The organism is Winogradskyella sp. SM1960 (assembly GCF_020179375.1).
Lineage (GTDB): Bacteria > Bacteroidota > Bacteroidia > Flavobacteriales > Flavobacteriaceae > Winogradskyella > Winogradskyella marina.
On record NZ_JAICBG010000007.1, the window covers coordinates 145,971 to 196,017 of the forward strand.

41 protein-coding genes and 2 tRNA genes (1 of these 43 running past the window's edge) are annotated in these 50,047 nt (G+C 33.3%); 20 read left to right on the forward strand and 23 right to left on the reverse strand.

What is annotated here, in order from left to right:
• On the forward strand, window positions 1–305 hold the end of the coding sequence (locus K1X16_RS15420; RefSeq protein ID WP_195871592.1) for an ABC transporter ATP-binding protein. It extends 463 nt beyond the left edge of the window; only the last 305 of its 768 coding nucleotides appear in the window; its start codon lies beyond the left edge, outside the window; the stop codon is at window positions 303–305.
• Window positions 306–310: 5 nt separating this feature from the next.
• On the opposite strand, the gene K1X16_RS15425 is transcribed toward K1X16_RS15420, so the two are convergent.
• From K1X16_RS15425 to K1X16_RS15440, 4 genes are all read right to left on the reverse strand, one after another.
• Window positions 311–1,810: a DUF389 domain-containing protein gene (locus tag K1X16_RS15425; protein WP_195871591.1), complete on the reverse strand. Its 1,500-nt coding sequence runs from the start codon at window positions 1,808–1,810 to the stop codon at window positions 311–313.
• Window positions 1,811–1,905: 95 nt separating this feature from the next.
• Window positions 1,906–2,988 carry a mannose-1-phosphate guanylyltransferase gene (locus K1X16_RS15430; RefSeq protein ID WP_225037031.1) on the reverse strand — a complete coding sequence of 361 codons (1,083 nt, stop codon included), beginning with the start codon at window positions 2,986–2,988 and terminating at the stop codon, window positions 1,906–1,908.
• Window positions 2,985–3,584 (reverse strand): SprT-like domain-containing protein, encoded by a 600-nt coding sequence (locus K1X16_RS15435; RefSeq protein ID WP_195871589.1) that lies wholly within the window; start codon window positions 3,582–3,584, stop codon window positions 2,985–2,987. The genes K1X16_RS15430 and K1X16_RS15435 overlap by 4 nt, the downstream gene beginning before the upstream one ends.
• A gap of 22 nt (window positions 3,585–3,606) precedes the next feature.
• Window positions 3,607–4,443: a DUF4349 domain-containing protein gene (locus K1X16_RS15440; RefSeq protein WP_225037032.1), complete on the reverse strand. Its 837-nt coding sequence runs from the start codon at window positions 4,441–4,443 to the stop codon at window positions 3,607–3,609.
• Window positions 4,444–4,570: 127 nt separating this feature from the next.
• On the opposite strand from K1X16_RS15440, the gene K1X16_RS15445 reads away from it, so the two are divergent.
• Both K1X16_RS15445 and K1X16_RS15450 read left to right on the forward strand, forming a co-directional pair.
• Complete coding sequence (locus K1X16_RS15445) at window positions 4,571–5,464, forward strand: hypothetical protein (RefSeq protein WP_225037033.1); 894 nt, start codon at window positions 4,571–4,573, stop codon at window positions 5,462–5,464.
• The gene (locus K1X16_RS15450; protein ID WP_225037034.1) at window positions 5,461–5,949 is read left to right on the forward strand and encodes a hypothetical protein; all 489 of its coding nucleotides are present in this window, start codon (window positions 5,461–5,463) and stop codon (window positions 5,947–5,949) included. The genes K1X16_RS15445 and K1X16_RS15450 overlap by 4 nt, the downstream gene beginning before the upstream one ends.
• Here the strand turns inward: K1X16_RS15450 and K1X16_RS15455 are convergent.
• Window positions 5,946–9,983, reverse strand: a complete 4,038-nt coding sequence (locus K1X16_RS15455) for an FG-GAP-like repeat-containing protein (RefSeq protein WP_225037035.1) — start codon at window positions 9,981–9,983, stop codon at window positions 5,946–5,948. The genes K1X16_RS15450 and K1X16_RS15455 overlap by 4 nt on opposite strands.
• Window positions 9,984–10,181: 198 nt before the next feature.
• Between K1X16_RS15455 and K1X16_RS15460 the strand changes: the two genes are divergently transcribed.
• Complete coding sequence (locus K1X16_RS15460) at window positions 10,182–11,072, forward strand: DnaJ C-terminal domain-containing protein (RefSeq protein ID WP_225037036.1); 891 nt, start codon at window positions 10,182–10,184, stop codon at window positions 11,070–11,072.
• A 111-nt stretch (window positions 11,073–11,183) separates the two neighbouring features.
• Window positions 11,184–11,480 (forward strand): chaperone modulator CbpM, encoded by a 297-nt coding sequence (locus K1X16_RS15465; RefSeq protein WP_195871584.1) that lies wholly within the window; start codon window positions 11,184–11,186, stop codon window positions 11,478–11,480.
• Window positions 11,481–11,486: 6 nt separating this feature from the next.
• On the opposite strand, the gene K1X16_RS15470 is transcribed toward K1X16_RS15465, so the two are convergent.
• From K1X16_RS15470 to porU, 7 genes are all read right to left on the reverse strand, one after another.
• Window positions 11,487–12,170: an SDR family NAD(P)-dependent oxidoreductase gene (locus K1X16_RS15470; RefSeq protein ID WP_195871583.1), complete on the reverse strand. Its 684-nt coding sequence runs from the start codon at window positions 12,168–12,170 to the stop codon at window positions 11,487–11,489.
• Entirely contained in the window at window positions 12,163–13,146 is a 984-nt protein-coding gene (locus K1X16_RS15475) for a M28 family metallopeptidase (RefSeq protein ID WP_225037037.1), read from the reverse strand. Before K1X16_RS15475 ends, K1X16_RS15470 begins: the two co-directional genes overlap by 8 nt.
• 115 nt (window positions 13,147–13,261) lie before the next feature.
• Window positions 13,262–14,884 (reverse strand): pyruvate dehydrogenase complex dihydrolipoamide acetyltransferase, encoded by a 1,623-nt coding sequence (locus K1X16_RS15480; RefSeq protein WP_225037038.1) that lies wholly within the window; start codon window positions 14,882–14,884, stop codon window positions 13,262–13,264.
• Window positions 14,885–14,887: 3 nt separating this feature from the next.
• Window positions 14,888–15,889 (reverse strand): pyruvate dehydrogenase (acetyl-transferring) E1 component subunit alpha, encoded by a 1,002-nt coding sequence (gene pdhA, locus K1X16_RS15485; protein ID WP_195871580.1) that lies wholly within the window; start codon window positions 15,887–15,889, stop codon window positions 14,888–14,890.
• A 118-nt stretch (window positions 15,890–16,007) separates the two neighbouring features.
• Complete coding sequence (locus tag K1X16_RS15490; protein WP_195871579.1) at window positions 16,008–16,490, reverse strand: cytidine deaminase; 483 nt, start codon at window positions 16,488–16,490, stop codon at window positions 16,008–16,010.
• Window positions 16,491–16,571: 81 nt separating this feature from the next.
• Entirely contained in the window at window positions 16,572–17,825 is a 1,254-nt protein-coding gene (gene porV, locus K1X16_RS15495) for a type IX secretion system outer membrane channel protein PorV (RefSeq protein WP_225037039.1), read from the reverse strand.
• A 64-nt stretch (window positions 17,826–17,889) separates the two neighbouring features.
• Window positions 17,890–21,753, reverse strand: coding sequence for a type IX secretion system sortase PorU (gene porU / locus K1X16_RS15500; RefSeq protein WP_225037040.1), 3,864 nt, complete (start codon window positions 21,751–21,753; stop codon window positions 17,890–17,892).
• A gap of 325 nt (window positions 21,754–22,078) precedes the next feature.
• On the opposite strand from porU, the gene gldJ reads away from it, so the two are divergent.
• From gldJ to K1X16_RS15515, 3 genes are all read left to right on the forward strand, one after another.
• Window positions 22,079–23,758, forward strand: a complete 1,680-nt coding sequence (gldJ, locus tag K1X16_RS15505; protein ID WP_195871576.1) for a gliding motility lipoprotein GldJ — start codon at window positions 22,079–22,081, stop codon at window positions 23,756–23,758.
• Window positions 23,759–23,914: 156 nt separating this feature from the next.
• Window positions 23,915–25,195 carry a UDP-N-acetylmuramoyl-tripeptide--D-alanyl-D-alanine ligase gene (locus K1X16_RS15510; protein ID WP_225037041.1) on the forward strand — a complete coding sequence of 427 codons (1,281 nt, stop codon included), beginning with the start codon at window positions 23,915–23,917 and terminating at the stop codon, window positions 25,193–25,195.
• Window positions 25,196–25,336: 141 nt separating this feature from the next.
• Window positions 25,337–26,065: a phosphatase PAP2 family protein gene (locus K1X16_RS15515; protein WP_225037042.1), complete on the forward strand. Its 729-nt coding sequence runs from the start codon at window positions 25,337–25,339 to the stop codon at window positions 26,063–26,065.
• A 123-nt stretch (window positions 26,066–26,188) separates the two neighbouring features.
• On the opposite strand, the gene K1X16_RS15520 is transcribed toward K1X16_RS15515, so the two are convergent.
• From K1X16_RS15520 to K1X16_RS15565, 10 genes are all read right to left on the reverse strand, one after another.
• Window positions 26,189–26,587: a VOC family protein gene (locus K1X16_RS15520; RefSeq protein WP_225037043.1), complete on the reverse strand. Its 399-nt coding sequence runs from the start codon at window positions 26,585–26,587 to the stop codon at window positions 26,189–26,191.
• A gap of 586 nt (window positions 26,588–27,173) precedes the next feature.
• Window positions 27,174–27,248: transfer RNA gene (locus K1X16_RS15525), tRNA-Val, on the reverse strand.
• A gap of 168 nt (window positions 27,249–27,416) precedes the next feature.
• Window positions 27,417–27,491 (reverse strand) — tRNA-Val (locus K1X16_RS15530).
• Window positions 27,492–27,553: 62 nt separating this feature from the next.
• Window positions 27,554–28,771 (reverse strand): bifunctional folylpolyglutamate synthase/dihydrofolate synthase, encoded by a 1,218-nt coding sequence (locus K1X16_RS15535; RefSeq protein WP_225037044.1) that lies wholly within the window; start codon window positions 28,769–28,771, stop codon window positions 27,554–27,556.
• 1 nt (window position 28,772) lies between these two features.
• Window positions 28,773–29,663 carry an energy transducer TonB gene (locus K1X16_RS15540; protein WP_225037045.1) on the reverse strand — a complete coding sequence of 297 codons (891 nt, stop codon included), beginning with the start codon at window positions 29,661–29,663 and terminating at the stop codon, window positions 28,773–28,775.
• Window positions 29,664–29,719: 56 nt separating this feature from the next.
• Window positions 29,720–30,112, reverse strand: a complete 393-nt coding sequence (locus tag K1X16_RS15545) for an ExbD/TolR family protein (protein ID WP_195871571.1) — start codon at window positions 30,110–30,112, stop codon at window positions 29,720–29,722.
• A gap of 1 nt (window position 30,113) precedes the next feature.
• A complete protein-coding gene (locus K1X16_RS15550) occupies window positions 30,114–30,809 on the reverse strand; it encodes a MotA/TolQ/ExbB proton channel family protein (RefSeq protein WP_195871570.1) in 696 nt (231 codons plus the stop codon).
• Between the two features lie 66 nt (window positions 30,810–30,875).
• Window positions 30,876–32,270 (reverse strand): sodium:proton antiporter NhaD, encoded by a 1,395-nt coding sequence (nhaD, locus tag K1X16_RS15555; RefSeq protein ID WP_225037046.1) that lies wholly within the window; start codon window positions 32,268–32,270, stop codon window positions 30,876–30,878.
• Window positions 32,271–32,295: 25 nt separating this feature from the next.
• Window positions 32,296–33,522 (reverse strand): Glu/Leu/Phe/Val dehydrogenase dimerization domain-containing protein, encoded by a 1,227-nt coding sequence (locus K1X16_RS15560; RefSeq protein WP_225037059.1) that lies wholly within the window; start codon window positions 33,520–33,522, stop codon window positions 32,296–32,298.
• A 68-nt stretch (window positions 33,523–33,590) separates the two neighbouring features.
• The gene (locus K1X16_RS15565; RefSeq protein ID WP_317196441.1) at window positions 33,591–34,649 is read right to left on the reverse strand and encodes an anhydro-N-acetylmuramic acid kinase; all 1,059 of its coding nucleotides are present in this window, start codon (window positions 34,647–34,649) and stop codon (window positions 33,591–33,593) included.
• Window positions 34,650–34,749: 100 nt separating this feature from the next.
• On the opposite strand from K1X16_RS15565, the gene K1X16_RS15570 reads away from it, so the two are divergent.
• The 12 genes from K1X16_RS15570 to K1X16_RS15625 all read left to right on the forward strand — a co-directional run bounded on the left by K1X16_RS15570 (window position 34,750) and on the right by K1X16_RS15625 (window position 47,330).
• Window positions 34,750–35,892: an acyl-CoA dehydrogenase gene (locus K1X16_RS15570; RefSeq protein ID WP_195871567.1), complete on the forward strand. Its 1,143-nt coding sequence runs from the start codon at window positions 34,750–34,752 to the stop codon at window positions 35,890–35,892.
• A gap of 203 nt (window positions 35,893–36,095) precedes the next feature.
• Window positions 36,096–39,983, forward strand: coding sequence for a hybrid sensor histidine kinase/response regulator transcription factor (locus K1X16_RS15575; RefSeq protein WP_225037048.1), 3,888 nt, complete (start codon window positions 36,096–36,098; stop codon window positions 39,981–39,983).
• A 160-nt stretch (window positions 39,984–40,143) separates the two neighbouring features.
• Window positions 40,144–40,287: a hypothetical protein gene (locus K1X16_RS15580; protein ID WP_195871565.1), complete on the forward strand. Its 144-nt coding sequence runs from the start codon at window positions 40,144–40,146 to the stop codon at window positions 40,285–40,287.
• Between the two features lie 137 nt (window positions 40,288–40,424).
• Window positions 40,425–41,333 (forward strand): hypothetical protein, encoded by a 909-nt coding sequence (locus K1X16_RS15585; RefSeq protein WP_225037049.1) that lies wholly within the window; start codon window positions 40,425–40,427, stop codon window positions 41,331–41,333.
• A gap of 104 nt (window positions 41,334–41,437) precedes the next feature.
• Window positions 41,438–41,779: a hypothetical protein gene (locus tag K1X16_RS15590; RefSeq protein WP_225037050.1), complete on the forward strand. Its 342-nt coding sequence runs from the start codon at window positions 41,438–41,440 to the stop codon at window positions 41,777–41,779.
• 21 nt (window positions 41,780–41,800) lie between these two features.
• Window positions 41,801–43,501 carry a hypothetical protein gene (locus K1X16_RS15595; RefSeq protein WP_225037051.1) on the forward strand — a complete coding sequence of 567 codons (1,701 nt, stop codon included), beginning with the start codon at window positions 41,801–41,803 and terminating at the stop codon, window positions 43,499–43,501.
• 28 nt (window positions 43,502–43,529) lie between these two features.
• The gene (locus K1X16_RS15600) at window positions 43,530–44,042 is read left to right on the forward strand and encodes an outer membrane beta-barrel protein (protein WP_225037052.1); all 513 of its coding nucleotides are present in this window, start codon (window positions 43,530–43,532) and stop codon (window positions 44,040–44,042) included.
• Window positions 44,043–44,045: 3 nt separating this feature from the next.
• Window positions 44,046–44,210: a hypothetical protein gene (locus tag K1X16_RS15605; protein WP_225037053.1), complete on the forward strand. Its 165-nt coding sequence runs from the start codon at window positions 44,046–44,048 to the stop codon at window positions 44,208–44,210.
• 51 nt (window positions 44,211–44,261) lie between these two features.
• Window positions 44,262–44,447, forward strand: coding sequence for a hypothetical protein (locus K1X16_RS15610; RefSeq protein ID WP_225037054.1), 186 nt, complete (start codon window positions 44,262–44,264; stop codon window positions 44,445–44,447).
• Between the two features lie 229 nt (window positions 44,448–44,676).
• Window positions 44,677–45,216, forward strand: coding sequence for a hypothetical protein (locus K1X16_RS15615; protein WP_225037055.1), 540 nt, complete (start codon window positions 44,677–44,679; stop codon window positions 45,214–45,216).
• 69 nt (window positions 45,217–45,285) lie between these two features.
• Window positions 45,286–46,326 (forward strand): hypothetical protein, encoded by a 1,041-nt coding sequence (locus tag K1X16_RS15620; RefSeq protein ID WP_195871558.1) that lies wholly within the window; start codon window positions 45,286–45,288, stop codon window positions 46,324–46,326.
• Between the two features lie 2 nt (window positions 46,327–46,328).
• The gene (locus K1X16_RS15625; RefSeq protein WP_225037056.1) at window positions 46,329–47,330 is read left to right on the forward strand and encodes a T9SS type A sorting domain-containing protein; all 1,002 of its coding nucleotides are present in this window, start codon (window positions 46,329–46,331) and stop codon (window positions 47,328–47,330) included.
• Between the two features lie 115 nt (window positions 47,331–47,445).
• Here the strand turns inward: K1X16_RS15625 and K1X16_RS15630 are convergent, their stop codons facing one another.
• Window positions 47,446–49,881, reverse strand: coding sequence for a helix-turn-helix domain-containing protein (locus K1X16_RS15630; RefSeq protein WP_225037057.1), 2,436 nt, complete (start codon window positions 49,879–49,881; stop codon window positions 47,446–47,448).
• Window positions 49,882–50,047 lie beyond the last annotated feature (166 nt).

Below are 50,047 nucleotides of genomic sequence, written 5' to 3' on the forward strand. Positions count from 1 at the left end.
GACCAAAATATTTGTTTTGTGATGAGCCCAACTCAGGTTTAGATCCAAAAACAGCCATTGTAATCGATAATCTAATTCAAGAGATTACGGATGAATTCAATATTACAACAGTGGTTAACACCCACGATATGAACTCTGTTATGGAAATCGGTGAGAAAATCGTTTTTCTAAAAAATGGTTTATTAGAATGGGAAGGTTCTAGTGAAACAATTTTCAGAACCGAAAACGAAGCCGTAACTAACTTCGTCTATTCCTCTGAATTATTCAGAAAAGTTCGTAAAATGTATCTTGAAGAAGAGCGTTAATATCTTTAATTTCTTCTAATAAATACAGTATCTACCTTTAGTTCATTCTTTAACCATTTTTGAAGTGCTCTTTCTTTAACGAAAACCGCACTATCTGGCAATGAGACTTTCCATCTTACATTAGCAACATTAGCTGTGTCTATATTTATAAAATCTTTTGACTCTAACATTTTAGCATATCCGAAATACTCTAAATCACTAAATTTAATTTTAGCATCGCGAGATAACGCACTAAATGAAACTGCATTCTGATTGGTATTTTTAGATTCTATTACCTTATTTAAATTTGAGATATTAGTTTGAAGTTGTTCTATCTGTTTTTGAAGTCCATCAATTACATTATCCTTTCTATCTAAATCGGCATAAGCTCTGTCTAAAGACTCAAGTATTCGGTCTGCGCTTCGTGTTTTATTCGCGTTAACAATTAATTCAAAATCTTTAATGCTCTCATAGCTTTTCTTGCTAATTTGTAATGCTGAAACCATCTCATCACTCACATCTCCATTAAAGTGTAAATTGATTGTTTTAGTATCTGGATCTAAATCATTGTCTCTTTTCTGATACCAAAGATTGGGATTACTTTCTATATCATTTTTAACAAAACTATCGAAGTCTCTTTTGTATTTACTTTCCTGAAGCACAGTCAAAAACGTCCATATTGCAGGAATCATAACAACAATTGCAATGAGCATAGCAATCCTAGATGTACGTTTACGTTTTGCAGAATTAGCATATTTAAGCATTGGAAAACGCAACAGTTTTAAAACTAAGAATGTTGCTAATGCAATAAAAATGGTGTTAATCGTAAACAAATACATTGCACCACCAAAATAGGACCAATTACCTTCGGCCAAACCATAACCAGCAGTACATAAAGGTGGCATTAACGCTGTTGCGATAGCGACTCCAAATATTACTGAAGCAATGGTTCCTTTTTTAGTTCGTGCAATAATTAAGGCTAAACCTCCAAAGAAAGCGATTAAAACATCGCGAATATCTGGACGTGTTCTACCTAAAAGTTCTGAGGTTTCCGCACTCAAAGGAAACAACCAAAAGAATAAAAATGCCGTTAGTAAACTTAACACAATCATCGTTGCTAAGTTTATAAGCGACTTCTTTAAAGTATCGATATCATTAATAGCAATAGATAATCCTATGCCTAAAATAGGCCCCATTAATGGTGATATTAACATGGCACCAATTACTACTGCTGTTGAGTTGGCGTTAAGTCCAACAGATGCAACAAATATTGAACAAACCAAAATCCATGCCGTTGCACCTTTAAACGGAATATCTTGTTTAATTGCCGTTATCGTAGCATCTCTGTCTGTATCATCTCTAAAATCGAGCAACTCATTTAAAAAGGTCTTTACACTTGCAAATAAGCCTTGAGCATCTTTTTTTACAGCGTCTTTCTTTTCTTCAACAGCAGCTTCCTTATTCATTTCGTTGGTAATTTGCTGCTTCTCTTCTTCAGAAAAGTTAAATTTGTTTTCGTCACTCATAGTTCTATAAAAAATTCCAAATATTAAATTCTAAAATCTAGGATTAAGAAATCAATATTAATTATTTACAATTTTAAATATCTTAGATAAAATAGTTAACCGAATTCTTCTCCAAAATTGGCTTTCACATTTTGAAGTACTTTTTTAATATCTTGTTCTTTTTCTTTAGGAAAGATAAGTAAAACTTCGTCTTTATCAACAATAATATAATCTTTTAGTCCGTCTATAACCACAAGTTTATCGCGTTTAGACCTAATCATATTTCCACTTGCATCTTCTAGCAGAGTTTTACTATTAACTATGGCATTTGCATCCTCATCCTTGTCTAATTTGTCATAAAGACTTCCCCAAGTGCCAAGGTCGTTCCAATCGAAAGTTGCAGGTATCACAAAAACATTATCACTCTTTTCCATTAATGCATAATCCACCGATATGTTTTCTGCTTTTTCGTAATTATCTTTAATAAAATCATCTTCAAGTTCTGTATTATATGAACCATACCCACTTTTGAACAATTCAAATAATTCTGGTTGATTATTCTTAAAGGCAGAAATAACAGATTTCACACTCCACATAAAAATACCAGCATTCCATAAAAAATTACCTTGACTTATAAACGACTTTGCCGTTTCATAATCTGGTTTTTCTCTAAATTGATTAACCGATTTAATTTCTGTAGTTGCCGTTTTATCATATTCTATATAACCATAGCCAGTATTTGGTAATGTTGGTGTAATACCTAACGTCATTAAGGCATCATTAGACTCGCAATAATCGAATGCTGTTTTTACGTTAGCAGAAAAAGCTTGCTCATCTTCAATCCAGTGGTCACTTGGAGCCACAATCATTACAGCATTTTCATTTTCCTTCTGAATTTTTAAAGAAGCATACAATATACAAGGTGCTGTATTTCGCATGGCTGGTTCTAAAACCACTTGTCGTTTGGTAACATTTGGTAATTGTTGAAACACCAAATCGTTGTAACGCTCATTTGTTAATATAAAAATATTCTCTTCCGGAATTAATTGTGCTAAACGCTGAAAGGTTTTCTGTATTAAGGTATCGCCTGTGCCAAGCATATCGTGAAACTGCTTCGGAAAATCTTGCGTACTTACTGGCCAAAACCGTGAACCTACACCTCCTGCCATAAGTATGGCATAATAATTTTTATTCTTCATTCTTCTAATAATTCAACTTCTGCATTAGGGTTAAACAAATATAACTTTCCTGTTGTAACTTCAACACATTCAAACCGTTTTCTTCTTTGCTTGCCTTGTTTAAAAACGCGACCATTATACAACTTAAACTCTTTTCCAAATGGCACCTCAAAAACATAAGTTTTATCATTGGCTTCATTAAACTGTTTTAAAGCTAAAGACAATTCCGTATCTGTATCGCTCGATGCTTTTGGATTTTTAAAATGCTTTGCCAATAAGGGTAACAATTCTGAAGGAAAAATTTCAGGATGTAAAAAGGGCAACATTAAATGCTGAAAGGTTTGCTTCCACTCTTTTCCATGCGGTTTAATTGATCTTCCGTATTTTTTATACGTTTCAAAATGTGCGATTTCATGAATTAACGTGATTAAAAACCGATACGAATTAAGATTAGAGTTTACCGTAATCTGATGTTTTCCATTTGCCAATTCTCTATAATCACCATGACGGGTTTTACGTTCATTTTTCACTTTTACAGACAAATTATCATTTGCCAATAGTTTTGCAACCAAAGGTTGAGCCGCAGCAGGAATAAAATTTAAAAGCTGTGTTTGCATTTGCACAAAAATAAGCGTTAAATTATTTTTTTACTCTTTTCTTAATCAAAATAAACGCTATAATTCCTATAATCATAAACGGCCAAATGTAAACCAATCCTATAAAAAATAGTTTTAAAACCTCCCAACCAGATGTAAAACCTTCTTTTAGTTCTGCAAAAAATGTTTTCTTGTAATGCTCTGGTTCTTCTATGTATTCAACGGTTTCATATAAATCGATCTGAATGGTACTAAACGCAACTTTATTAGTCAAATATTTTAATTGTCCTTGGCTCGATTCAATTTCTTCTTGTATGTGTCGTAGTTTTTCTTCAACATCTAATAAGTCTTTGACGCTTTTTGCTTTGGTCCTTAGGATAGATTCGTAGCGTTCCTTGACTTCTAATTTAGTTTTTAATCTAGCTTCAACATCTATAAATTCTGAAGTTACATCTTTCGTCGTTATATTTTCGTATTCAATAAATTCTGCAACACTGCTAATTGAATCCATAATAACATCAAAATCTCTGACGGGCACTTTTAAAGTGAATCTATTTTCTTTTTTGTACAGATTATTTTCGAAACGCAAATCTGAGATATACGAATTATAAGCTTGTGAAATTTGTTTTACAACCTCAGTTGCTCTTTTTACATCTTTCACCTTGTATCTTACATTCGCTGATTTTATGATTTTTAAATTTTTCAATTCCGGAAGTGGTTTGTTACTTTCTTCATCGTCAGTTTCAATAGCTCCAAAGTCGGTTTCTACATCAACACCTTTTAAAGCAAAATTTTTGGATGACTCTGAATGATTACATGCGACAAATAGAATTGCCATAACACATAATTTTAATACTGTTTTTAATGATTTACGTTTCATAATGTTTTATTTTTAAGATTTAAATCAAATCTATATTGAAACGCGCGGCACCAATTGTATAGCTGTTGTAAAACAATTGTAAAACGCGTACAGTACTAAAAATCAAATTATTAACGCATCCCAGCTATTGATTTCTAACGACTTACAATTATTCAACACACTTAAAGAATTGGTTATAAAAACTTTTCTTAAGAAGCATAATGCGTCTAAATCTGTAAAAGATTGGAGTGGTAATGAGATTGTATTGTTTCAGGAAGATTTATTTGATAGTGTAAAAGCCAGAGTCAGCGAAAAATGGTTTTATACCTACTTTAAAAATGATGCTGAAAAATTGCCAAGAGTTGATATGCTTAATTTACTGAGTGCGTATGCTGGCTATAAAAATTGGTCAGATTTTAAAAACTCAAATCATGTAGCACCTAACAACAAACCTAAATCACTAAAGCTTTTTATAATATTACCTATTTTAATACTAACCCTATTGACTGCTATTTGGCTATCCAACAGAAGCCACAACTATTCAATTTGTTTTATTGATGATATAAAAGGACAACCTATAAATTCTATACGTTTGGATATAAAAATCCTGAATACAGACGAAACGCCAACATACTTAAAATCTAATTCTAATGGCTGTTTTAATTACTCAACCAATGCGGACTATATAAAATTTGTAGTGCAATCTCCATATCATAAAACTGATACTATTGTAAAATCTATTAAAAATATAGATCATGGTAATGTAAAATTAAACACAGATGATTATGCTTTAATGTTAGATTATTACTCTAACAATAACATTGTAGACTGGAAAGCACACAGAGTAAATCTTGAAAAGATATTCTCTAATGATGCTTTAATTTATCAAGTTTATCCAAATAATATAGGTATTGAATTATTTACGAAGAATGAATTTATTAATAAGTTAACCACACCAACCAAAAGCTTGAAACAGATGAAAATCCTTAGCAAAACCTATGCTAACGGTAAAATTGTGAAACTTAAATTTATAATAGAATGAAACGTTATATAACACTTTTAGTTCTAATATTATGTAGTTGCAACAACGTCTCTAATGATAAGTCTATTCCACATTCAGAAATGGATGATTTAGAAAACAATGCTATAAGTACTTTGGATATTGAAAAACCAAACTTCACTGAATTGCATATTATTGAAGAGAAATTACAAGATACTTATGACCTAATTTACTTATCTGAAAAGAATTCAGATTTTGAAACAACTAAACTATCTAATTCAATAATCATTCAAAATTTAGATAGCTTAGACCATCAAGGTTCACCTTTTATAACTGATTTACATCAAATTGGAAACACCGAAACTGTAAATGATTCGATATCACATATTAGATTTAGTTATATTTTAAAACAAGGAAATTCAGAACAATTAGACACCCTAAAAGCCATCATAAAAAAACAAAACATTACGATTGAAGGTCACACTAAAACAGCATTAAAGATTGATTTCACAAATCGCAACGATTAATTGTTAACTACAATCATTTTAGAATACGCATTTACCTTCAATAAATAAACACCTGTTTCTGCAGCAGTTAACTTTATAGTTGTGGTGTTTGTATAGGCATCAAAACTTCTATCTTGTAGTTGAATTTGTCGTCCACGCATATCGAATACCGCAATAACATCATCTGTTTTTGTATTTGAAATATGTAGCTCACTGTTTGTCGTAGGATTAGGGTAAACATTGATTTCTTTAGAAAACTCTAAAATACTCAGCACATCACCTTCAAAATAAGGAACGGCAAAACTAAACGACTCTTCCGCTACAACCTGACCTACAAACCTACCAGGAATATCATCTGCTGGAGGATGAATGCCTCCCCAAATTCGACTTAAACTGGTCTGGTCTGATGCATCTCTATAGGTTGCCCATTGTAAAACCACATCTTGTGATGGTCCTTCTTCAAACACCAAAAACTCATTCTTCTTTGCTACAAATTCAGCCATACCTCCTGGGAAAAATTCATCTCCAGTTATCATTGTCATTAGTTCCGCGGCTGCACGAGAATAAGTGGAATGACCAGAAACAAAACCTGCAAAAGGTGGTGTTACAAATGTAGGCCTTTGGTAAGGGTACCAATCTTCAGCTAAAATCCAACCAACTCCAGCCTGATCTGTTTCAGTGTTACTTATAAAGTCGTGGCCTTTCCAAGTATATAACTTTATCTTTCCTATATGCTGATTAGATAATCCAGCCAATGGATCTCCTTCTTCAACTATTTCTATGTAACCATCAATCAATTCAATTCCTGAAACACTATAATTATCTAGTGATGGATCTGTACTTTGCCCTTGTTCTGCCATATATCGAAGTGCTGATATTGGTCTAATATAATCATACCATCCTTTTATACTCCACGCCGAAATCGCAGCATCGTGCATACCTCCACCGAGTACAAAATAAGATTTTACATCCCATTCTAACGGGTTTAGAATGTCATCTTCACCCTGAAAACGCTTTTCAAAATGTGGATGATCACTCACATAATTCAACAATGTAAACCAATGACCTGGTGGAGTTTCAGAATCTGGTCCGTCTGCCCAAAATTCTGCTAAAACTCGCGTATAATCTCCACGAGGTACCATATTAGATTCGTACGGATTGCCTGTAAATGGATTTACTGCATGTCCAGTACTATTTGCACCACCATCAATAAAATTATAGTAATCTGAATAATCTTCATAATTTGTTGGATAGGTATTAATATCTGTATTTCCTATAGATTTTGGTGAAATATCCCACATTACGTTATCACTAGGATCCAAATGCGCTTGCCAAACAGATACCATAGAGAATCCCCATTTATATGCTTCACTTTCTGAAGTGTTTTCTGTTGTGCTTATATATGGTGGATGTGATGGGTCATGATACACATTATATATGTCGCCATCTCTGTCATATGTAATTTTATCTTCATCGGTTAAAGCAAAAGAAGCTACATTTCCCCATTCTGGGCTTAAAAACGGAGGCACACTACCATCGATAATATTCCCACTTTGATCAATATAAGTCTCTAAGCTTAAAGGCTCCCATCTATTTGGATCGTTAATTGGAGGGTGAGACGATAAATCTAATGCATAAGGTGCATTTACAGGTTCATAATAAGCATTATTATACCCTGAAGCCTCTCTTGACCCATCTTGTAAACCATAATCTATTAACGTTTGCGCAACAAAATTACCTAAAGCTGCTGCTCTCCCATTTTCATACAGCAGGGATGTATATGTCATATTATAACCCAATTTATCCATTATCAAATCGAATCTCGCTTGGGTAACTTCAAGATTTGGAGAATTTTGAAAACGATGAGATAGTAAGCGGTACATCGCAAAACTTATAGCAATTTTTTGAGATTCTTCTTTACTTTCTGCTGGAATAAAATCGTCTAATGTACTGCTAAATCCATGTACTGTATTTCCTATTAAGTAAGGCGCAGCAACATCGTCATAAATGGCCCAAATATCATACATCGCAACGCTAGTATGAAATAAGTTTCTAGCATGAATAGTTGGTCTCGCATAATCCCGTCTAATAGCTTCGAGCAATGCTTCATTCCATAAACGCGCAATGGATATATCTTCAGGAAGATTATCGACACCCAAACTAACTTCAACCGACGATTGTAAACTAGTACATTGTTCACTAATTTCTGTAACTGATATAGAACCCGATTCTTCTATATGCCATTTTACTGTAATCGTATCGGTGCCTTGCCCACTCAGTATGTCTCCACCTACAACTGACCAGTTTGCAGTAGATTCATTTCCTATGTTATAACTATAGGTTTCAGTGGCTAAAAAAGACGAAGATAAATTACCACTAATAGTATCTGGTGCTAAATAAGTACAAGAATCATCACTTAATGTTGCTTCCGGATTATAATTACAAGACAATGGATCTGTACACCCATAAGTTTTCTGACTCGGAATAATATTCATCACTTCATAACCTTGACCTTCGGTTGCCTTTATTGTCGTATTTGCGTTTAAATTGAGGTAAGTCTCTTCTAAACCAGAAGGCCATTTTATTTCTAATGAAAGAATACTAGTTGCTTCACCTAAACCAAAATGTACGGGTTGTAAACTCTGAGATAAAAAGCCAACACCAGAATTATATCGTTTTAAAATTCCATTTTCTGTAGTGATCGTAACTATTGTTCCAATAGCATCACGATTTGACGTTGTGCCTTCTAATTTAACTTTAAAAAAATGTAGGTCAGGATTAGTAATATCAAAATTTAATGTTTTGTTTTCATATAAAATCGATGGTCTATCACTATTAGTAACAAATAAATCGATATCACCATCGTTATCATAATCCCAATCAATGGCTTCAACACTAATAGTTACTTCATCTAATCTTAGTTCTGATGACACATCTTGAAACTTATCTTGTCCTTGATCATAAAGACTTCTAAAGTAGTAATTTGACTCTGCAGATCTGTTCCCAAAATCATAGCCATTAACGATAAATAAATCCTCATCTCCATCTAAATCAAAATCAGAAAATCGTGCTCCCCAAGACCATCCAGTATTAACCAAATCTAATTGACTTGCTATTTCAATAAACGTATTATCACCATTATTATGCAAAAATAAATTTTGGTCTATTGCTGTTATAAAAATATCAAAACTACCATCACCATTATAGTCACTTATAGTAATTCCCATATCATCCTCCATCGTATTAACACCGTATGATGAAGCTTCATTTAAGAAAGAATCACCATTAGAATTAATATATAAGTAGTTCGGTTTCCCAAGGTCATTTGACACCAGCAAATCCATAAAACCATCTTCATTAAAATCAAAAGGTAATGCTGTAAAGCTTGGACGACCAATACTCGTAAAAAGACCCGTTGAAACAGTGACATCTGTAAACGTTTCATCTCCATTGTTTTTATAAAGTTGATTACTTCCGCATCCGTTCCAGTCATTAATATAAATATCTAAAAATCCATCATTATTATAATCAAACCAAGTTGCACCAGTATATCTGCAAAGGTTAGTAGGCAAAAAACCAGCTGCTTCCGTTATATCTATAAACGTGCCGTCTCCTGCGTTTTTCCATAATTGCACTTTTAATGAATTAGTTAAGAATAAATCTGGAAACCCATCATTATTAAAATCCCCCCAAAATGCTCCACTTTTATTTCCGTCTAGACCAAAATACTCACTGCCTCCTTCATCTTGTGACAATAAGTTAACTAAGCCTGAAATTTCTGTAACATCGGTAAACGTACCATCATTGTTATTTTGAAACAAACGACTTAATGTTTTAGGGTTATTGGGGTCGTCCTTAGCCTTTGCCACAACAAAAATATCCAAATCGTTATCTCCGTCATAGTCTGCAACGGCCACTCCGTTATTCTCTTGAAGCACACCTAAACCTACAGTGTACTCTACTCGATTAAACACTTGCGCAGCGCTATTTTGAAGCATAAAAATCAATAAAAAAACACCGTATAAATGCTTTTGGTTTTGTAGTTTTTTAATCATCCTCGATTTTTTTTATAAATATATCAATTAACGTTAACATTTCCTTAACTTTTTATATAATAACAAGTTGCATCATGTTTTATGCGCTAGAGATAATTGATATCTCAAACTACTTATTACATTATTCTTAACAGTACAAACCTTGACGTTGGTCTAAAAAAATAGTAACTTAGCTAGACACTATATAATGCAAAAATTATGGCATTTATTGACTATTATAAAATACTTGGTGTAGATAAAAATGCTACCAAATCCGATATAAAAAAAGCTTATCGAAAGCTGGCGAGAAAACACCATCCAGATTTAAATCCCAACGACAAAGACGCTGAGTTAAAATTTAAGCAGGTTAATGAAGCCAACGAGGTTTTAAGCAACGACGAGAACCGAAAAAAATACGATAAATACGGAGAAAATTGGCAGCATGGTGAAGCTTATGAGCAAGCTGAAAAACAGCAACGCCAATCTCAGCAACATTATCAACGTTCATCAGGCGCTCAAGATTTTGGAGATGGTGATTATTCTGATTTTTTTGAATCCATGTTTGGAGGTGGTTTTGGTCAACGAAGTGCTAATGTAAAATTCCGAGGCCAAGATTTTAATGCCCAACTTCAATTAGACCTTAAAGATGTTTATACGACCGAAAAACGAGTCTTGACTGTTAATGGTAAAAATATTCGGTTAACGATTCCTGCAGGAGTTAGTAATGGTCAGGTCATTAAAATAAAGGGCAAAGGTGGTGAAGGAGTTAATGGAGGCCCTAATGGAGACCTATTGATTGAGTTCAGCATTAATAACACAACTAATTTTAAGCGTGATGGAGCTCACCTCTACAAGGATGTCCATTTAGATTTATACAAAGCAGTTTTAGGTGGAGATATTACTATAGACACATTTGATGGCAAAGTAAAGTTGAACTTAAAACCTTTAACCCAAAATGGAACTCAAGTAAAATTAAAAGGCAAAGGCTTTCCTGTATATAAAAAAGACGGACAGTTTGGTGATTTATACATTACATACACCATTGAATTACCAAAAAAACTATCTGATAGAGAAAAGGAACTTTTTGAAGAACTCGCAAAATTACAATAGTTATGACTAAAGCTTGCTAATAATTTTATGACACAAGAAAATGATAATAGCGAGCAACATGTATCATAAAAAATCATACTTGCCATCGTGGTAAGCAATAAATCTTAACACATGAAAGACACACAGTTTATACCATTACCAAGTTTATGCACGCACTACAAAATTGAAATGTCTTTTTTTGATGGCTTAAGCGAATACGGACTTATTGAATTCATTTCAGTTGAAAAAACCTATTGCATTCACCAAGATAAAATGGCAGATGTAGAAAAAATGATTCGCTTGCACCAAGATCTTCAACTTAATTTTGAAGGTATTGATGCGGTTTTTAATCTGTTGGAAAAAATTGATTATTTAAAATCGGAATTAACAACAACTAAGAATAAATTAAAGCGTTTTGAAGAAAATTAATTTTACTTACGGAGTAGAGTTAGAAACCTGTAACACCTTTCCGTTGTAATATCTATTTCCTGTTAATGCAAAATCTTGAATGTACTTTGCCATTTCTATAGCCGTTGTTGGCGCTTTATAGCCTGGAAATGCTTCTTCTAACATTTCAGTTTGCACAGCTCCCAATGCTAATACATTAAATTGAGGACCTGTTTCTTTATATTCTTCTGCTAATAATTCTGTCATTGTAATTACAGCTCCTTTACTAGAACTGTACGCTGACAATCCCGGAAATTTCATACTACCTTGTATGCCTCCCATTGAGCTTATAGTCACAACATGGCTATCACTTTTCATAAACGGTAAAACCGTTCTGGTTAATTCAGAAACCCCAAAGACATTGGTTCTATACACGTTTTCAAAATCGCGAAACGTTGTTTCTGAAAACGGTTTATTGATAATAGCTCCAGCATTGTTGATTAAAATATCAACGTGTTTCCATTCACTTTTAATGAAATGTGCTACTTTTTGATAATCGTCCTCATTACATAAATCGAATGCAAATGACGAGATATTATCAAAATGAAGATTAGAGATTGGTTTTGCGTTTCGAGATAAAGCCAAAACATTATGTCCTTGATTCGCTAATAAATGAACCAATTCAAAGCCAATACCACGACTTGTTCCTGTAACTATTATATTTTTACTCATTTTTTAAAACAGCTTCTTTTAATACAACTTCTTTTGTTGGCGCATTCATCATACCTTCTAAGGCAGGAATCATTTTATTTATAAAATTCACCATGTGTTGGTAATCCATTTTATCGGCTTCATCGTCTACATGATGATAATAATCGAAATTTGTAAAGTCGAAAGTTGAAATAGCATGTGCTGGCATATTCAATTCTTTAAAGAAAGGAAAGTTATCTGACCTCATAAATAAATTCATTTGTTGCGCTCCTGGAAAAAACCCAACCACTTCTTCGCCTGCATATCCATTTAAAATCTCAGCAAAATTAGACCGTTTGTAACCACTCATATATGCCATAACCTCAGTGGAGTCTCTAGGCACACCAATCATTTCAAAATTAATCATAGTGTAAGCGTTTATAGCTTCGCTTTTTAAGCGTGCTGCTAAATGCGCTGCTCCCTTTAATCCCTTTTCTTCCGCATCATATAACGTAATTAAAATACTGCGTTTATTTGTTTTTGTTTTGGCAAAATAAGCTCCCAACTCCATAGCCGCAATAGTACCAGAAGCATCATCGTTTGCACCATTAGCAATGGAATCTCCTTCCACAACTTTTCCTTTGCCTATATGATCATAATGACCTCCAAGAATAACAAATTCATTCTTTAGTTTAGGGTCGTTTCCCTCAACCACTCCAACAATATTATAAGCGTCTATATCATTTAGTTTAAAAGAATCGCGATAGGTTTTAAAATATGGTGTAATAGCATTAGCTTTTAAATAATCTTCAATAAATACAGCTGCTTTTTCAAGACCTTCACTTCCCGTTTCTCGACCACCTAACTCGTCTGAAGCTAAATACTCCATACTTGTTTTAATGGCTTCCTGTGAAATTGTAGGTTTAGCATTCTCACCATCTTTTCCATCTTTAGCTTTCATATTAAAAGCGCATGAACAAACTAACCCTATTAAGACTATTGAAAGAATTTTTTTCATTCCTATTTTATTTTAGTGTTTAAATATAAAAAATCCTGATTCGAAACCCGATAGATATCGGGACAAATCAGGATTATATGATTTAGATTCTTCGCTACGCTCAGAATGACATTTTTTAAACCAACATTGTCACAGGGTTTTCAATATAACCTTTTAAGGTTTGAAGGAATTGTGCTCCCGTTGCTCCATCTACAGTTCTGTGATCGCAAGCCAAACATAGTTGCATAGTATTACCAACTACAATCTGTCCGTTTTTAACCACTGGCTTTTCAACAATATTTCCAACAGATAAAATAGCTGAGTTAGGTTGATTAATAATTGATGTAAAACTATCAATACCAAACATCCCTAAATTAGAAACTGTAAACGTACTACCTTCCATTTCATCTAAAGCCAATTTCTTGTTTCTTGCTTTACCAGCAAATTCTCTAACAGCTGCACCAATTTGTGGTAAACTTTGCTCGTTTGCAAATTTAACCACAGGCACTAATAAACCATCTGGTACTGCAACTGCCACACCAATATGAACATGGTTATTTAACTGCATTCTATCATCGAACCATTGCGAATTTACTTGAGGATGCTGCTTTAAAGCTAAAGCACATGCCTTTACAATGATATCGTTATATGAAATTTTAGTGTCTGGAATTGAGTTATATTGTGTTCTAAATGCTATTGCATTTTCCATATCAAACTCCACATTTAAATAATAATGTGGTGCAGTAAATTTAGATTTTGCTAAGTTCTTAGCAATCGCTTTACGCATGTTTGAATTTGGTACTTCATCAAAATCTTCCTGACCAGTTGGCACAAATTTACCAACTGATGCTCCTTGAGCAGCAGGTGTAAAGTTTTCGATATCTTTCTTTACGATTCTTCCGTTTTCACCAGTACCTTTAACTTGATTTAAATTAACACCTTTCTCGTCAGCCATTTTTTTAGCTAATGGAGAAGCAAAAATTCTTGAAGAATTTGAGCTAGAAGTTGAAGCTTTTGGAGCTTCCTTCTTTTCTTCTACTTTTTTAGGCTCAGCCTTTGGTGCCTCCTTTTTAGGAGCTGATTTTTCTTCTTTTTTAGCGTCACCATTATCTGCCTTAAAGTTTTTTGCTATGTCTGAAACATCTGTACCTTTTGGACCAATAATAGCCAATAAAGAATCTACTTTTGCAGATTCCCCTTCATTTAAACCAATATGTAATAAGTTACCAGATTGGAATGATTCAAATTCCATAGTGGCCTTATCTGTTTCAATCTCAGCAAGGATATCTCCTTCTTCAACCTCATCACCTACTTTCTTTAACCAAGTTGCTACAGTACCTTCTTCCATGGTATCACTTAGGCGAGGCATGGTCACAACAGTAACACCTTCTGGTAATTCTACGTCACTAGTTGACTCAGAATCGACATCTGAAATATCTTTTGATTCATCTTTACTTTCTGGAGCTTCATCAGATTTTTCAACTTCAGAACTTCCGTTTAAATAACTAGAAATATCTTCTCCTTCGTCTCCAATAATAGCTAAAAGCGTGTCTACTTTTGCAGTTTCTCCTTCTTGAATACCAATATGTAATAGCGTTCCTTCGTTAAAAGACTCGAACTCCATGGTTGCCTTATCGGTTTCTATTTCAGCTAAAATATCACCTTCTTCAACTTTGTCACCAACTTTTTTTAACCAAGAGGCAACTGTTCCTTCTTCCATGGTGTCGCTCAAACGCGGCATATTTATTACTTCTGCCATAGTTTACTTTATTTTGTGGTCTATAAATGGGTAATCTTCTTGTTCATATACAACATCGTACATCACATTCTTATCAGGGTAAGGAGATTCGTCTGCGAATTTCTCACATTCTGAAACGCGTTTCTTAACATCTTTGTCAATCGCTTTTAAATCTGCTTCAGTTGCATATTCTTTTTCAAGAATAATATCTTTTACTTGTGTTATTGGGTCAATTTTCTTGTACTCAGCAACCTCATCTTTTGTTCTGTAGTGCTGTGCATCAGACATTGAATGCCCTCTATAACGGTAGGTTTTTACTTCTAAAAATGAAGGTCCTCCGCCTTTTCTTGCTCGTTGAATAGCTTCATCAAACGCTTCTGCTACTTTGATAGGGTTCATACCATCTACTGGTCCTGAAGGCATATCGTAACCCAAACCAAGTTTCCATATTTCAGTATGATTTGCTGTACGCGCTACTGAAGTTCCCATGGCATAACCGTTGTTTTCACAAACAAATACTACAGGTAAATTCCAAAGCATTGCTAAGTTAAAGGTTTCGTGTAACGACCCTTGTCTTGCCGCACCATCTCCAAAACAACAAATAGTAACAGCATCTTTATCGTGGTATTTATCACCAAATGCAATACCTGCACCTAAAGGAATCTGACCTCCAACAATACCATGACCTCCATAAAAACGGAATTCTTTTGAAAAAATGTGCATCGATCCTCCTAAACCTTGTGAGGTTCCCGTTGCCTTTCCGTATAATTCTGCCATAACGCGTTTAGGATCTACTCCCATTCCAATAGGCTGAACGTGATTACGGTATGCCGTTATCATTTTGTCCTTTGTTAAATCCATGGCATGTAAAGCACCTGCTAATACAGCTTCTTGGCCATTGTACAAGTGAAGGAATCCTCGAACTTTTTGTTGGATGTAAACAGCGGCAAGCTTGTCTTCAAACTTTCGCCAGAACATCATATCCTCATACCACTTTAGGTAAACTTCTTTGGTTATTTTTTGCATTTCTTGATGAGTTCTTTATAATAATATAGAATAACAAAAATAACACATTAGTCAATAAAGAAGAAACAGTATCTGATAAAAAAAATAAACGATTACTGATTTTATTGCAACAAAAACCTTATAATACTGAGCTTTCAAAAAGAAGAGGCAATAAATTGGCAAGTGAGTTAGATTTTACCACCTTACCTTGGGCTCCCATGAAGTAAATTTCTATAGGTTGATCTTGTTTTATTTCGTATTCCGCTATAGATTGTCTACATGCTCCACATGGAGGAATAGGTTTATCTGTTACTTGATGTTGTGAGGAAGCGGTTATTGCCATTTTTAGAATTTTGGCTTTGGGATATTTTGAGCCTGCATAATAAATAGCTGTACGTTCTGCACATAAGCCTGAAGGAAAACAAGCGTTTTCTTGATTACTTCCAATAACCTCAATACTATTATCGAGTAAAATAGCAGCTCCTACTTTAAATTTTGAGTAAGGTGCGTACGCATTTTCTCTAGCTTCTATAGCCGTATTCATTAAATTTTGAATAGCCTTAGGAAGCTCGTTCATATCATCATAGACCTGTAATGTAGTTTCAATCTTGACTTCCTTCATAGTTTACTGTTTATTTTAGACAAAAAAACTATTGCTTTAATAAACAATAGTTTTTTTGATATTTAAATATAATAATACATTTTAATATTCATTGTATTCACCATCTCCAAAATTAAAGGTTAGTGAAAAACGTAAGGTGTTTTCTAATGGACTTTGAATTTTAGACGCTGAAAACAAATATGATAAATCTACATTTATAGTGGTGTACTTAAATCCTGCTCCAAGTGCAAAAAACTTACGTGCCCCTTTATCATCTGCTTCATTAAAATATCCTGTTCTGAAAGAAAAATTTTCTTGATAAGTGTATTCTGCACTTAATGCCCAAGTAAACTCTCTTAACTCTTCACTAAAACCACCTGGTGCATCACCAAACGACTGAAATACTCCATTAAGAAAACTAACATCAGGATCTTGACCTTCTAAAATTATATCTCTATTAATTGGATTGCCTGGAAAACCGACTAAATCATCTTCGCTCTCTTCATATGTTCCGTTTCCATTATTGTCTGTAAATTCATATTCATTACCATAAATAGGAGGTGTTGGCACTAAATACTTAGAAACTTCAGCTGTAACAGCTAACGTACTGTATTGATCGAAGATAAAATCGAAACCTGCACCTAATCTTAAATTTGTTGGTTGAAACACATCGTTACCAGCATCATCGTACTTAAATTTTGGACCTAAATTCTGAATTGCAAAACCTGCTCTCCAACGGCCATTAAAATCATTATACGCTTCTTCTTCACTTTGATAATACCCTGTAATATCCGCACCAAATGTGCTACCTGCTTGTGCATTAGAATCTACCTGTCCTATTCTTAAAGCAGATCTCATGTAACGCATAGCAACAGCCATAGAGAACTGATTACCTAATCGTAAGGTGTAAGCACCATCAATAGCATATTCATTTGGTTTCACAGCAGTACCTGGATCACTTGCATCTTGCGTTAGTACAATTTCACCTAATGAAAAGTATTTAAGCCCAAGAGAGAATGCGCTAACATCATTTATTCTATTAAAATAGGTAACATAACTTAAGGAAATGTCATTTACCAATCGTGTTAAATACGGTGTATAACTTAAACTGACTCCTTGCTTCGTTTCAGAAAACACATATTTCGCTGGATTATATTGTTGCGAAAAGCCATCTACTGATGTTGCGACTCCCATATCTCCTAAAGAAGCAGATCTCGCATCTGGTGCAATAAGCATAAAAGGTAAGCCTGTTGTTATAACTCTGCTATCAAAGTCATTTGGTAAAACTACTGTTGTCTGACCATAAGTAGATCCTATTGTCACAAGTGCGATAAGGGTTAAAATATGTTTTTTCATGTTCAATTTTTGAAAACTAATACCTCTTTAATAGTATTAATTAGTTAGCAAATATAAATTATTATTATAGTATGACAAGTTTTTGAATTTTTTCAACTTGTTTATTTAAACGATTAGATTTCACTTTTAGTTTATAGACATAGACTCCTTTTCCAATTTTATCACCAAAATCGTCTCTTCCATCCCAAACAACACTTCTAGATAATGAGGTAGAACCTTTGTTACAACACTCATCTGCACTTGTTGTTCCATTTAAAGTTCTTACCAATTTTCCTGAAACAGTAAATATCTGTACTGAAATATCTAAAGGTTCTGAACTATTGTGATTAAACCAGAACTCTGTATAATTCACAAAAGGATTTGGGTAGTTTAAGACATTGTTTACGACTAACTCTTCATCTTTATCAAAAACAACAAACTGAATTTCTGCTGTCGACGAATTATTATAAACATCCCAAGTCTTTAAAGTTAAAGTATGCATTCCAGGTTCTAAATCTCTAAATGGATAAGACACTGTACCATTAGTATAGTCATCTACATCAGCTTGATAATAGTTATTTAAAACTATTGGGTTGGTTTCATCTCCATCAATAATAGCAGTAATATCATGACCAATTCCACTTGCTGTATTTATGCCGTTATCATCTTGAAGCTTTGCTAATAAAATAGGAGATTCATTTGTTATACCTCCTGAAACAAAGTTTTCGTCATTCATATATAAATTAATGACTGGCCCTATATTATCTTCTGGTGCATCCTCATTAATACCACCAATTTTAATATCGAAATTTGCACCTGCTTGATTTGAAAGCGGGTTTTCTGTTTGCGCATAAAAACTCACCTTACCATTGCCAACAGGAATACCAATATCTTTTGGCACTATAAAATCGAATTCAAAGAGTCCATTCACTACACTAGCCTGTCCTTTAAATATAACCTCGCCTAAAGTTGAAAAGTCCATAACAATAAGTTCTCCACTAGCATCTGTAACTCCATCATTAGCTAATGTTTGGCGTGCAATATCTTTATCGAAAACTGTTGCAGTTAGCGTACCATTATAATTAGACATTAAATTACCATTTGCATCAATAACTTCGCCTGCTAATTTTGTATAACTTAAAGCTTCTAGAACATCCGTGGATTGTGCAACTTCTACATCATTTATTTTAGTTAACCTAATATCTGGTTCGGCAAAAGTTAATTTCATTGCAGGATCACCAATATAAAACACTAATCGTTTTTGACTTGAGCCCGCTATACTATTATCTGATTTTGTTAATCGTAAAGCTTCTGCCACAGATACGTTTTCGTAACCTTCGAATGCAAATAAATAGTCATCCAATACTTTATTAAGAGACTCTCCAACAGACACAATTATTTGACGTGTTGTTGTTACCAGCGCAATTGCACCACCATTGGTGTTCCAAAACGTATATTCACCTGCAGTTTTTCGATTAGGGTCATCGAATTTGGTGTATTCACAAGTTACTGTGATAAACAAATTATACTTGCAAATATTATTAATATCCTGAGAATCTATTTTATCGAAAATTCGTTCTTTCGCAATTCCATCTTCACCTCCATGACCAAAATAATTAACCACCAAAGCTCCTACCTCGATGGCATCCTTTATAGCATCATTAACTTTTGGGTATCTATTTCCTGCTGCTGAGGATTCTTGCTCAAATGCATCTGAATGAATCTTTACAACATTTAAAAATGATTTTTCTTCGTTTAAAGTTGTTCCTAAATTATCTGTAGTTACTTGTAGTCTATTCTCCCAAGCTTCATCAACATCATCAGAAATCAGTAATATATTATTTCTCCAACTACCATAAGATTCGGGTTGGTAATAGGTATTCACTTTATCCACCAATTCTTTAGCGCGCTGCAAATCGTCTGCTAAAATTCTACCAACAGCAATATCCATTCGATCTGAACCAGCCATACCGCCTTCATTATCATCTAACATGGCATAGAAATCGTCTGAAACAAAAGAGCTTGTTAGACTAAAACTATTATTAGTGTACCATGAAGGCACTAAATTAGTGTTGTTTCTGATTCTATTTTTATAATCATAAGAACCATCTCCAAATAAACAAAGGTACTTTAACCGATTACTTGGCGAACTCGCGTTGTCGTAAACGTACTTCACAAAATTACGCAGTGCAGCAATATCTTGGCTACCTGTACTAAATTCATTGTAAATCGTTTGTAGATCTACGACCTTCACTTTGAGGTTATATTGATCTCTATTAATTTGCGCTAGTCGTTCTGCTTGTGTTAAAAATTGAGAAGGTGACAAAATGATATAATCAATATCTTCAAACTGACCTTGTGCATTGGTAAAAATTGTGCCTTTCAAATTTTGATTCGCCACTGTAGTCCTAGAATCTGTTTTAGGCACAAATACGTTAGCGTTAGAAAATGCTAAATACATTCGTTCCTCTCCAGATTGCGCCTTAAAAGACAAAGTGCTTTCATTACCTGAATTTACTATAGTACTCACATTAAAGCGATCAGTTATATCCCAAATTTCTTTAACGTTTGTGGTATTATCAACATTGTACTGTGCGATTCCTGGCGTGGTAATAACCTCTTTATTTTTAAAAACTAACTGTTCCCCTTCATATCTTAAATTTCGAGTAGCTTCAATATTAATATAATCTAAAAAGGCATTTGCCGATGGATTTCCGCTATTGTTATAATCGAATTCTACTGTAATTAAATCTGAAGTAATATTCTGTTGTTGGTTATATGTTGAGGCAGTTGCTAAAACCGAACCTGGATTAATAGCACCTAATCCCATATTTGTAACCTGATTACCATTAATTGTAATATTCATATTTGTTGGCACTTCTGAAACAGAACCTACAGCTATGTTAAAATCTACAGGCACAGTAGTAACTAAGTTAGGGAATTCAAACTCATAAGACCGTTGATTTTCAATATCAAAATCATCACCAAACCAACGACGCCCTAATTTGGCAAGGTTATACTCATCTACTTCATAAAACTGATAATCCTGAAACGTATCAATTTCAATATCAGCCGCAGCATTAATAGTTGGCATATTTTGGATACGCTTCCCATTTCCTGAGCTAATATTTAAGTAGTAATAGGTTTTATCTGTATATAAGTTTAAATTGGTGTTACTTTCTTCACTATACGTTTTAGGACCTTCACCATAAAAAAGGATATAATCTGAATTATCAAAGCTTCCATCTTCTTCACCGACGAATTTTATGGCATTTTCTACCACATCAAAAGGATAATTCTCAGAATTTTCCAATGGTAACATACGTCCACCATTACCATAAATTTTAATGGTTCTAGGATCAATAGAGTTGGTATTAACTCCTAAGTTATTTATAAAACTTTTAGATAGTTTAAAGACACCTGAGTCTTCTATATAAAACCGAAACCATTGTCCACTGCTTAAAACGGAATTTGTAATTTCAGTTACACCCATTGTACTATATGTTCGACTAGATAATACACTATAGTTAACAGTAAATGTTTTTATCTTCTTATAAACACCTCTATCCTTTATAATAGGACTTATTTCAAAATAATGGCTATATTTTCCTCTCGCGTTCGTGTTAAACAACTTATACTTAGGTGCATTCGGGATAAGTTCTGGGTTTAAACCCTTTAAGTCATTGGAAGAAATGGTCTCGTAAGAAATATTTGAAACTGCAACAGAGCTTTCGTCAATTTGACCTCCATTACTATCCCATTGTGCAAAAAAGCTTAATCCGTTACTTGGATCATAGTTAAAATGGTTCTCATCAAAAGTTGGAACTTCAATTTTACTATAGCCCGTTTCTAAAACTTTATAACCATCCCAATTAATATTAAATTGTTTTTGCTGCCCAAAAGAAAGCATCGTAAGTAATAGAAAAGAGATTAAATAGCAATTTTTCATTGGTTCTTTTTCGATTTTAGTCTCAATTAGAATAACAAGCAATACGACTATTATAATATATGCTTATATTTCACTAATAGAATAACGATGATTAAAGGACGTTATTATGACTACACAATTTTAATTTCAAAAATACAACAATAAATCATTTCTCGGCTCGTTATTAAAGGGCAAAATACATCGATAAATTGAAAAATATCCGATGTTCTGTATAAAAAAAAGGATGAAATGCACAATTTTTTATATTTAGTTGAAAAAAAAAGTTGTTAGTTTACCTTTAATTGTTATATTGCGACTCTAAAATTAAACGAGCTTACTTAAACGTATGGATATGAAACATGTCTCAAACCTAAAATTTTTAATAGCAGTAACGCTTTGCGCTTCGATTGTAAGTTGCAACCGTTCTTCTAATTCTGGCAACGTAGATAGTGCCACAGGCTGGAAAATCAACGATAGACAAGGTGGTTTTCAGTACAACACCCAATTTAAAGAGCAGGAAACTCCTCCAGGAACGGCTTTCGTTGAAGGTGGAACCTTTACTATGGGTAAAGTACAAGATGACCCAATGCACGATTGGAACAATACTCCAAATCAACAGCATATACAGTCCTTCTATATGGATGAAACTGAAGTTACCAATGTAAACTATTTGTTTTATTTAGATTATTTAAAAAATGTATACCCACCAGACGATCCTAACTATGCTTTAATATATAAAGGAGCACTTCCTGATACATTAGTATGGAGAAATCGTTTAGGTTATAACGAAATGATGACAGAAAACTATTTACGTCATCCTGGTTATGCAGATTATCCTGTAGTTGGTGTTAGTTGGATTCAAGCCGTTGAATACGCTAATTGGAGAACTGACCGTGTTGCAGAATTATCATTACAAGAAGCTGGATACATAAAAAGAGATGCACAATATACAGACGTTAGTGCAGAAAGTACATTTAGTACAGACACCTATATTAATGCACCATCACAAACCTACGGTGGAAACGCAGAGGTATTAGAAGGCGGACAACGTAGACAACAAGTTGATGCAGACGGAAACCCTATTAATGTTTATGCAAATAGAGAATCTGGGTTAATTCCTGTAAAATACAGACTACCAACCGAAGCTGAGTGGGAATACGCTGCTTTAGGTATGAGTGAATTACGCCAATATAATGTTTATAGAGGCCGTAAAAAATACCCTTGGGATGGTCAATATACTAGATCTGGTAGACGTGTAAACCGAGGAGATCAATTAGCTAACTTTAAGCAAGGTAAAGGTGATTATGGTGGAATTGCAGGTTGGTCTGACGATGGCGCTGATATTACCGCAGAAGTAAGAACATACGAACCTAATGATTACGGCTTATATGATATGGCTGGTAATGTTGCCGAATGGGTTGCTGATGTTTACAGACCTATTGTAGATGATGAATTTAATGACTTTAACTACTATAGAGGTAATGTATATTCTAAAAACGCAATTAACGAAGATGGTACGGTGAAAATTGTAACTATAGACGAAATTGTTTACGATACTTTATCTAATGGTAGAATTATCGCTAGAGATTTACCAGGAGAAATTGCAACAGTTCCTATTGATGAAGAAGAAACATATTTAAGAACTAACTTCAGTCAAAGTGACAACAGAAACTTTAGAGATGGTGACAAACGTTCTTCTCGTTATTACAGAGAAAGTTTTGACGAAACAGAAGGAGGTAAAAGTTCTACTAGTAAAATGTACAATTCTCCAAAGCACTCTGTAGTAGTAGATTCTACTGACGGAACAATGATTAGAGAATATGACCAATCTAGCAGCAGAACATCATTGATTAACGATGAAGTAAGAGTTTATAAAGGTGGATCATGGAGAGATAGAGCGTACTGGATTGACCCAGCACAACGTCGCTACTTCCCACAAGATATGGCAACAGACTATATTGGTTTTAGATGTGCCGTTTCTAGAGTAGGTTCTAAAAGTGCTAACGCTGGAAAAAGACGTAACTAAATAATCGTTTAATAATATTTTAAAAAGTCCTGATATATTTATCAGGACTTTTTTTTATTTTAGATCTACTTAACACAAATCTTTAAAGTATTATCTTTAAAAGACCATTCCATTAAGAAAAGCATATAAAAGCTAATACGTACAATAAAAACACGCATGAATTCAGAAGAATTATATCAAAAATTTAAAACCTGTTCGAGCATATCAACAGACACCAGGAAACTACAACAAGATTGTATGTACTTTGCCCTTAAAGGTGATAATTTTGATGGTAATAAATTTGTATCTAAAGCTTTTGATGCAGGAGCTAAATTTTGTGTTGTAGATAACAAAGCTGCTGTAATAAATAACAGTTGCATCTATGTCAAAGACGTATTAGCTACTTTACAAAACCTAGCAACATACCATAGAAATGTAATTAAGATTCCTATTATATCTCTAACAGGTAGTAATGGTAAAACCACTACAAAGGAACTCATTAATGCGGTTTTAGCTACAACCTACAAAGTAAAAGCAACAATTGGAAACCTCAACAACCATATTGGTGTTCCGTTAACCCTATTGAGGTTTACAGATGACTTAGACTTTGGAATTGTTGAAATGGGAGCTAATCACCAAAAAGAGATAGATTTTTTATGCGGTATTGCACAACCAGACTATGGTCTCATTACTAATTTTGGCAAAGCACATTTAGAAGGTTTTGGCAGTGTTGAAGGCGTTGTTAAGGCCAAATCAGAATTATATGATTATATAACACAAAACGACAAAACAGCATTTGTAAATACAGATGATGAGAAGCAAGTACAGCAAATTGGCACATATAGTAAGACGGTCACTTTTGGGAGTAATCTAAATAACGATTGCACGATAACTTTTAAGAGTGCCAATCCTTATGTAACTTTATCATATAATGACACACATATCGAAAGTCAACTCATTGGTGACTACAACTATGGAAATATAGCAGTTGCTATAGCGATTGGACAGCAATTTAATGTAACTACAGAAAACATTAAACGCGCTATTACAAGTTATCAGCCAGACAATAACCGGTCTGAGATTATTAAAAAGGAATCTACAACAATTATCCTCGATGCTTATAACGCAAATCCGACAAGCATGTTGGCCGCACTTAAAAACATAGAACAGTTAAATGCTGAAAATAAACACCTATTTCTAGGAGATATGTTTGAATTAGGAACAGAAACGGAAACGGAACATCAGGCCATTGTAGATTTTATTGAGTCTAATTTTAACAAGAACGTTTATATTATAGGAAAGCACTTTTACAAAACGACTACAAAAGATTCTACTCATAAATTCAACAGTTTTGAAGACTTAAAACCACATTTAAAAACACTAGGGCTTAACAACACGACTGTTTTAATTAAAGGCTCGCGTGGCATGGCTTTAGAACGAATTTTGGATTACATTTAATAGACGGATAGCGTTTGGTATGTTTTAATTAAAATAACATTCATTGATATCATTAACTATGAAATAATTATATAGCCAATTTCCTAATATAAAGTCTGATTTTTAGACATACCACTGATACAAATACGATTTTACGAAACCATGCAAAATGCAATTAAGATAATCATTAACAAACTTAAACAGCTCGTCTCTAAATTATTTAAGAGACATGATCCCCAAATACCTTATATTATAATTGCTATCATTGCCATATTGATCGTCATTGTTGGCATATATTCTTTTGTTGAATTAACAAAAAACTTAAAGTCTACAACCTTAGCCCAATTCGATACAACTGTTACGGAATATATACTCACTCATAGAAATCCGACACTCACCAATTATTTTATATTTATTACTGATATTGGAGATGTTTATGGCTACCTATTTGTGTTTACATTGTGTAGTTTGGCATTTATATTAATTTTAAAGAAATGGCAATATGCAGTGCAGCTTATCATCGTAATTATTTTAGCATTAAGCTCTAATATTATTCTAAAAAAAATAATAAACAGATCTAGACCAGAACTAGAACATTTAGTCACAATAGAATCCTTAAGTTATCCTAGTGGTCATGCGATGACAGCTATGGCGTTTTATGGTTTTTTAATCTATCTGTTTTATCATTTTAAAATGAATTTAATTCTAAAACTGCCAATCATCTTGATTTTTATGTTTTTAATTGCAAGCATAGGTATCAGTAGAATTTATCTTGGTGTACACTTTCCTTCAGACATTATTGGAGGTTTTATCGCTGGCATAATTTGGGTTGTTTTATGCGCCCTTATATTTAATCTTTTTGAAATCTACAAAAAATCGTCTAAGCCTTAACCCAGGTTTATTTAGGTTAAAAACTAATTAACTTTAAACCACAAGATTTAAGATATAGCTGTATTATAAAAAACCATTTGAAGATATTTCAAATGGTTTTTTTGAGTTCTAAGGACGTATTTATTATTGATTGTGATTGACCATCCAGTCAATACCAAACTTATCTGTACAGCGACCAAAATAACCCCATTCTCTTTCGCGATAGTTATGATGAACCTTACCTCCTTTTGATAAGGATTCAAAAAGGGTTTTGCCTTCGTTGTTATCAGAGGCTTCAATACTCATGTGACATTGATTTCCGCTATTAAGTGGAGTATCTGGTGAGGCATCATAAGCCATAAAATGTATATTTTTTCCTTTCAATTCAGCATGCTGTAATTTATTGGCATACGATGAAGGAACATCTATTTTCTTATCTTCATAAGTCTGACGATTAACAATTTTAGCATCAAATAAATCACCATAAAACTTTAGTGCTTCTTGACAGTTTCCTTTAAAGGATAAATAGGCTTGTATTTTCATGATATTAGATTTTAATTAAACAAATTGTGAATCTTAAGATATTTAAAACCGTAATGAACCATTAGCTGATTTCATAATTTCTATTGCTCATTCACTGAAAAACCGCATCATGAAGAGGTATTACAAATTAATACTTTGATGGACTAACTAGGTTGTTCCTGATTAATCCCACGCCTGTAAATAGAAAATCCTAAATCGCAAAAAAGTGATTTCTAGTTTTACGCATATAAAACACCTTCAAATCTATGATTTGGGTGTTTTACAAGTAAGTACTTTAATGGATTAACTGCGTTGTTCCAGATAAAAACCACTACTGCAAATAGAAAATCCTAATTCGCAAAAAAGCGATTTCTATTTTTTACGTATATAAAACACCTTCAAATCTATGATTTGGGTGTTTCACAAGTAAGTACTTTAATGGATTAACTGCGTTGTTCCAGATAAAAACCACTACTGCAAATAGAAAATCCTAAATCGCAAAAAAGCGATTTCTATTTTTACGTATATAAAACACCTTCAAATCTATGATTTGGGCGTTTTATATACGTAAAAAATCCGCACTTACGTACGGATTTTCTGCTTGATGTGGGTCATACTGGATTCGAACCAGTGACTTCCACGTTGTCGACGTGACACTCTGAACCAACTGAGTTAATGACCCTTTATATTGTAATCAAATTTATGGCTTATTTCAGCCTAAATAAATATTGGGATGCGCTACTGCACATCTTGGAATTTTTGTTTTAAAAAAAGACTAAAGGTTAATTTCATATCATTTTTTAAAACAAAAATTCCGATTTGAAATATCAAATCGGAATTGAAATTGATGTGGGCGCGAAGGGATTCGAACCCCTGACCCCTTGGGTGTAAACCAAGTGCTCTGAACCAACTGAGCTACGCGCCCTATTATTTGGACTGCAAATATAGTCTAGTTTTTAATATCTCAAAACATTTTTTATAAAAATTTTAAATTATTTCTGCGACCACAAAAGAACTACCACCAACATAAATTAAATCTTGTTTATTAGCCTTTGATTTTGCGCTAGTTAAAGCATCAGCCACACTATTATGTGTACTCCCGAGTAACTGATTTATTTTGAATTTATTTTTTAAAATTTCTGCATCTAGACCTCTTTGCACATTTGGTTTGCAAAAATAATAGGTGGCATCAATAGGAAGTAAGGGAATTATGGTGTCTAAATCTTTGTCATTAACAACACCAAAAACGATATGAAGTTGATTGAAAGACTCTTGTTTTAATTGATTCATAGCATAAGTTAACCCCTCTTTATTATGTGCTGTATCACATACAATTTTTGGTGCCGTTCCTAATAGTTGCCACCGACCTTTTAAACCCGTGTTTTTAGTTACATGCAAAAGCCCGTTTTTTAAAGCCTTTTCAGAAATTTTAAATTCTAATGTTCTTAAAACATGTACCGACTGTACTACAGTTTTTTTATTATGAATTTGGTACGCTCCTTTTAAATCACTGTCAGGAGTTATATCTATAATCTGATCAGCAAAATAGATCTCTGATTGGGTTTGTTCTGCTTTTGTTTTAAAAACAGTTTCAGTCTCAGCTTGTGTTTCACCAATAACTACAGGAATATGTTCTTTGATGATTCCGGCTTTCTCTACGGCTATTTTTTCTAAGGTATCACCTAACATTTGCGTATGATCGAAACCAATATTAGTGATTATAGATAATTCTGGTATAATAATATTTGTTGAATCTAATCGACCACCTAATCCTACTTCAATAATAGCGATATCAACCTTCTGTTTCGCAAAATAATCGAAAGCCATACCTACTGTCATTTCAAAGAATGATAAGCTATTGGCCTCTAAAAATGATTTATTTCGTTTAATAAAATTAATAACAGTTTGCTCGCTTATGACCTCACCGTTTATTCGAATGCGTTCTCTAAAATCTTTTAAATGTGGAGACGTATATAAACCGACTTTATAACCGGCTTCTTGTAAAATAGACGCAAGCATATGACTTGTAGACCCTTTACCATTTGTACCACCAACATGAATAGACTTAAAACCGTCTTCAGGATGGTTTAAATGCTTCGCTAATTTAATTGTGTTTGTTAAATCCTTTTTAAAAGCTGAGTTGCCTTTATTTTGATACATTGGAAGTTGTTGAAACATCCAATTCACAGTATCTTGATAGTTCATTCTATTGACCTAAAGTAAAGTTGATACTAACAAAGCCAATTTGCTCAATAGGAGCTTCAGAGTCTGGTGGCCATTTAAACGTTAATGCAGTTTGTTTTGCAGCTTCAAATAAACAACTTGTTCCAGTTGTCCCCTTCTTTCCAGGATATGCATTTGTAACTATACCTCGTTGATTAACCCTTACCTCTACGACAACAATACCTGTTTCTTGACAGTCAGGAACAACTTTTTGATTTGTTGGTTTACCTCTACCATTTAAGCCATAACCAACACCTCCCTTTCCTGTACCTGGAATACCATCATAAGGAGCATAAATATTACCTTCTTTATGTCCTTTATTTCCACCTTGACTATCTGGTCCTTCACCTCCATCAGTATCACCTTCAGCATTCTTTATACCTCCAAAAAGATTATCGACTTGTTTCTTTTTTGCTTCTTCTTCTTGACGTTTCTTTTCTTCAGCTTCACGCTTTTCACGTTCAATTTTTTCTGCTGCTGCTTTCGCCTCGGCTTCAGCTTTCGCTTCTGCTGCCTTTAATTTGGCCTCAGCTTCTTTTTGTTTTTTAATGGCAATGGCTTCAGCATTATCTTGCGTCATTACCTCTTCTGCCTTTGTTGCTTCCGCAGCAGGTGCAACTTGGGCTTCTTCAGGCTGAACTTCTTCAACCACATCTTCTTCTACAACTTTATCTTCAACCGCTTGCTTAGGTTCACTTAATGGTTTGTTCCCACTTCCAAAATCTGTAGTTCCAAAGTTGACAGCAACACCATATTCTTCAGGTGGATCCATATATTGAGGGCCAACAACAAACAATAGCAAAAGCAGTATCAAAGCAATGAGTACTGTGATTTTTGCTGAATTACGTTCGTGTTTGGTCTCTAAATATTTCATTTGTTTTATATAAACTTATGAGATTCTTTTATCGTTGGTTTCAAAAATGATACCATTTATTTCGGCTGTACTGCCAAAATTACTTTAAACTTATTACGGTTTGCGATATCCATAACCTTCACTACATTTTCTACAGGAACAGATTTTTCTGCTCTTAATACTATTGTAGGTGATTCTTGTGAAGACATTACAGATATTAATTGTGTTTCTAAAACACTTTCGCCTACACGTTTCTGGTCAATATAATAGGTCAAGTCTTTTTTGATACTAACGGCAATTGACTTTTTGTTTTCTGTTTTACCACTTGCTTTTGGTAAAAGAATATCAATAGCATTTGTAGTTACTAAAGTTGACGCAATCATAAAAAAGATTAATAACAAGAAGACAATATCGGTCATAGACGCCATATTGAATTCTGGTGTTACTTTATTTCGTCCTCTAATGTTCATATTAGATAGGTTCGTTTAGGTGATCTAAAAATTCAACAGAGTTAGCTTCCATTTGGTAAACAACTTTATTGGTTTTAACTACAATATGGTTATAAGCAACATAAGCAATAATACCAACTATAAGTCCACCTACAGTTGTTGTCATGGCTGTATATAAACCACTCGCTAACACATCCATTTGAATGGTTCCGCCAGCATTTGCCAATTCGAAAATTGAAATAATCATACCAACTACAGTTCCTAAGAAACCAATCATTGGTGCGACTCCAGAAATAGTTGCTAAAACACTAACATTCTTTTCTAAACTATAGACTTCTAATCGACCTGCGTTTTCTATTGCGGTATTGATATCTTCTAAAGGTTTTCCTATTCTAGTGATTCCTTTTGCAATTAACCGAGATACTGGTGAGTTTTGCTGTGCACATAACATTTGAGCAGAATCTACTTTACCATTACTAACATGGTCTTTAATTTGATTCATAAAGTTTGAATCGACCTTAGACGCTGCTTTAATGGCGAAAATACGCTCGAAATAAATAAATGTAGCTACAATTAAAAGTAGGAATAAGATGATTATAATCACCATTCCTGATGTTCCTCCACTTGTAATTAATTCTATTATGGATAAAGTCTTTTCTACTGATTCTCCATCAGCTAAAGTCTCTACTTCATCTTGAATAGCACTTAATGATATCATATTCTAAAAATTGAAATTATTTTTAACTATTTGTATAACGTCTTATTTTTAACAAAAGTATGCAATTTAAAATATAGTTCTGGTAAACATAAAGACTACGGCTCCTGATAAAAACCCTAACAGGGCTAACCATGATATTTTTTTTAAATACCAGAAGAAATCTATTTTTTCCATTCCCATAGCAACGACACCTGCTGCAGAACCAATTATTAACATGCTACCTCCTGTACCTGCAGAATAAGCAATAAAATGCCACAGCTCATTATCAGTTGGCTCCGTAAACATTCCTAAACTTGCCGCAACGAGTGGCACATTATCAATAACCGCAGAACCAACACCGAGTAATAATACAACTAAGTCGGAAATTCCTTCGTGATGTAACTCTGTACCTAACATTGGCATGGTATCTTGAAGTGTACCTGCAAAACCAAATAAAATACCCAAGGATTCAAGTGCTGCTACAGCCATTAAAATTCCTAAGAAAAACAATATACTTGGCAATTCTATTTTTGATAATGAATAATGCACAGGACTGTGGTGAGCACTAGCGTCACTTTCTGCAGAATCGTGATTAGATATGCTAAATTTTGAGTTACTATATATTTCTGCAAAAATAGCAACAACAGCCAAAGCCAACATCATACCTACATAAGGTGGTAAATGTGTTAGGGTTTTAAAAACAGGAACAGACACAATACCTCCAAGTCCTAAATACAACATAGTAGCACTAAATTTACTTTTGGGCCTGTCTGTTTTGTTCTGAGTTGTTTCAATATTTCCTTTAAAAGCGGGTAATAACGACGCTACAAATGTTGGCACTACCATACAAACTAATGATGGTAAAAATAAATACACAAACAAATGTCCTGTAGTTACTTTTTCACCTATCCAGAGCATCGTAGTGGTGACATCACCGATTGGCGACCAAGCTCCACCTGCATTCGCTGCAATAATAATTAAACCTGCATACCAAATTCGAGTATTTTTATTGTTTATTATTTTTTGCAAAATTGATATCAATACAATGGTTGCGGTAAGATTGTCAATTATAGCAGAAAGAAAAAATGCTAAGAAGCCAAATATCCAAAGAATTTTCTTTTTACTTTTTGTTTTTATAAAGCCTTTAATCGTTGAAAACCCATCGAAATAATCAATGATTTCAACAATAGTCATAGCTCCTATTAAGAACACTAATATTTCGGATGTTTTACCTAAATGATGGAGTAATGTTTCTTCCATCATGTGCATTTTCTCGTCTTTCGGAAGTAAACCAAACGTATCTATTAAACTATGCTTTGCCGAATCAAACCATTGCGTAAAATCATTAATTCCAAATGATATTAAAGCCCAACTGACAGCCATCATCACTAAGGCTGGAATTAATTTATCTATTTTTAGATTGTGTTCTAAGGTAATGGCCAAATAACCAATAACAAACACCAGTATTATTACTGTTTCCATATTTTAATTATAACCATCTAAATAATTAGATTAGTTGTCTAAGCGCGATCTCAAAAGCAGTTTCGCTAATATTTGTTTGTTTCGGATTATTTTTATGTACTTCTTTCAAAGCTTTTCTGATGACTTTAGAGGTGTCTTTAAAAATAGCTTCATCTGTCATTTGCACTTTGCGCTCCATAAAGTAAGCGAAAACTCTCGCCATGCCACAGTTTGAAATAAAGTCTGGAATTAAACTGATTTTTTGATCTGTGTACTCCATTATTGGCCCAAAGAATATTTCTTTGTCAGCAAAAGGGACGTTAGCACCACAAGTTATAACTTCTAAACCTGTGTTTATCATTTCATCTATTTGCCCCTGAGTAACTAATCTTGACGCTGCACAAGGAGCAAAAACCTCCGCTTGTAACGACCAAATTTGTTTATTAATATCTTTAAATGGTATGAGATTTTCAGCAACTAATGTGTTACCATTTTTTGCAAGGTATAAGTCATTAATTTCGTTAAAGGAAAACCCTTCTTCATTAATTAATCCTCCATCTCTATCAATAATACCTACAATTTTAGCGCCCATTTGAGCAAAATAAAAGGCTGCTGCTGCTCCTACATTTCCAAAACCTTGAACTATAACACGTTTTCCTTTTATGGAGTCGCTTTTAATATCATAAAAATGTTTTGCAGCTATAGCAACACCAAAGCCAGTGATCATATCGGCAACGGTGTATTTTCTATGAACCCCTGGAGAGTATTTTGGGTTTTCAATTACTTTAATTACACCATGTCTTAACTGACCAATCCTGTTAATTTTATCTGCTTGCGTGGGTTTAAAATGCCCTTCAAAAACACCTTCTTGTGGATGCCAAACACCACTTTGTTCAGTAATAGGAATGACTTCGTGAATTTCATCTACATTTAAATCCCCGCCTGTTCCGTAGTAACTTTTAAGTAGTGGAGATACGGCAGCATACCAACGTTGTAATACGCCTTTTTTTCTCGGGTCTTGTGGATCGAAATTAATTCCAGATTTTGCTCCACCAATTGCTGGTCCAGATACCGTGAACTTCACCTCCATTGTTTTGGCAAGTGAAAGTACTTCGTTTTTATCTAAGCCTTTGCGCATACGTGTTCCACCACCTGCTGCACCTCCTCTTAATGAGTTGATAACCGTCCAACCCTCAGCTTCAGTTTCTGAGTCATTCCAATGAAATACAATTTCCGGCTCCTTGTTTTCGAACTTGTGAAGTAATTCTTTTATCAATTTAAATCGCTTTAATTAATGGTCACAAATATAAAAAACAATCGATGTGAAAAGCTTATTTAAATTTAATTTTTCGGAATTAATAGTTTTCCAGAAGAGTGGTTTTGTTTTGCTCCAGTTACACTCTTTAAGCAATTAACCTCATTCCTTTCTTTTAACACTCCTAGTAATCCAAAAATTAATGCTTCCTTAAACTCTACAATGTCGTTTTTAGGAATTATTATCTGAGATTTAGAAAACCATTGAATTTTATGCATTAAAAACTCATTGAAAACACCACCTCCTGTCACCAAAACTTTAGAACCTTGTTCTTGCAACACTTTTGAAATCTGAATAGCAATGTGCTCTATAAAGGTTCTTAAAATATCATGTGTTTGAAGATTAAAATCGTCAATTAATGGAAATACATTGCGGTCAACCCACTCTAAGCCTAAAGATTTTGGAGGTATTTTATTATAAAACGGAAGTTCATTTAATTGACATAATAAATCTTCATTAAGTCTTCCCGTGGAGGCCAATTCACCTTTATCATCATAATCAAGTCCTAGTTTTGAAACATAATGATTTAAAACAATATTTACGGGACAAATATCATACGCGATTCTTTCGTTTTTAGATTCGAAAGAAATATTAGCAAAACCACCTAAATTAAGACAATAGTCGTAATCACTAAATAACAAACGATCTCCAATTGGCACTAACGGAGCACCTTGACCTCCATAGTCCACATCCTGAACTCTAAAGTCGCAAATTACTTTTTTGTTCAGCATATCAGACAACACTTGTTGATTTCCAATCTGATAAGTTAAGCCTTCGTCCGGTCGGTGTAAAGCTGTATGACCATGCGAAGCAATAAAATCTAAATCCTTTATATGGTGTGTTTCTATAAATTGTACAATTACCTTAGCTAGATATTGAGAATACTCCAAATCAATAGCTTTTAAGTGTTCCATGGATTGCGTTACCAAGCTGCTTAATTGGGTTTTCCAATACAGTGGATACGTCATAGTTTCCGCATTATGAATTTTAAAATCCCAAGTATCATCTACTCTGAAAGTCGCATAAATAAGATCTATGCCGTCTAATGAAGTTCCGGACATTACTCCAATAATATTATAAGTCATTTTTGCCATAAAAAGTAAAAATAATAATCCTTATTAAAAATAATGCAATAAAAAACTATCTTTGTATCAAATTTTTAAGAATTCAATAATTATATAACTTATGGACTTTAACTTAACAGAAGAACATTTAATGATTCGTGATGCAGCACGAGATTTTGCACAAACAGAATTACTTCCTGGTGTTATAGAGCGCGATAATGCTCAAACTTTTCCTGAAAGCTTAGTTCGTAAGATGGGAGAATTAGGATTTTTAGGTATTATGGTAGATCCTAAATATGGCGGAAGTGGTATGGATGCGATTTCTTATGTCCTTATTATGGAAGAATTATCTAAAGTAGATGCGTCTGCTTCTGTTATGGTTTCTGTTAACAATTCTTTGGTTTGTTATGGTTTAGAAGCTTATGGAAGTGAAGCACAAAAAGAAAAATACCTATCAAAATTAGCAACAGGCGAATGTATTGGAGCGTTTTGTTTAAGCGAACCTGAAGCTGGAAGTGATGCTACATCTCAGAAAACAACAGCGATAGACAAAGGCGACCACTACGTTTTAAACGGAACAAAAAACTGGATTACCAATGGTGGACGTGCAGAAGTTTATTTAGTTATTGCGCAAACTGACAAGCATAAAGGATCTCATGGAATTAATGCGTTTATTGTTGAAAAAGGCATGCCTGGCTTTGATATTGGTCCAAAAGAAGATAAATTAGGCATTAGAGGAAGTGATACACATACTTTACAATTTAATGATGTAAAAGTCCCTAAAGAAAACAGAATTGGTGATGATGGATTTGGATTTAGATTTGCTATGAAAACACTATCTGGTGGCCGAATTGGTATTGCTGCCCAAGCATTAGGTATTGCGGCAGGTGCATATGAATTAGCTCTGAAATACTCTAAAGAACGCAAAGCCTTTGGCACTGAAATTTGTAACCACCAAGCTATCGCCTTTAAATTAGCAGACATGCATACTGAAATTGAAGCCGCTCGTATGTTGGTCATGAAAGCCGCTTGGGATAAAGACCAAGGAAACAACTACGACATGTCTAGTGCTATGGCAAAATTATATGCGAGTAAAGTTGCGATGGAACATACCGTTGAAGCAGTACAAATACACGGTGGAAATGGGTTTGTAAAAGAATACCATGTAGAACGTTTAATGCGTGATGCAAAAATCACTCAGATTTATGAAGGTACAACTGAGATACAAAAAATTGTAATTTCTAGAGGAATTATAAAAGATTAGTATCATTTACTTTTTGAATACAACCCATCAATTAATTTTGATGGGTTTTTTTGTGTTTTTTCTTTTATTCTAATCAATGGTAATTTTTTTTTATATTTAGTCTATTCAATCCTATTTCTAGAACTCCCTATTTTATAAATGACTTTGAAACTATAATCTCATTTATGGCTTTCTATTATAAAAATATAGTTAAATCTTGCTTTATGCTATTTATAGCGATTGCTTTTGCTGTAGTAGTCAACGCGCAAGAGTCTGTAAATGAAAAGCCTTTCTCTTTTAATAGTTTAACAATTAATGACGGTTTATCTCAAAGTAGTGTTATTAGTATTGCACAAGACAGTATTGGATACTTATGGTTGGCCACACAAGATGGTTTAAATAAATACAATGGTCGAAGTTTTAAACACTACGATAAACAATTTGAAGATATCACAAGACCAACATTTAGCCGGTTAGGTAAAATTTATATCGATAAACAAAATCAATTGTGGATTATCACAAACTCTGGTAAATTAGAACGCTACAATTCAAAAACGGATGATTTTAAATCCATAGAACGATTTAAAAATGTTAGTGCCATATTTCAAGATGAAAGTTTAAATATTTTTGTTGGGACTTACGGAGAAGGCTTGTTTAAAATTGATTATAAAACGAAAGACACCCTTCAGATTTTTGACTTAAAAGACAAGGCTAAAACCGTCTACGATTTTACTGAAACCAGCACGTCGTTATTCGTTACAACTTCGGGATCTGTTTTTGAATTTGAGACAAACAAACCCTATAAATCTCTTCAGGTAAATACACACAACAATGCTAACTTTAGCAGCATAGTAAAAGACAAAAATGGAAACGCTTGGTTAGGCTCTTTTGGTCAAGGTTTATATTTTAAAGACAAAAACAAATCATCATTTGAAAAATATGAGCATTCAGATTTACCAGCAGATTTAAATATTGAAGACCTACTTATCGATTCTAAAAATAGATTATGGATTGCCACTTATGGTAATGGTGCGTATGTTTTAAATAATAACATCCTTAAAAATTTTAAAGCAAATAAAAACAACCCATTTGCCATGCAGTATAACGATGTACTGTGTTTATATAAAGATGTAACAGATATCATATGGTTGGGAACTGATGGCGCTGGTGCAAATTATTTTGATGAGCATCTTATTAAATTTAATGTTCTTACTAACAACCAAGTTCCTAAAACTGTTAATGTCGATGTGGTAAGAAGCATAAGTACAGATAAAGATGACAATTTATGGGTTGGCACGTCTGGAAAAGGGCTTACTTACATCAATTTTACAACTAACGATTATAAAACATTTACCACTAAAAATTCTGGGCTGTCTAGTAATAGAATAATTAGCTTAGCACAAAGCGACAACACCTTATGGATTGGGCATCAAGGATTTGGTCTTAACATTAAAGATGCTGCAGGACAGTATACATCGTTCCCTGAAATTTCAAACTTTACCATATGGCGAATTGTAAGAGAAAACAATACACAGAGTTGGTTGTGTACAGAGCAAAATGGTCTTGTTTTATTTGATATACACAAAGGGATTATAGAACAATACAACATAAGCAATTCGCTATTAACTACTAACGATATTAAAACAGTTGTTAAAGGAGATTCAACCGACTTGTGGATAGGTAGTGAGAATAATGGGCTCTATAAATTAAACACAAAAACGAATCAAATTATTAATATCGCAACGACCAATAGTAAAATAAAATCCCTGTATTTTAAAGACCATATACTTTGGGTTGGTACTAATGGAAAAGGTTTAAAAAAATATAACACCATTGATAAAACATTGAAAACATTTGATAAAACAGATGGATTACCTAACAATGTTATTTACGGAATACTACCAGATAACGATGACAATTTATGGCTAAGCACCAATTATGGTATTAGTAAATTCACGTATAAAAACGATAATAAATTTAAAAACTACAGTAAGGACGATGGTTTACAATCTTTAGAGTTTAATACTGGTGCGTACTATACAGACACTAATGGCATTCTCTATTTTGGTGGACTTGAGGGTTTAAATTGGCTTAACCCTAATCAAATAACCTTTAATACCATTAAGCCTAAAACAATCATTACAAAATTTGAAGTTTATTCTAAAGAACAAGCTCTTGAACAAAATAAAGCGTACGAATTCAATAAAAACACAGTAACTTTCACGTTTTCTAGTTTACATTTTTCGCAACCTTCAAGAAACTTATACAAGTATCAATTAGAAAATTATGACACCCAATGGATTGAAGCCGAAAATAATAACACAGCACACTACACCAACCTTCCTCCCAACGACTACACCTTTAAAGTTATATCTAGTAATTACGATGGAGTCTGGAATACCATACCTGCAACCTATTCCTTTACAATAAAGCAACCATGGTATTTAAGTAAAATTGCCATAATTGGTTATATTCTTCTATTTATAATTAGCAGTTATCTTTTGTACACGTATTTAAAATGGCGTTGGCACATTAAAATGCAATTGCAATACAAAAACAAGGAAACCGAACGATTAAAAAAATTAGATGAATTTAAAACGCGTATATATACTAACATTTCTCACGAATTTAGAACTCCTTTAACCTTAATTTCTGGACCTGTAGATAAGCAACTATCTAAACCAAATATTTCCAAAGAAGACAAAAAGGAACTCACATTAGTTCAAAACAATGCCAAACGTCTATTAAATTTAGTAAATCAGATGTTAGATTTATCTAAGCTAGAATCTGGAAATTTAAAATTATCGGTTTCAAAGGGTAACCTTAATGCACTTCTAAAACAAATCACATCTGCTTTTGAGTTTAAAGCAAACGAAAAACAAATTAATTTCACCTACACCATTCTACCTATTAAAGAGGCTTGGTATGATAGAGATGTTATTGAAAAAATAACATCGAACCTCTTGTCTAATGCCATAAAATACACACCAAAAAATGGCAAAATTCATTTTGAAACTGTTGAAAAGAATGGACAAATTATAATTACAGTCATTAATAATGGCAATACCATTTCTAACAGAGAACTAAGTAAGCTATTTCAGCGCTATTACCAAGATAATAAAAACACTGATGGTATGGGAATAGGATTGTCATTGGTAAAAGAATTAGCCATTTTATCTCATGGTAATATTGTGGCACACACCATGAATGCCGATGAAATTCAATTTACACTAACCTTACCAATAGAACGATCTTTTTATAGCAGTTCTGAAATAACTGACGAAAAATTAATAATAGAGCAAACCGACGTTGATGATAAGTCTCAAATCGAAAAATCCTTTAAAACATCATCGAAACCAAAGGATAACCCTATTCTACTCATCGTAGAAGATGATAAAGACATAAGAGAATTTGTAAGTTCTATTTTCAATGAATCCTACACAATTATTGAAGCATCAAATGGCGAAATTGGTATTAAGAAAGCTATTAAGCACATCCCAGACATTATTATAAGTGACCTAATGATGCCAAAAGTTGATGGTATAGAGCTCTGTAACACACTAAAAAGTGATGAGAAAACAAGCCATATTCCAATCATCATATTAACGGCAAAAAGTGGAGACAAAAATGAAATTAAAGGGTTAAAAACAGGAGCAGACGACTATGTGGTAAAACCATTTAATAGAGAAAAGCTTAAAATTCGGGTCGATAAACTAATAGAATTACGTCAACAACTACAAAAACGCTATAGTAATAGTTTAGAGTTGAAAGATGTGTCTACAACATCTGTTGAAAAGGAATTTATCTCTAAATTAAAATCAGTTTTAAAAGAACATATTACCAATCCAGATTTTAATTCAGAACAACTGAGTAAAAAAATGATGTTAAGTAGAATGCAACTACACCGTAAACTAAAAGCATTAACAGGATTAACAACTACGCAACTCATCAGAAACGAGCGATTAAAAATTGCGGTATTATTATTAAAAGAATCTGATCTTACTATTTCAGAAATCGCATACCACATTGGTTATAATACACCTTCCTATTTTATCAAACATTTTAAAGCCGTGTACAACAGTACACCTTCAGAGTATCTTACAAAGCACTAATAACAAGCATTTTGGGCGAAATGTTACATAAGTGTAATAGATTGTTACATAAGTGATATCCTTTGTTGCGCATTTCAAATAGTTTTACATCAAGCTAATTAAAAGTTGAATACTAAGGTATTAATCTTGCTAAACATCCTCTTCTAAAACAACTTAACTAATGCAAAACAACAAGGATATAAAAGTGGCATCAAAGAATGAGGAGCACATTTATTTAAGTATAGATCACTTAAAGGATGGTAGTTATACTCTAGATATCATATTAGATGATAAAGTTATTAAGTCTATAACAATAAGAAAATAAACAGGTGTTAGCAACCTATTAAAGAGGCTATTAATCAGTTGAGAAAGGAAGTAACAATATACGTGGAGTTAGCGTTGCTTCCTTTTCTTTTAAAAACAAGTATCTACAGTAACAAATAAGTTATTAAATCTATAAAAATGAAAACTATTTTCAATTACCCTAAATACAGTGCAGTGATATTATCACTAATCTGTTTCGGATGTAAAATTGATAAACATCCGATTATAGACATCTCTACGCAGCAGATGGAGATACAAACCGTAGATTCTATTCCATCGGGTTGGAACACCTTTAAATACAAAAACCTATCTAACGAAACACACTTTATTGTTTTTGAGAAATATCCAGTAGGAAAAGGTATAGACGATTCAAGAGCAGAAGTATTACCTGTTTTTGATGAAGGCATGACCTTATTCAACGAAGGAAAAACAGACGAAGGACTAGCCGCTTTTGGGAAGTTACCAGCATGGTTTTATGAAGTCGCATTTACAGGAGGTCTCGGCTTTACCTCACCTAACACAACCTCTGAGTCCACCATATATTTTGAACCCGGAAACTACCTAATGGAATGTTATGTAAAAATGCCCAACGGTAAGTTTCATTCTGTTATGGGAATGCTTAAAGAAATCCGGATAACCGAACAAAAAAGGAAACTAAAAGAACCAAAACCCACAATTAATTTAAGCATTTCTAGTGATAAGGGCATTATAAGTAATGACACTTATAAAGTAGGTGAGCAAGTCATTGGAGTCACATTTTTAGATCAAAAAGCTCATGAGCATTTTTTAGGGCACGACGTCCATTTAGTTAAACTAAGCAATGAAGCTAAGCTCGAAGAATTAGACTATTGGGTGAATTGGCTAAATCCAAAAGGATTGGTTACACCATCACCAAAAGGCGTTACGTTTTTGGGTGGCATGCAAGAAATGAATAAAGACAACACAGGTTATTTTAATGTCAACCTTACACCTGGGAACTATGCGTTGATTGCCGAAGTGCCAGAACCAACCAAAAAAAATATGCTTAAACGATTTACAGTAAAATAATATTGAAAATTAGCAATAAGTAATTTTAAATGTAATGATAATTCAAAGTTTACAAAAACCAATTTACCAAACACTATAACAATCAAATAAAAAAAATAAATCACATGGAATCAACAAAAACAAAGACAGCCACATCAGAAGGCAAAACTATAGCTATCATAGCCTATCTCACTATAATTGGTCTCATCATCGCTTTTCTAATGAACAATGACCAAAAAGATGCCTTTGTCAAATATCATATCAACCAATCTTTAGGTTTAGCATTGACAGGCTTAGGGTTAGGTATTATTGGAATCATACCGATTATAGGTTGGCTCATTAACATCATAGGCATTTTCATTTTACTGTATATGTGGATTATGGGATTAATAAATGCTATAAATGATAAGAAAAAACCCGTACCTCTTTTAGGAAAGAAATATGAAGTGTGGTTTAAAAATATCTAAACATATTAAAATCTAAAAATTATGAAACGGAAACATATCATATTAATACTAGTAGCGCTTTTTATAGGTACGCCTACAAATGCGCAACTGCTCAAAAAGTTAAAGAAGAAAGCCGAACAAGCGGCAGAGCGCACTATTCTGAAAAAAACGGATCAGATTGTGACTAAAAAAACTGAAAAAACAATTGATGATGCCACAACAAAAAAGAGCAAAACTAAAACAGAAAAAAGTACAGATACAGAAGCAACACCTGCAAATTCGGCTTTAAATAAACATACTCAAGAAAAAACTGAATTTTACAAAGATGATTTAGAAATTAAATTACTAGAGAACGGCACCTTGAACCAAACCCAGTATTTTGATGCCGACGAAGTTGCAGTACGACTGGAACAAGATGATATGCCAAAACCAGGGTATATAGATAGTGAAGGTTTTATGTATACGTACAAAGATGGCGAATACACCAAATCATCATTGATAGCCTTGCAAAGCCAAGGCATGATGGTGCCTACAATGCTTCTAAATGCCTATAAATTACCACCAGAACCATTTATGGCGCAATTTCAAAAGCAAACCGATAAAGGAATCACCGCAAATCCTTTCAATGGCATTGTAGAATTTGCCTTTATATACCAACCTGAAGATTTTAGATTCGAAGACTTTAAAGAAACCACACAGACACTAAGAGGTGAAACTTATACGAAGTTTGAATTCCTTAACGAGCCTGGCTATGAAGGTAGTTATGTACTTTTTGATGATACCAATCGACTTGTTGAAATTTATACTAAAGTAAATAATTCACAACAAAATTTTGAGATTGGAGACATGCCACGTGAAAACGGTGAAAGTGCATTGATCTATAATTACACACCAGTAACGGTTGCGTTGCCCCAAGCGAGAGAAGTGCGTGCACAAGGTCAAGGCCTTATGGAAGGTGTAATGGGAAATATTGTAAAAGGAGGTAATCAGCCTAAGGGTGATATTGATAACGATGATTATGACACTAGCGATTCAAAAGGACAAGTAAAGTCAGTAAAAAAGGCTTTAAAAAATCACAAAGTTACAGCTGAAATGCTACCCGATACTTACGACTTTGATTACATCTATAAAACCACAATGGTACAAAACTCCAAAAAGTCTGACGCTATGGATATGAACTTTCTAATTAATACCAAGACGGCAAATTATAATGGAGCTGAATATATATTCAATGATAAAAATTCTGAAGGAAATTCAATTATGATATTTGATTTAGACCTTCAAGCCATGATTATGCTGATGAATTATGGTACTCAAAAAATGTTACAAATACATCCCATACCAGAAGTTAAAAATCATAAAAACGAGGTAGATTTTACGATAAAAGAACTACCGTCTAAATCGATTTTAGGGTATAAGTGCATGGGACTTCAAATAGAAAATGACAAGTACATTCTTAAAGCATATCATGCCAAAAACGCTCCAATAACATTAAGTAATTTCTTTGGTTTTAGTGGTAATAAAGCTTCAAAAGGACTTGAGTTCCCAAATATGGATCCTAAATTCATACAACAGTTTGAAAACAGTCTAATTATGGAAATGCAATATGAGGACAAAAAAAGGAAAAAAAACAATTTTGTCATTACCGCAAAATCTCTTGAAAAGCAACCCTATAATATTAAAACGAAGGAATACCAAAGTTTAAATATGTTTTCTGGATCTAAACTCCTTAACAAAAATTAAAAACACATTTAAGAAACAACCTTTTATTATGAAAAAAACACATCTATTAGTAACAGTATCACTTATTTATTTAAGCAGTTCAATAGTATTATCGGCACAATCAGAAACAAAAATAGGAGCCTTTTTCGCTTACGGTACCGAAATTGAAAATATTGGAATTGGGGCAAATGCTGAGTTTCCAATAGCGGATAAATTAACAATTTCACCTTCATTTATTTACTATTTACCAAAAGACGAAAGCGGTATTAAAATAAATTGGTTTGAAATTAACGCCAATGCTAATTACTATTTTCTAGATGAAGATAGTATTGGTGTATATGGATTTGCTGGTCTTAACTACTCAAGTATTAAAGTAAAGTACGATGACGCTTTTGGGTTTTTAGGAGATTTTTCTTCTAGTGATGGTCGTTTAGGTCTCAACTTAGGTGCTGGTGCAAATTTTGATATTGGTAGCAACATAACCCCATTTGCAGAATTAAAATATGTCATCATTGATGGCGGACAACTAGTGATTGCTGCTGGAGTAAAATTTAATTTATAAAAAATGCAAAAAACAACTACATACATACCAATGAAAACACTAAAAGTGCGTCCACTATGGATTATTATTGTTTTGGCTTTTATCGCCTGTAGTAGCAATGATGACAACACTGAAGAAACTGAAGAACAAAGAAGCACATATATTAATTACAGTGTAACTGGTAACTAAGTAAATAACACTTTTAATATTGTAGTTAAAAATACTAACAATACTAATATCATGGCCTCTGCGAATATATATCCTGAAAGCGATTCAGAAACCTTAAAAGCTGCTGGTATTTCATATTTAGATTATTCACAATTGATAGGTGTTGCCTTAAGTCTTCCTGCAAGAACGGGTTTAGTAGAAGTGCGAGATGAACATCCAACGTTTGATATCGGATTTATGCAAAATCTATTTCCGTAAATGTTTTAGAAACCGAACACAATGATATATACGTAAGTTATATAAAAGGAAATTTTACAGGTAATGCCGTATATAAAAATACGGACGATGGAGGGGTTGTTGAAGAAATTCATATCGTCGATGGCGATTTTGAATATTATGTCCCGTATTAGTAAGTGACTACAGATACAAACCACGACCAGTAACAATTCGACTATCCTTAAAATAAAATACTTAAAAAAAACAAATTATGATTTCAAAACTATTAAAACCACTAATTATTATCGCACTAACATTACATCTAACAAACTGTAGTAGCGATGACAACACAAATGACCAAGATAATAATTATGCCACTTCTTATGCTGAATTTACTATAACCGGACCTTCAACTTCTGGAGATTATGATTTTAGAGATGTAAGCAACGATGATGAATTTAATACTATAGGTTACTCTTATACTACAGATGATGATCCAGATTTAACCGATGATGAAATTCAAGTTTATATCGGTAAATCGTTTACGGAATCGCATTTTTTCTTGGTGGCACCACCTGAAATAGGAAGTCTCACGGTTAACTATCAAGATAGTTATTCGGTTGATATCATATTAGATACTCTAGAAGATAACTTTTACGCTAAAGAGGTCACTGTAAATATTACTGAACTAGAAATAAACAATCATACCGTCACACATTGCAAAGGTACATTTTCAGGAAGTTTCTATAGGAATAACTTGGTGGAATCTAATGTGCATCAAATAAATGGTGATTTTGAAATTAACAATTAAAATATACTCTCAAATCCTATTCATCATTATGATGATTATTTAAACCTATTAATCAAAAACATATAAATTATGAAAACTTTAAAACTTACATTTTTTTTCACTTTAATTAGTATGATTGGCTTTTCACAAGCCGTTCATACCGTAGATAACCGAGACCAAGCTGGTGGTCAATTCACAGATTTACAAGCAGCCATTGATGCTGCTAGTGCAGGTGATATTATACAGGTCCATCCTTCCTCTGATAGTTACGGAGATATTACCATTGACAAAATGCTTACTATAATGGGGCTTGGTCATAATCCTGCCAATACTAATGGGGAAGTCTCCACAATAAGATATATTACTTTTATTAATAATTCGGCAGGATCGATAATTAAAGGCTTGTCAATTTCACGTATTTTATGCGGTAATTCTACAATTAGCCCAGACCATGATAACATGCATATTATCAATAATCATTTTAGTTCCTCTGTTCAAGGTTCAACTACCGATAACCTGAGTGACGGTTGGGTAATTGAAGGCAATTATTTTTCAAATACCTCTACCAATATAAATTCACAAAATGGTACAGATGACTGGGAAGTAAAGAATAATTTTTTTAAAGGTAATGTTCAGTGGTTAAATAACACGAGCATAGTAACTAACAATATTTTTATTACCACATATGCATCAGAAACATTTTTTTCTAATTGCAGTAGTCCCTTAGTAAATAATAACATATTCATAGCTACTGATAATTTAACAGAAATCGGTATCCACAACTCTACAATTACCTTTGTTAATAATATGACTTATAGCTATTATGGTTCTACGATTGCACCGCTTCCAGGAAGTAATAACTTAAATAATACAAATCCTTTGTTTGAAGATGCGACGTTAGAATCCGTAACTGATTTCTATAGTAGTAACTATGACTTAGCTAGCGGATCACCGGGAATTAACGCTGGTAGTGACGGTACAGACATTGGTCTTTTTGGAAATAACTTTCCGTTTGACCCTAATGGAAGACCTAACCTAACACCATACCCAGAAAGTATCACCATTACAAATAGTGTTGTTGCTCCAGGACAAACACTAAACGTAGACTTTACAGCAACACAAAAACAATAGTCATGAAACATATTATACTCATCCTGATTTGCACTATAGGCGCATTTTGTAATGGCTGGAGCCAGATTACTGATGCCGAATATTTTATAGACCTAGATCCTGGTGTTGGAAATGCCAATGAATTAGCAATTACTACTGGTAATACTATAAATTCAAACTTTAGTATACCAACCATTGGATTAAGCAATGGACTGCATGTACTCCATATCCGAGTTAAAGGTACCAACGATATATGGAGTTTGTATTATCGTGATTATTTTTACATACATACTACAGCATCTCCTCCCGTAGGCTCAAATTTAAGTGAAGCTGAATACTTTATCGATACCGATCCAGGAGTTGGTAATGGTACTTCTTTATCTATTACACCAGATCAAACGCTCAACGACACCTTTAACATTTCAACTGTCGGTCTCGATAATGGTTTACATGTATTACATATTCGTGTAAAAGATTTAGACCACAATTGGAGTTTGTTTTACAGAGATTACTTTTATATTCAAACCATTTCTAATGTAGTGTCATCACCTATAACAGCTGCAGAATACTTTTTTGATATAGATCCAGGAATTGGTAATGGCGTATCAATTCCGATAACTGCAGGTTTTACAATTAATGAAACTTTAGCCATACCTGTTCCTGAAGATATGACCGATGGTAATCATTATTTATATCTTAGAGTAAAGAATATGGATAATAACTGGTCTACTTACATATTTGAGCTCTTTAATGTAGATAGTAGTCTATCTGTAGCGGATTTAGACGACACTAACTTTAAGGTTTTTCCTAACCCAACACATAGAGTATTAAATATTCAAATTGACGCAGATGTAAATTATTCATTACAACTGTTTAATATGCATGGAAAAAAACTCATTCAAACAACAACCAATAGTAGACTTGAAAAAATAGACTTTTCAAAGTATTCGAAAGGGATTTATTTACTCCATATAATAGAACAGAATACTAACAAACGTTCTATTGCTAAAATTATTAAATCATAGAATAAAAGTGTTAGTATCGTTTCAAAAAGAAGCTTCGTTATCGAAGCTTTTTTTATGTCATTGAGTGGAAAATGGTATAGCTCATGTATTACTATTATTAACCTAGAAAAATAAATTATTCTGATTTTAATTCTTGAAGGACCAATCGTAATTCACCATAAGAATATTTATCATCTATTTGATGTTTTAAATCTGAAAGATTGTCAAAAGTGAGCGTTGGGATAATGTCTTTTAATTCTTTATAATGTGTTGAAGACATTAAATCCGTAATTTTCACTTCACCTGAAGCAATAAAATCCGCTAGATGTCCAAATATTGTATTAGAATTTAATTCGCGTTCTAAAGCAATTTGGTCTATTGATTTTCCGGCTTTAAATAAGTCTAAAGATAATTTCCTGGTATTGGGTTTTCTTTTTTTAGGTTTTACGTCTTCAAAAACTGAAACCTCATTGGAGAACTCAATATCATTATCATCGCAATAAGCTTTAATCACTTGTAATATTTCCACTCCGTATTTTTTCACTCTAGTTTTTCCCATACCATGAATCTCTAGAAGTTCTTTAGTATTGCTTGGTAAAGTTTCACACATCGCATAAAGTGATTTTTGACTGAATATTTGATAATGAATTAAATCTTCTCTATTGGCAATATCGTTTCTTAGTTCTCGCAATAATTCAAATAACTCCACATTAGTTGTTCCATCTACTACAGATTGACGTGTTTTTTTAGGTTTGTCTTTTGCTAAGAATACCGACTTTGCACGTAAGGCCAAAAATTCATGTGTATTGAACCCCTGTTTTAAGCCTTCAAAATAAGATAATTTAGCCTCTAGCAATTCTTCTAAAGTATCTAATTGTTTATCCATATCTTTTTTAACGGCTTTATTATCGGTAGTGAAATTTAAATGTTGTAGTTGAGTTTCTATAATTGTTTTAGTTTGGTCTTTAAAATAGTCTAATGCTTTTTTAAAACGTTCTTGAACTACAGCGCTAGACTCTGGTGTTTCATCATGAGCTACCATAGTTTTTAACTGTGATTTAAACCCATTACTTATTTTAAGTAAATTGGTAACACTATCTTTAATAGTAATTAATGGAACATCCACAACACCTTCAATACTTCCTCTGTTTTTATAATAAATATCTAAGATGCGATTTACAGGAAACAAAAATTTATAAAAATTGAAGATTTCTGAAATTAAGTCGAGTTGAAAATTTCGCTTAGATTCTAATAGAACCGTATCATTAGGTTGATTGGCTTCCGCATTCTTATTAAACTCAATCACATTATGATCGCTAATAATTTGGTTCGCCTCAATTTTGCTTTTAAGCACCAAGCCTTCTAAAGATTTACAACGACTTAACGCTACATAAGTCTGTCCGTGGGCAAAAGCTCCTTGTGCATCAATTATGGCTTTTTCAAACGTTAAGCCCTGACTTTTATGAATAGTAATAGACCACGCCAAGCGCAATGGGATTTGGGCGTAACTACCTATCTTATCTTCAGATATGGCTTTGGTTTCGCCATCGACCGTATATTTTATGTTCTCCCAAGTCTCTAATTTAGTCGTAATGTTAAAGTCATCTTCAGGACAGTGTACGATAACTTCATCTTTTTCTAATAAAAGAACTTTACCTATTTTTCCATTAAAATAACGCTTCTCTGGCGAACTATCATTTTTAATAAACATGACTTGAGCTCCAACTTTTAATTTCAATTCATCCTTATTAGGATACGAATGCTCAGGAAAGTTACCTTGAACTTTCGCTTTGTATGTTCGTTCTGCCGTATCTAATTTTTCAAGTTTTAACTGATTAGTTTGTCTTGCTTTGTTATTATGAGTTGTTAATGAAATGTAACCTTCGTCGTCTTTGGGTTCAAAATCTGGTAGGTAACGTTTATTTAATTCTTCTGCTAACGCTACACTTAAGTTGTTATTTCGAATTTCATTCAAAATATTAATAAATAAAGGATTTTCCTGTCTATAAATATGTTTAAGTTCTACAGTAATTGGTTTACTATTTTGATAAGCTATACTGCTAAAAAAGAATGCATTTTTATAAAACGGTTGTAACAACCTCCATTCATGATCTTTTATTACTGGAGATAATTGTTGTAAATCACCAATCATTAACAATTGTACACCACCAAATACTTCATTTCTATTTTTGTAGCGTCTAAGCGTCTTATCAATACCATCGAGTAGATCTGCTCTAACCATACTAATCTCATCTATGACTAATAAATCTAAGGATTTAATGATGTTAATTTTAGTCTTACTAAATTTTCTTTTGAAACCAGATGATGCCATATCAGCATTAGGTAAAATAGGACCAAAAGGCATTTGAAAAAAAGAATGAATAGTAACTCCTTTGGCATTAATAGCGGCTACACCAGTTGGTGCTACAACGACCATTCGTTTATTGGCTTCTCGTTTTAATTTATGTAGAAACGTGGTTTTTCCGGTACCCGCTTTTCCTGTTAAGAAAATATTTCTATTGGTATTAATTACGAAGTTCCAAGCTAAATCTAATTCTCTATTATGTTCCATATTCGGTTTACAGACTAAACCCTGAAGATACTAAAAACATAAATTAAATAAACTAGTAAAGTATATAAAAACAAAAAACCCTTACTAGATATCTAGTAAGGGTTTTCAAAAAAGGCGGCGACCTACTCTTCCACAGTAAAGCAGTACCATCGGCGCAAACGGGCTT

Bases quoted from the DNA above. Each gene is read 5' to 3' on its own strand.
- K1X16_RS15425 (WP_195871591.1), bottom strand. From the start codon at position 1,810: ATGAGTGACGAAAACAAATTTAACTTTTCTGAAGAAGAGAAGCAGCAA.
- K1X16_RS15430 (WP_225037031.1), bottom strand. From the start codon at position 2,988: ATGAAGAATAAAAATTATTATGCCATACTTATGGCAGGAGGTGTAGGT.
- K1X16_RS15435 (WP_195871589.1), bottom strand. From the start codon at position 3,584: ATGCAAACACAGCTTTTAAATTTTATTCCTGCTGCGGCTCAACCTTTG.
- K1X16_RS15440 (WP_225037032.1), bottom strand. From the start codon at position 4,443: ATGAAACGTAAATCATTAAAAACAGTATTAAAATTATGTGTTATGGCA.
- K1X16_RS15450 (WP_225037034.1), top strand. From the start codon at position 5,461: ATGAAACGTTATATAACACTTTTAGTTCTAATATTATGTAGTTGCAAC.
- K1X16_RS15455 (WP_225037035.1), bottom strand. From the start codon at position 9,983: ATGATTAAAAAACTACAAAACCAAAAGCATTTATACGGTGTTTTTTTA.
- K1X16_RS15460 (WP_225037036.1), top strand. From the start codon at position 10,182: ATGGCATTTATTGACTATTATAAAATACTTGGTGTAGATAAAAATGCT.
- K1X16_RS15465 (WP_195871584.1), top strand. From the start codon at position 11,184: ATGAAAGACACACAGTTTATACCATTACCAAGTTTATGCACGCACTAC.
- K1X16_RS15470 (WP_195871583.1), bottom strand. From the start codon at position 12,170: ATGAGTAAAAATATAATAGTTACAGGAACAAGTCGTGGTATTGGCTTT.
- K1X16_RS15475 (WP_225037037.1), bottom strand. From the start codon at position 13,146: ATGAAAAAAATTCTTTCAATAGTCTTAATAGGGTTAGTTTGTTCATGC.
- K1X16_RS15480 (WP_225037038.1), bottom strand. From the start codon at position 14,884: ATGGCAGAAGTAATAAATATGCCGCGTTTGAGCGACACCATGGAAGAA.
- pdhA (WP_195871580.1), bottom strand. From the start codon at position 15,889: ATGCAAAAAATAACCAAAGAAGTTTACCTAAAGTGGTATGAGGATATG.
- K1X16_RS15490 (WP_195871579.1), bottom strand. From the start codon at position 16,490: ATGAAGGAAGTCAAGATTGAAACTACATTACAGGTCTATGATGATATG.
- porV (WP_225037039.1), bottom strand. From the start codon at position 17,825: ATGAAAAAACATATTTTAACCCTTATCGCACTTGTGACAATAGGATCT.
- porU (WP_225037040.1), bottom strand. From the start codon at position 21,753: ATGAAAAATTGCTATTTAATCTCTTTTCTATTACTTACGATGCTTTCT.
- gldJ (WP_195871576.1), top strand. From the start codon at position 22,079: ATGGATATGAAACATGTCTCAAACCTAAAATTTTTAATAGCAGTAACG.
- K1X16_RS15510 (WP_225037041.1), top strand. From the start codon at position 23,915: ATGAATTCAGAAGAATTATATCAAAAATTTAAAACCTGTTCGAGCATA.
- K1X16_RS15515 (WP_225037042.1), top strand. From the start codon at position 25,337: ATGCAAAATGCAATTAAGATAATCATTAACAAACTTAAACAGCTCGTC.
- K1X16_RS15520 (WP_225037043.1), bottom strand. From the start codon at position 26,587: ATGAAAATACAAGCCTATTTATCCTTTAAAGGAAACTGTCAAGAAGCA.
- K1X16_RS15535 (WP_225037044.1), bottom strand. From the start codon at position 28,771: ATGAACTATCAAGATACTGTGAATTGGATGTTTCAACAACTTCCAATG.
- K1X16_RS15540 (WP_225037045.1), bottom strand. From the start codon at position 29,663: ATGAAATATTTAGAGACCAAACACGAACGTAATTCAGCAAAAATCACA.
- K1X16_RS15545 (WP_195871571.1), bottom strand. From the start codon at position 30,112: ATGAACATTAGAGGACGAAATAAAGTAACACCAGAATTCAATATGGCG.
- K1X16_RS15550 (WP_195871570.1), bottom strand. From the start codon at position 30,809: ATGATATCATTAAGTGCTATTCAAGATGAAGTAGAGACTTTAGCTGAT.
- nhaD (WP_225037046.1), bottom strand. From the start codon at position 32,270: ATGGAAACAGTAATAATACTGGTGTTTGTTATTGGTTATTTGGCCATT.
- K1X16_RS15565 (WP_317196441.1), bottom strand. From the start codon at position 34,649: ATGACTTATAATATTATTGGAGTAATGTCCGGAACTTCATTAGACGGC.
- K1X16_RS15570 (WP_195871567.1), top strand. From the start codon at position 34,750: ATGGACTTTAACTTAACAGAAGAACATTTAATGATTCGTGATGCAGCA.
- K1X16_RS15575 (WP_225037048.1), top strand. From the start codon at position 36,096: ATGCTATTTATAGCGATTGCTTTTGCTGTAGTAGTCAACGCGCAAGAG.
- K1X16_RS15580 (WP_195871565.1), top strand. From the start codon at position 40,144: ATGCAAAACAACAAGGATATAAAAGTGGCATCAAAGAATGAGGAGCAC.
- K1X16_RS15585 (WP_225037049.1), top strand. From the start codon at position 40,425: ATGAAAACTATTTTCAATTACCCTAAATACAGTGCAGTGATATTATCA.
- K1X16_RS15590 (WP_225037050.1), top strand. From the start codon at position 41,438: ATGGAATCAACAAAAACAAAGACAGCCACATCAGAAGGCAAAACTATA.
- K1X16_RS15595 (WP_225037051.1), top strand. From the start codon at position 41,801: ATGAAACGGAAACATATCATATTAATACTAGTAGCGCTTTTTATAGGT.
- K1X16_RS15600 (WP_225037052.1), top strand. From the start codon at position 43,530: ATGAAAAAAACACATCTATTAGTAACAGTATCACTTATTTATTTAAGC.
- K1X16_RS15605 (WP_225037053.1), top strand. From the start codon at position 44,046: ATGCAAAAAACAACTACATACATACCAATGAAAACACTAAAAGTGCGT.
- K1X16_RS15610 (WP_225037054.1), top strand. From the start codon at position 44,262: ATGGCCTCTGCGAATATATATCCTGAAAGCGATTCAGAAACCTTAAAA.
- K1X16_RS15615 (WP_225037055.1), top strand. From the start codon at position 44,677: ATGATTTCAAAACTATTAAAACCACTAATTATTATCGCACTAACATTA.
- K1X16_RS15620 (WP_195871558.1), top strand. From the start codon at position 45,286: ATGAAAACTTTAAAACTTACATTTTTTTTCACTTTAATTAGTATGATT.
- K1X16_RS15625 (WP_225037056.1), top strand. From the start codon at position 46,329: ATGAAACATATTATACTCATCCTGATTTGCACTATAGGCGCATTTTGT.
- K1X16_RS15630 (WP_225037057.1), bottom strand. From the start codon at position 49,881: ATGGAACATAATAGAGAATTAGATTTAGCTTGGAACTTCGTAATTAAT.